We start from the raw sequence: 54,155 nt of genomic DNA, 5'->3' as shown, positions 1-54,155 counted from the left end.
AAGGTGTGGCTGATGGGAAACGCTTATTAGCCCCCAATGCTCCTCCTCTTCCTCATCCCACTTTTATATTAGAATAATGAAGTGATATAATTAATATACTAAAATAGATTATGAATAATATCCCTAAAATAATACATCAAATTCAGGAGGAGACACAACCGCTGTTTTCGGATTTTTTTTCAAATCTATCCCAATCATGGGTAGAAAATCATCCTTTATGGCAATATAAACTTTGGAGTCTTCATGATATAAAAGAATTAATTCATTGTGAATTTCCTCACTTTGCCACATTTTGTGACAATAATTTGAATAATAAACTACTATTAGAAATAAGTCGTTACTTTATATTATATCGTGAAGGGGGAATATTTGTAGATTCAGACATTGAATGTATTGAGCCTTTTGATGATATTGTAAAGGATAAGCAGTGTTGTTTCTCATATGTTCCACAACTATCTTCCAAGAAGATTATTTCAGACTCATTGATAATATCTAAAAGGGAAAGTTTATTTCTGAAATTTATTATTGAAAGATTAGATAGTAATTTAAATTGTTTGGTTGAGGAAGGAATATCCTTCTTAAATAAAACATATTCTTTGTATGATTGTAAAGATGAAGTGGAAATAATATCTTCTTCAATTATCAATCCTTGTTCTCCTATTGAAATAGAATTGTTGCTTAATGGAAAAATCTCAGAGAATTCTATAGATAATATTATATCTGAAGCTCATTCAATTTGCTACTATTTAAAGGAAAGAGCACAATCTAAAAGAAGGATGAATAGTATAGATGTATTGTATTTAAGTTCTATTGTAGGACAAGGAGGTGCATTTAGGGCTGCTCATAGAATACATTTAGGATTGAGAGCGATAGGAATTGATTCTAAAATGTTAGTCTTAAATTCAAATTTGGGAGAAAAGGGTAACTTATTGGACAATATTCATGTGGCTATTCCAAGTCCGCAAGAAAAAGTTGGCTATCATAATGATTTGGAGCCTTTAAAACAGTATCCTGCATATAATATGGCATCTCATACGTTTGCTCCTGCTATGGCAGGTACGGATGTGAATAGGTATATTGATATTTTTAATCCCAAAATAGTGCAAATTCATTGGATAAATGCCGGATATATAAAGATTGAAGACTTAGGTAAAATAAAAAAGAAGATTGTTTGGCGTTTGGCTGATTGTTGGCCATTGACAGGAGGATGTTATTATTACGGGGATTGTAAAAGATACTTGACCGGTTGTGGCAAATGTCCGAAACTTGGCTCAGAAGACATGGATGATTTGTCTCATGAAATTTGGAAACGTAAAGAGAAGGCATGGAAGGAGATGGATATGGTAATAGTTGTTCCAACTCTATGGATGAAGCAGTGTGTTGAAAACAGTACTCTTCTAAAAGGGAGGGAAGTTTTTGTTATTCCTAATGGACTTGATCTTGATAAGTTCTACCCTGTTAGAAAAGAAATAGCAAGAGAGGTTTTGAATATTCCGTCAGATAAAAAGGTGATACTTTATGGGGCTACTAATGCTATAAATGACATGAGAAAAGGTTTTTCATTATTATTGCAAGCGCTCCAGTCATTGTCAGACGCATATAAGAATGAATATTATCTTGTCATTTTTGGAGCCGAACGTCAGAGACTGGATTTGGATATTCCTTTTAGATTTATGGGGTATGTACGTGATCATCAGATTCTGCAAGCTTTGTATTCTGCGGCTGATGTTATGGTTGTTCCTTCATTAGAAGAAGCTTTTGGACAGACAGTAACGGAAGCTATGGCATGCGCAACACCTGTTGTTTCATTCTTGGAAACCGGACCGGAAAGTATAATTGAACATAAGAGAACCGGTTACTTGGCCCGGTATGCTGACGAGAAAGATTTGGCGGCTGGAATTGAGTGGGTTCTCAGTAGTACAAAGCTAAATGATGAATTGTCGGTTAATGCAAGAGCCCGGATAGAAGAATCTTATGATATAAGGATTATAGCAAAACAATATGAAAAGCTATATCATCAATTATTGAATAGTTAGATTTACAGACTATGAAACATTATGATTATCTAATTGTGGGCTGCGGTCTTTTCGGCTCTGTCGTGGCAAGAGAATTGACTAGGAAGAGGAAAACTTGCCTTGTTATAGACAAGCGTAATCATATTGGTGGTAATATTTATACAGAAAAGGAGAATGATATTGTCGTTCATAAATATGGTGCTCATATATTTCATACAAACAATAAATATGTATGGGATTATATAAATTCGTTTGCAGAGTTTAATCGGTATACGAATTCTCCATTGGCAAATTATAAAGGCAAACTTTATAATTTACCTTTTAATATGAATACTTTTTATCAAATGTGGGGAGTGAGAACTCCAGCGGAGGCTTTGAGTATGATTGAGACTCAAAGGATTGAAGCAGGTATAAAGGAGCCACAGAATTTGGAAGAGCAAGCGATATCTCTTGTAGGGAGGGATATATATGAGAAATTGATAAAAGGGTATACTGAAAAACAATGGGGGAGGTCTGCTGTAGATTTACCCGCGTTTATTATTCAGCGTTTGCCTGTGCGTTTTACTTTTGACAATAACTATTTTGATGCCAGATATCAAGGAATACCGATTGGAGGTTATACTTCGATTATTGAGAAAATGTTGGCAAAAGCAGACTTACTGTTGGAAGTAGATTATTTTTCAGATAAGGCATATTTGGATACTTTGGCGGATAACATCGTTTATACGGGTGAAATAGATCGTTATTTCGACTATTTTTATGGTACTTTAGAATACCGCACTTTGAGATTTGAGACTACTTTACTTGAAGGTCAAGCAAATTTTCAGGGGAATGCAGTCGTAAATTATACTGATGCTGATATTCAATATACACGTATTGTTGAGCACAAACATTTTGAGTTTGGCTGTCAACCAGATACAGTTATCACTAAAGAGTTTCCGGCTATATTTGAAAATGGAGCAGAGCCCTATTATCCTATAAATAATAAAGAAAATAATAGCTTATATGAAAAATACTATCAACTATCTCAGCTACAAAATAATGTTTTTTTTGGTGGTAGATTGGCTGAATATAAATATTATAACATGGATCAGGTACTAGAACGTGCATTAATGATGGTTGCTCTATTAGAATCATAAAATTAATAAATTATGAAAAAGATTACAAAAACAAATTTTCAGGGATTGCGTCAGTTATTCCCTGTGTTAGAAAAAGAAGAGATGCGCCATTATGTCGGTGGAAGCTCAGATGGCTATTATTATAATAGTGGTTGGAATGGTAGTGGAGACTACTACGGTTCTTCTGGTTCTGGCGATAGTTCTTATTACTCTCAATATGATTTTGATAATTGGGAAGGTCCTTGGTATGGTGGTTGGGTTTATGGTATGGGTTATGTTTATCCTGATGTCAATATTTACGGAACTTATGGAGGTCCAAAATACACATTAGATGATTTGTTCTATTGGGAGGGATCATGGAATGGTGGATATGTAGAAGGAGTAGGCTATGTGGGACCGGATAACAATGTTACAACTTATGATCCGAATAAATTGCCTAAAACGGGAGTAGAGCTCTACGACATGATGTATCGTAGTGGTTTTGATTTAGGATATGAAGCTGGGCAATCTGGAAGTACATGGGCTAGTGTTGGTGCTCAAGCTGCCGCATTTTTGGCTGCTGCATCAGCCGGAAGCGACTTTGGAGATGTAGATTACGAGATGATATATTTTTCTCAAGGCATCAGAGAAGGATATGCAAAAGGTAAGGCTTCAATGGGGTATTGAATATTTTTATAATATAATTCTTATGACTTTAATTTAAATGAGTCATAAGAATTATTCTAAATTACTCGTTTATGAATAAATATATATATTGTCTTTTTATATGCATTCTTGGACTATCGTCTTGTGTAGCTCAACCACTCCCTATAAATTATATAGATGCATATAATTTACATTTTTCTATGGAGGAGGATATGGTTATTGAATATCCATGGATGGAAAATGCAGCATATACTGGTTGTTCCATAAATGTTGAGATGAAAGAATCTAACAGGACTTTGTTTGCAAAAAAATATCTTAAAGGTTTTCCGTCTGATTGTCTTCGAACGGAACTTGAACAGAGAATTCTACTTCCTATTCATAAGGAAAAAGAAGGATTAGTAACATTTGAAGCTAAAGGAGAAAATATTAAAGCTGTTTCTATTTTAATAGATGGGATTGATGATAAGGAAAAATGTGTTTTTTCAGATACAATGACATTTGTTCCAGATAGTTTTCTTAGCAGTGTATCAAAAAAGATATCATTAGAGGGAGTAGAGATGATGAATATTCGTATTCGTGCAGATGGAGTTACTGATACGGAAGCGTATATCGCATTTTCCAAGTTGGATATAATGATTGGGAATAAGAATATCAATGAATATCCTGTTAGAGAATTTCCTAAACTGCTTTTACCGAAAGGTTTTAATTATATTCCTTATCAATCAAGTGCGGAAAATCTATGTGACAAAACTAGTGTAATGGAAGTTCGAAAAATCATAGCTTTAGGAGAATCTATACATGGGAGTAACTCTATTCGTCGCCTTGCATGTCAACTGATGTTAGAGAGTGTGAAGAACAAAGATTGCAAGCTGATAATTTGGGAAATGCCCATGGAAAAATCACTTGTTTATAACAGATATGTGTTGGATGATGAATTTGTGCTCGATTCCATAGAACTCAGTCTTCTTGATGAGCAAAGAATGAAATTTATAAAGGAGCTGAAGCGTTATAACTTAGGGGAAAAAAAAGATCGCAAAGTGAGATTGTTAGGTATGGATTATAATAGCGTCTGCAATTCAGCCCAAAATTCGGCAATAGATATTTTTGATTTTGTGACGCATTTGAATCGTGAGTGGAAAATACCAGAAGCTGATCAATTATCTGTTTTACTGATGGAGAAAGATTGGAAGGATGCGGTTCAATATCTCCAAACACACAAAAGTAATCTTCAAAAGATATTAACTATAGATGAAATAGAATGTATCACTCATATTCTTTCCCTTTCTAATAATATTGGAGGTGACCGTGTAAAACGTTTTATAAACCGTGATTCTGTGATGTTTGTTAACACGAACTTTCTATTGGATCATTTTCCATCTTTTTCTAAAAATCAAGCTATTATTTATGCACATAGTGTGCATATTAATCCGATTTCAACCTACCCTGTTGTGCATTGTGAACCTTTTGGTAAGTATATGAAAGGTAAATATGAGGATGATTATTTGCCACTACTGTTATTAACGGGCAATGGTAGTATGACTATTTATGATCAAGAGTTTAATAGGAGAAGAGAAGAACTGCAGCGTCCACCTACTGAAAGCATTGAATCTATTTTGAATCAGATAGAAAGTGATGTTCTTTATGTTCCTATGACATCTTATTTTGATACTATCGTTTTATCTCGTTTTCAAGGTGATAGAAAATCTCCGCGAGAGTTCTATCCTTATAATTTATACCAACGATATGGGGGGATTTTCTTTATCAAAAATTCTTTTGAACTTAATGAAAATAGAGAGAAAATGAGTGCGTTTGATAAGGCTGAAAGAGTTTTGATGAGAAATAAACAAAGATTAAAAATTCTGGAAGATATAAAGAAACGTCTGAAGATAATTTCATAAGGATAATAATTTATATACTCATTGGTTGAATTAAATTTCTAATATTGATAAATGAGAAGGTTGCACATGTTACAGAATTCTAGTAAGTTAGTGGTAGATATATTGTTAACTGCTATTATTTTGCTTATGTATAACTTTATTTGGATATGATTATGATACCTATGTATAGCGAATTAAGTTCTCCTATTTATTATGAGAATGAATTAAGAGCATATGAACATGAAATAGAAGTTTGTTCTGATTCGTTGGTTACTCCGGAGTATGCTTTAGAGAGGAGGTATAAGGTGTGGAGATATGAACAGTTACTGCAAAAAGCGAGAGAAAATTCAGAACTTAATCCTTAAATTATTGAATTATGAAAATATTGTTTGCTTTTCTATTCTTTTTATTACTCTCATTAGAAACAAGTTATTCTTGCTTTAATAATGATTTTCCATTATTAAAGCGGGAAATGTATAATCAATGTACTGATATAATAATAGAGGCCGGTCAAATGTGTGATTCCATTGATTGGAAAATATCTTCTTTCTTGAAAGCGGAGGAGATCTGCAGCGAGATAACCAGTCTCATGGACTTTTCTGTTGAAATGCGGTTGGTTTCAGATGCGGTTACAGGTGCAGGGAGTACTATTGATATATATACTTTCAATGGTGTACAATGGAAGTCTTTCAGAACAGGTAATCTGTTTCTTCAAAATGGACATATAAGAACCTATTTTTCTCCAGGAGAAACCAAGAAATTTTGTAGTGGGATCATTATTGGTAATAGTTGTTTAGAAGGAGTAGCATTTATTGAATATAGGATTTATTATATGACACCTTTGGGTAAAAGAATGCAGAAAAAAGAAATAGTATATTCCATAACACCTTTAAAAGGAGAAAATGGAAGTCGGGTGAATAAGGTTTATTGGTGTGTAGACAAGAAATCTGAATTCCCGGGAGGGGATGAAGCATTAGAGGCATTCTTTAAAAAAAATCTGAAGAATCCTCAAAGGAGGAAGATCAGTGGAATAATAAAGGTTATAGTGGAAGAGGATGGTACCATAAGTTCTCCTTGTGTAATAGAGGGAAATATGTTCGGATTTGATGAAGAAATGATTCCAATCGTTTTACGGATGCCTAAATGGACCCCTGCATATATAGGTGATAAAGCTGTGAGAGCATTTCATGATATTGTGATAGATTACTAATAGAAAAATTGAAAGAGTAATTATTCGCGATGTGTCTTGTTGAAAATGAATCTTATTAATGTACTGATATTATTATGAGGAATTATATTTTCTGTTATTAGTACTCTATAGTAGAAAATCATATTCCTGCTATCCATCTTAAAACAAGAAGTTTCTCAAATAATAGTGTTGGAGATAATTGGAGATAAGAGGGAAATTCGTATTTTTGTGTGTTGGTGTATAAAAACAGAAGAATATGAGCAATAAGATTTATCCCATTGGCATACAGAATTTTGAAAAGATTCGGAATGGCGGTTATTTCTATATTGATAAAACAGCATTGATTTATCAAATGGTAAAGACGGGTAGTTATTACTTCTTAAGCCGTCCTCGTCGCTTCGGAAAGAGTCTTCTCATATCCACTCTGGAAGCATACTTTCAAGGCAAAAAGGAATTATTTGTGGGATTGGCTATGGAAAAGTTGGAAAAGGATTGGAATAAACATCCTATTTTGCATCTGGACCTCAATATCGAGAAATATGATACTTTGGAGAGCCTTGACAATATACTTGAAAAGTCTCTGACAGCATGGGAAAAACTATATGGTGCCGAACCGTCTGAACGTTCCTTTTCCCTGCGTTTTGCAGGTATTATACAGCGTGCATACGAGAAAGCCGGGCAACGCGTTGCCATCCTGGTGGATGAATACGACAAGCCCATGCTGCAATCCATCGGTAATGTGGAGCTTCAAAAGAAATTCAGGGACACCTTAAAGCCCTTCTATGGAGCGCTTAAGACAATGGACGGTTGCATCAAGTTCGCCCTACTGACAGGGGTGACGAAGTTCGGTAAAGTCAGTGTATTCAGCGATCTGAACAATTTGGATGATATTTCTATGCGGAATCAGTACATTGACATTTGTGGTGTTAGCGAACAGGAGATTCATGATAATCTGGAAGCCGAACTTCATGATTTTGCCGATATACGGGGAGTGACCTATGATAAACTTTGTTCAGAGTTGAGAGAGCGTTACGATGGCTATCACTTTACACATAATTCTATTGGTATCTACAATCCGTTCAGTCTGCTCAATGCTTTTAAGTATAAGGAATTCGGTAGCTATTGGTTTGAAACCGGAACGCCTACCTATTTGGTGGAATTACTGAAAAAGCATCATTACGATCTGGAACGAATGGCGCACGAAGAGACTGATGCGCAAGTGTTGAACAGCATTGACTCCGAATCCACTAACCCCATTCCGGTGATTTATCAAAGCGGATATCTTACGATCAAGGGATATGACGAGGAATTTGGTATATATCGTTTGGGTTTTCCCAACCGAGAAGTGGAAGAGGGATTTATTCGCTTCTTGCTTCCTTATTATGCCAGCGTGAATAAAGTGGAATCGCCGTTTGAGATTCAAAAATTTGTCCGTGAGATACGCTCCGGTGATTATGATTCTTTTTTCCGTCGTTTACAAAGTTTCTTTGCCGATACTACCTACGAGGTGATTCGTGATCAGGAGCTGCACTATGAAAACGTACTTTTTATCGTATTCAAATTGCTCGGCTTTTATACCCAAGTGGAGTATCACACGAATGATGGACGCATTGATCTCGTTCTGAAGACGGACAAATTTATCTATATCATGGAGTTTAAGTTGGAAGGTACTGCCGAAGAGGCTTTACAGCAGATCAACGAGAAGCATTATGCGCTCCCCTTCGAAATGGATGAACGGAAACTATTCAAAATAGGAGTGAACTTCAGTGTTAAAACTCGCAATATAGAGAAGTGGGTTGTAGAAATTGTTTAAAGAACTACGTGTTTTTTTAGAATAACTACACCAAAAGTTATATTCATCCTGTATAATAACGAATAAAAACTTTTGGTGTGGTTACGCTATGTGAAATTTATGCTGTTAGATTGATGCAACTGTAAGTTTTCCTGATTTGTTTGTACTAGGCAATGTAATTTCTAATAATCCTTGATGGTATATTCTACTTTCTACTACTTTCCCATTGAAAGTTATCTGGTAATCTTTTTCCGGATTCATGCAAACAAGAATTGTTCGCTGATGAGGAACTGTTGAATCATCAAAAGCTATTTCTGCCTGATACTGTGTATAATCATCATTGAAATGACTGTTGGAAATCCACACTTCGAAGCCGGTTGAAACTTTCCCTATCCGGTAGTATGCAGCAAACCAGTTGAGTATGGGAGATGATAAACCAGAGAATTGATGCCATCCGGCTCCACGTTGTGAGGAGATTATAAAGTGTTCGAAGGTGTAATAACTCTCCTTACATTCTTTCTCCCATGTATTTAATGCTGTAGTTGCTAATTGATAGGCTTTTTCTCCTTCCCCAAGGTCCAGCAAGGCTTTCCACACCATCCATTGATGAGGAAACCAAACGGCTCCATTCCAATAACCGTCTGTACGATAATATGGAGCAGACTGGTCCACTGTAGAAATTCCTACTTCTGTCCACATTTCATTAGGAGAAAATACATGGTTTATCATCCTGCTTGTTTGCTCTTTGGAGGAGATGTTTGCAATAAGTGGGCTTACTCCGTCCAGTCCCTTATTAAAGTTAGAACCATCTTTATATCGATAGATGCCTTTAGGTTTGCCATCTTTGTCATGCATTACATATCCGAAATAACCGGTTTCCTCATCCCATGAATAGGTTTGTAATGCATTTGACAGTTGTTTGATGGTTTGCTCATACTCTTTTACATCTTTTTTAAGCCCTAGTTCTTTTGCTGCTAAACGTAAAATTTTAGCAGCTCTGATATAATAAGCCGAAGATACTACCGGAGTAACAGAAGCCTTGTCACGTAAAGCATGTTGAGGAGGATAATCATCCCATCCTCCTGAATTATAGAAGTAATCCCATGTTCGTAGCAGACCAGAACCTTTCATTCGGGTTGTGGAGTAGGGATTCTTACCTGTCATAAAATCAAAGAACTGCTTCAGTCGTGGGTATAGAAATTGCAATGCTTCTTTTGACTGTGTATTATTCCATAAATCGTAATAGGCATACATCTGTATGGGCAATGGAGTGCCATGATGAATAAATGCAGATTCACTGCCTACAGGAGTTGTATAAGCTCTGATACACTCAAAAGCTTTAGTAATATCCACATCTATTAATCCCAGAGCTATAAAACCGGAATCCCATGTATAAAGGCTATTCCAATTTTTGCCGGGCGTGAAATGCCGGATATATTGCCCTTGGGTATGAACGGGATAAACAATGTTGGATAATAATGCTGATTGCAATAAGCGATGTCCGAATTCATACTTCTTACCATTTGCTAATATTCTGTCTTCAGAGTTATTCGAATCCTTTTGTATTAATGAGGTCAGAGTTTCCGGTGTGGAATGAAACTTCTGAATCTGTTCATTGACTTGTTGGGGTGTTCCGGTGCAGACTAAGGCGTATATAGTCTGTTCGGAGTGAGGTGTCAGGACAATCGGGCGTAGAAAAGCATTAGAATAATGCCACTCTCTGTTTCCTATTAGTCTCGATGATACATGGTCGTGAGTCTTTTTGCGGAAGAAAGATTCTAGATTGTCATCCAGAACTTCCCGAATCTGAGATTCTTGGTAATTCCATGCTATTCCGTAATAGTTATCACATTCCGGATATTTTAAGATAAAATCTTGTTTCGTTTTTCCCGATTTAATTTCGGGAATAAAAGAAAGCTTCCTAGGTAGTATCTTGATTTGCTTTATATCTTCTTCGCTACCGATAAAGAAACCATCTAAATTAGTACTGTAAGTACCCTCTGATATTAATTCTAGCGTGTATTTTCCTGGTTCTTTGCAGGTATATGGGATTGAGGCTATGCTATATTCTCCAGTACCTTGTAATTCTAGGCGGCTTTCAGTTATTCCTTTTACTTGAAAAGTACTTGTTTTTCCTTTAGGAGTATTGTATCTGAATCCTATCATTCCTTTTTCTTTTTCAGGAAGAATATTTATTTCATAGCTCACTTTATCCCCTTTATTTTTCCCAAATCCTTTTCCTAGAACAAAACCACTGAGTGATTGAGAAGTTCGCATTTCGTTCCTTTTCCATCCATCGTATACTAAATTATACTGTGGAGATTTGTATATAGGTTCATTTGATATATAATCGGTTGCATTATGCCACTGTATATTTGCATCTTCAGGGATTTTGAACTGAGGTTGTTCTCCTTCATAATCGATATATGCCATCAAATTAAGAACGAGATTTTGATTAACAGCGGTATTATTGACACAATTCATGCCTACCAATATTCGTTGCTCATCTAATATATAATAGGTGACGTCAGTAAATACACGATCTTTCCACTCCATTTCATAGCGGTATGTGATACGGTTCATAGAGGGGTTGATGTCCCATGGATAATAAGATGATTCAAAAAGAACATGAGGAACTAGTTGACGATTGCGGTAATAGCCAGGCATTACGGAAAAGTCAAAGCGTATTCCAGCTTGCATATCGGGGATGTGAGAGATTCCGGCATAGCGTTTTGAATAAGGTCCCCAAGCTTGTAGCGAAGTGATGTCGTGACTATTGCTGAAACACGATGGAGAAATTATTGGCTGTCCTAATGTAGATGTTGTTCCCAAAACAACTATCAGGAACATTAATAAAGATTGCTTAGCTTTCATATTAGAATGTAAAATGGTTCATTATAACAAAGATATGACTTTTGATTTTCGTAAAAAGAAAAAAAGTGTTCAATAAAAAACATAAATTATTCATAATGCAAATAATTGGTCATTATAGTTTGCGAAACCCTTTCTTGTTAGTTGTTAAAAATGGTTTGGGACTAATTTTCCATTAATTGACCTGTTTTTATTACTATAAATACAATAGGTTTTCTACTTTTGTGTCGATAATAAGAACTGCTATATTCGTTTTTATGTGAGCACATAATAAAAGAAAATAAATAAGGTAAAGAAAATGATGATTGGTTTTTTATATGGTTGAGAAGACTGCTTGAAGGATAACACATTTTATTTAAAATTTTTAAACTATATGTAACACAAGGACTTGTATTGAGTCAACTTAAATCTTATGTAATGAATAACAAACTGATTGAAAAAAGAAGTATCACTATGAGTGCACACCGCTTTATATATATGTTGGCGGGAATACTCTTACTCCTATCGTGCGGATCGGATAATAATGCTCCGATTGATGATCCTGGCAATACAACGAATCATTATCTACAATTACAACCAAATGGATTGAATGCAATCAAGGTTTCTTGTACAGAAGAAAACTTTGTATTTCCTTTCCAAATCAAGGCTGTAGGGAATGAAAGTAATCAAGGAGGAGAGGCCCAAATAAATTCATGGAGTGAGGATGAATTGAAAGCATATAATAATAAGGAGAAAACATCATATGTTCTTTTGCCATCATCATTGTACTCTCTTACTTCTACAGAAGTATCTTTTAAAGAAGGAATTTCCACTATGGATGTAGAGGTTAAGTTTAATCCATCTAAAGTGTTTGCAGAGTTTAGGGAAAAAACTGTTGAGTATGTCATTGCTTTGAAGCTGAGTAGCGATAAAATCCAAGTCAGAGATAGTCAGAGTAGAATACTACTTAGTATTTCTTTTGATTATCCAACAGTTGGTCTTGCTGCTTCTGCTGCAGAAGTTAGTGTGAATAAAGATTTGATTCCTGTATCTATTGGTGCAACACTTGATTATACGGTAGATGGAGTGTCTACGACCAATCCATGGGATTTCGTCTGTAGTTTCGCTGTACCATCTAATGCAGAAGAATTGGTTGCAGAATATAATAAAGTTTATAAGACTTCTTATCAACTTCTACCTGTTAGTAATTATGATTTAGGTGAAGGTGTGACTTTTAAGGCTGGTGAAAATCAAGCTAATGGAGAAATTTCGATTAAACGTGAAGGGATGGCTGTTGTAAATTATTTGCTTCCTTTACAGTTAGGCCACTGCTCGAATGAAAGCATAATTTGTCGTGATGAGGTTTGTTATCTTCGGGTTGGAAGGACATACACAAATCCAATTATTTCGGATAAGAGTGTGCCTGATCCAAGTGTGATTCGTGCTAATGATGGATATTTTTATTTGTATGCTACACAAACTAAGACTTATTGGATGCCTGTTTATCGTTCAAAAGATTTAGTAAATTGGGAATATCAAGGTACAGCTTTTAATAAAGCGACCGAACCAGATTTGCCGGGAGGAGGGGCATTTTGGGCCCCGGAAATTCGTTTCCTTAATGGCAAATATGTACTTTATTACTCATGGGCTAAAATGAATGGTGCTGATATTAGTTACACGGCTGTAGCTGTAGGAGATACTCCTATGGGTCCTTTTCTAGATAGTAAAGAATTGATAGGGAATAAAGAATTTGGTTCTAATTGTATAGATCAGTTTTATTATGAAGAAGATGGAAAGAAATATATGTTCTTTGGAAGTTTTAAAGGTATTTATGTTACTGAATTGGAAGATGATGGGTTGACTGTTAAATTAGGACATGATGGAAAACCGACTTTGAAGAAACAAGTTTGTGGAGATGCTTTTGAGGGTACTAATATATATAAAAAAGGTAAATATTATTATTTGTTTGCTTCTATTGGTAGTTGTTGCAATGGCGTGAATGCTTCTTATCAAGTGGTAGTTGGGCGTTCGGAAAACCTTCTTGGTCCTTATGTTGATAAAGACGGGAAGGATATGCTTAAAAACAACTGGGAACTTGTGTTGGAAGGAGATGGGCAAAAATGGATAGGACCTGGACATAATTCTATCATTATTCAAGATGATGAAGGTACAGACTGGATGATCTATCATAGTTACCTGAAAAAGGATGGTGGAGTCGGGGGGCGTTTAGGAATGCTCGATCGCGTATTATGGACTGATGACGGGTGGCCTTATATCAGGAATTGTATCCCTTCTAATTCAGAATTAATTCCTGTATTTTATAATTAAAATTGAAAGTATATTTATTAACATTTAAAATCAATGTATTATGAGAATGAAAACAAAAAATCATGATTGGTTTCTCTTATGGGGATTGCTGATGTTGGTTAGTTTTTGCTTCATTGGTTGTAAGGATGATGATGGAGGTGAGAAAGGGACACCTTTTGATCCAAGCAAGCCAGTGGTAATTTCTGATTTTATTCCCAAGGAGGGAGGTTGGGGATCTCGTTTATTATTATATGGAAATAATTTTGGCGATGATCCAACTAAAGTGAAAGTAACTATCGGAGGGAAAGAAGCGAAGGTGATTACTGTGACGAATGATAATTTGTATTGTTTTGTGCCACGTGGTGCTGATGCAGGTAATATTGAAGTCACTGTTCTTGATGGGCGAGGAGAAGAACTTGCTTATGGAGAGATAGATGAAAAATTTGTTTATAAGAAGAAAATGCTGGTATCTACTTTGGTAGGAGAGACTGATCCTGAAATATTGGATGAGGATAAGAACTTTGAGATCATAGATGGGCCGTGGGGAAATTGTGGAGGATTAGAGAAAATGGAGTGGTTGGTCTTTGATCCGAACAACAAAGACCGTTTGTACGTCTGTGGAGGTGCCAAGACACATAGAATTGTTGATTTTGCCGAGGAGACACTGAGTTCAATTAAATTCACGGGTGAGGCATCTGCTGCAACTAATATTTTGAGTTTTACAAATGATGGACAGTTGATAGTTGTCTGTAATATAACGCAAGATAATAAAAACGGACTTTTCTTTTTTTCACCGGAGTCTAATTTTCAAACGCAGGTAAAAGCACTACCAGCTCGTGGTTGTAGAGCAGCGATTCCCCATCCTATAAATGGAGAAATTTATACTTCCAGATATGATAAAGGGTGGATTGGACGATATGATCCTGTAACGGGAGATTATAAAATGGACGAAATTCAAATGCCTTATGGCTCTTTAGATCTCTTTGTTGCTATTCATCCTAAAGGCTATTACATGTATATCATGGTGAGAAATAAACATGTAATTTATCGTGCGGATTATGATTTTGATGAAAAAACATTTACCACTCCTTATTTGGTGTGTGGAAAATATGATGATAAGGGCATTACAGATGGTGTTGGAGGCAATGTTCGCATGAATGAACCGCAACAAGGATGCTTTGTGAAAAACGAAGAGTATGCAGGACAGAAAGACGAATATGATTTTTATTTTGTAGATAAACAAAATCATTGCGTTCGTACTCTGACTCCTACAGGTCGTGTGAAGATATATGCTGGAAGACCTAATGGTGATGGAACAAAAGGGTTTAATGATGGAGATTTACGTAAAGAGGCTCGCTTTAATTATCCTGCTAGTATAGTGTGGGATGAAAAGAGAGAGTGCCTTTTGGTAGGAGACTCAAATAATCATCGTATCCGAAAAATTGCTATGGAAGACTAATAATGATAAACGCACTTATGATGAGAAATTTTTTATTAATATGTATGATGTTACTTGGATTCTCAATTCATGCTTCTGCGCAGAAAGAGATTGTAGTGACAGGTATCGTAACTGATACAAACAAAGAACCGTTGATAGGTGTCAATGTATCTATTGCGAATATGCCCGGTTTGGGTGCAATAACCGATATAAATGGTAAGTATTTGCTTAAAATGCCTCCTTACAATAAATTAGTTTTTACTTACATAGGATATGAACCAGTAGAAGTCTTGGTAAAAGAACAGCGGACGGTAAATGTAGCTATGGAGGAAGCTAAAGCTACTCTTATTGATGAGGTAGTGGTTACTGGAACTGGTGTGCAGAAGAAAATAGCTGTGACTGGTGCTGTAACCAATGTAGATATTGCAGAGTTGAAAACGACCCCTAGTACTTCTATGGCTGATGCATTAGCGGGTGTTGTTCCGGGAATTCAGGCTATGCAATCCAATGGTCGTCCGGGGGCAGTTTCTGAGTTCTGGGTACGAAGTATTTCTACTTTTGGTGCAAGTAATGCAGCATTGGTTTTAGTTGATGGATTTGAACGTGATTTAAATGAGATTAATGTGGAAGATGTTGAATCTTTTACAGTATTAAAGGATGCTTCTGCTACAGCAATTTATGGTAGTAAAGGTGCTAATGGTGTTATTTTGATTAATACTCGTCGTGGTAAAGAAGGTAAAATTAACATAAATGCTAAGGTTGAATCTTTTTATAGTATGTTTACTCAACTTCCTGAATTTGTAGACGGATATACTTATGCTTCTATGGCAAATGAGGCGAAAACTACTCGTAATCAAGAACCCTTATATCAGCCAGAAGAATTGGAATTGTTCCGTTTAGGACTTGATACGGACTTATATCCAGATGTGGATTGGATGGATTTGATGTTGCGTGATGGTGCATGGAGTACCCGTGCTTCATTGAATATGACTGGTGGTGGTAAAACAGCTCGCTATTATGTAGGTGGTAGTTACCAGGATCAGCAAGGTATGTATAAAACGGATAAGTCACTGAAGAATTATAATACTAATGCTAATTTTCGCAAATGGACATATCGTATGAATGTGGATATTGATATAACTAAAACAACCTTGTTGAAAGTTGGTGTTTCCGGTTCATTACGTAAACAGAATGATCCAGGTGTAGGAACTGATGCAATTTGGACAACATTAATGGGGTATAACTCTATAATGATGCCAGTGACATATTCAGATGGTAAAATAGCATCTTGGACTGGAAAGGAGGACAATATCAATCCATGGGTACAGGCTACTATGACTGGGTATAATGAGAGTTGGCAGAATAATATTCAAACAAATGTGACATTAGAACAGGAGTTGGACTTTATTACAAAAGGACTTAAATTTATCGGTCGTTTCGGATATGATACGGAGAACTCCAATTGGATAAAGCGAGTGAAGTGGCCAGAATTATATAAAGCAGAGCCTTATCGTGATGTAAATGGTGATTTGATTTTTACTCGACTTTCAGAAGAGAAGAAAATGACGCAAACTTCTGGTTCCAATGGAAAACGCAATGAGTTTTTCGAATGGGAATTGCATTATAATCGTGGATTTAAAGATCATCATGTAGGAGCAGTATTAAAGTATACACAATCTGCTAAGGTGGCTACTCAAGGGATTGGCTCAGATCTCAAAAATGGTATTTCACGGCGTAACCAAGGATTAGCAGGGCGTGCTAATTATAATTGGAAATATCGTTATTTTGTTGATTTTAACTTTGGATATACGGGATCGGAAAATTTCCATAAAGATAATCGTTTTGGTTTCTTTCCTGCTATTTCTGGTGCATGGAATGTAGCAGAAGAGTCTATTGTTAAAGATAATTTGAAATGGGTGGATATGTTTAAAATACGTTATTCGTATGGTAAAACCGGTAATGACAATTTAGGAGATACTCGTTTCCCATATTTATATAATCTTGAAACTCTGTGGGAAAGAGATAACTCAGGAAATGTGGTAAGTGGCAATAAGCCTGTTGGGGGCTATCAATTTGCAGATTTTGGCTATGATAGATATTATGGTGGTATGCGTTATACTTCAGTTGCTTCAACCAATGTGTCATGGGAAGTAGCTACAAAACAAGACTTAGGTATAGACTTTTCTTTTTTTAATGATAAATTGTCAGGATCTATTGATTATTTCCACGAACGTAGAGAAGGTATTTATATGGAACGTAAGTATTTGCCTTGGGTTGCCTCATTAGGCACGTGGACGGAATATAAAGATAATAAGGTTAATGAGAAGGATATTCATCCTTATGCAAATGTCGGAATTGTAGAAGCACGTGGATTTGATGGCAACTTTTCATTCCGCCATAAAATAGATAAGGTTGATTTAACTATACGTGGAAATATGACCTATAGTAAAAATGAGATTTTAGAGCGTGATGAAGAAAATACTATATACTGGTATAAGATGCAGGAAGGTCATCGGGTTAATCAAGCTATGGGGTTGGTTGCATTAGGTTTATTTAAAGATTATGAAGAAATTCGTAACTGGCCGAAACAATTTGGTGATGTTATGCCTGGTGATATTAAGTATAAAGATATTAATGGAGATGGTGTAATTGATGATAATGATAAAGTAGCAATCGGTGCAACGAAAAAACCGAACTTTACATATGGTTTCGGTGTATCTGCTAAATGGAAAGGCTTGGATGTAAATGTACATTTCCAAGGTGTGGGTAAATCTACTTATTTTATAGATGGTTCTACTGTTTATATGTTCTCCGGTGGTGACGGTTGGGGAAATGTACTGAAAGAGATGGCGGAAAGTAACCGTTGGATTTTGGGTGTAAATGAAGATCCGAATGCAGAATATCCTCGTTTGACTTATGGGAAGAATGATAATAATAACCGCGCTTCTACATATTGGCTTAGGAATGGAGCTTATCTTCGTTTGAAGACATTAGACGTTGGTTATACGCTTCCTAAAAGTATAGTTCGTAAAGCCCATATGAATACAGTTCGTATCTTCTTTACGGGTACCAACTTGCTGACTTTCTCTAAATTTAAACTTTGGGATCCAGAAATGGGAAGTTCAACAGGAAAAGCATATCCGCTTAATAAGACACTTTCTTTAGGGGTATCTGTTAATTTGTAAAAATAAAAAAACATATGAAAAAGATAATAACAATTTTGTCCTTCGCTGTGGGATTAACCTCTTTGGTAGGATGTTCAGATTACTTAGATTCTGATTATCTATTTGATGAGAGAATGACTATTGAAGATGTTTTCAGTAACCGGGATTACACAAATAGGTGGTTAGCAAGAGGATACTCTTATTTAAGTAATGGTTATCTACAAGATGTTTGTAGTAAGAGAGATTATCCTTTTAACTTTGCTGATGACATGTATTATGGAGATGGTGGCTACGATAAGTGGAAGAGTGGGCATTATAGTGAAAGCGGAGTTAATAACTCTAGCAGTGGTATTTGGAAGAATGCTTATTTAGGTATTCGTCAGGTAGCTATTTTTTTAAATAATATAGATAAGAACAAAGAGTTCACAGAGGAAGAGATCATAGATTTTAAGGGGCAGGCGCATTTTTTGCGAGCTTACTACTATTGGTTGATGCTCCGTGCATTTGGTCCAATACCTATTATACCAGATGAAGGAGTGGATTATACGAAAGAATATGATGAATTAGCTTACCCCAGAAATTCATATGACGAATGTGTGGAGTACATAACTGGTGAGCTCTTGAAAGCTGCAGGACAATTGCCATTACAACGTTCTGTACAGGAAGTTCTTCGCCCGACGAGAGGAGCTGCTTTGGCTTTGCGAGCTAAAATTCTTTTGTATGCGGCTAGTCCATTATTTAATGGGAAAGCTCCAGAAGTAGTATCTTCAGCCTTGGTAAATAAAGATGGAAAACGGTTGCTTCCAGAAACCTACGATGAGTCTAAGTGGGCAAAAGCAGCAGCTGCTGCTAAGGATGTGATGGATTTGAATATTTATGGCATACATGTGGCTTATTTCAATAGCAATGCTGGTGATATAGCATATCCGGCAACAATTGTTCCGCCACATGATGATGAATTTTCTGATCAGTCTTGGCCAAATGGTTGGAAAAATATTGATCCTTTTCAATCATATCGTGAAATGTTTGATGGCAGTATTATAGTAAGTCAGAATGAAGAGCTAATCTTTACTCGAGGCAAGAATCAAAGTCGTGAAAGTGTAGATATTATGGTTGTTCATCAACTTCCACGTAATGGCGCTGGTGGATATGGTTCGCAAGGTATGACCCAGAAGCAATGTGATGCTTATTACATGAACGATGGTACAAATTGTCCTGGTATGAATGACATGTATAAGGAGTTTGATGGATATAAAGGCCGTTATGATTCTCGCCCGAGGGCAGAGGGATATGTGAAAGCTGAGGAGTTGGCCAATTATCCAGAGTTGGGACCACTGGGAACAGGGGTTTCTAAACAATATGTACAACGTGAACCTCGATTTTATGCATCAGTAGGTTATAATGGAAGTACATGGCATTTGTTAAATGCGTTAAATGATAACAATCATGCCGAGGAGAAAAATATACAAGTATTTTATTATCGTGGTGGAAATAATGGATATGCTAATTCTTCTTATTGGCTTCGTACAGGTATCGGTATAAAGAAATATGTACATCCTAATGATATTAGTTATACGCAGAAAAATTCGTATGACGTTGAACGTATTGAACATAAAGCAGATCCGGCTATTCGTTACGCTGAAATATTATTGATTTATGCAGAGGCGTTAAATGAGTTGACTGGTTCATATGAAATTCCATCTTGGGATGGTAGTAAAGTCCATTCTGTAAAACGTGATGTAACTGAGATGAAGAAAGGAATTCGTCCGATCCGTATTCGTGCGGGATTACCGGATTATGACAATGTTCAAGGGCATGAAACAGCCTATGATGATCCGAACGAATTCCGGATGATGTTAAAACGGGAACGTCAGATTGAATTTTTTGCTGAAGGACATCGTTACTGGGATTTACGTCGTTGGCTAGATGCACCTGTAGAAGAAACCACTCCTATATATGGCTGTAATATGCTGGCTACTAAAGATATGGCGGAGCAGTTCCATACACCAATAATGTGTACTTCGCTGCCTACTATTTTTGCAGAAAAGATGTGGCTCTGTCCTATTGACCATACTGAATTGAAGCATAATATTAATTTGGTCCAGAATCCAGGTTGGACAAATCCGGAATAACCTTTTTAAATATTAAATAAAATGAGGAATATATATAATATAATTTGGGGTATTGTGCTAATTGTTTGTAGCACAGCCTGTAATAAAGAATGGGAAGATGAGCAATATTTACATATGGCTTCTTTCAAAGCGAATGTTAATGATCAGGGAGTGACCACGACGTATGTTCGATTTAAGCCAGGTGGAGTGGTGAAATATGACCTTCCGGTTATTATGAGTGGATCTACTATGACTAGTCAATCTCATACAATTCATTTTGCTTTGGATCCTGATACTTTGGAACGGTTAAATATAGAACAATATGGACATCGTGAAGAACTTTATTTTCAACAGTTGCCAAGTAAGTATTATAGTATGCCGGAGTCTGTTGAAATGCCGGCTGGTGAATGTCTGACAACATTGCCGATTGAATTTAAATTGGATGAAACGCTTGATCAGGCAGATAAGTGGGTGTTACCCATACAGATATTGGGTGACCAATCTTATGATTATCAGATAAACCCGCGTAAATATTATCGTAGAGCTATGCTGCGTTTACTTCCGTTCAATGATTATTCAGGCACGTATGATGCGGCTCAATATCGAATATTTCTTAAGCCTGATGTGAAAAATCCTTTCACTATATCCTCGCAAAGAGCTTTTGTGGTAGATGATAGGACAATTTTTATCTATGCAGGTACAAGAGATATAGATTATCTTGATCGCAAACAGTACAAAGTGTTTATTCGTTTTCCGGAAAAAGGTACAGATTCTAAATTGTTAGAAGTGTGGTCTGATAATCCAGAGATTGAATTAGAACTTGATGAAAAAAAGGCGTGTACCTTTACAATGAATGAAGAGATGGATGAGTTAAAGCCTTATCTGAAGAAGATTTATATTACTCTTTATTTATATTACTCTTTTAAGGATTATACAACTGTCCCTGGTACAAAGCTTGAATACGTGGTAGAAGGTTCTTTGGCAATGCAGCGTAATTTGAATACTTTGATTCCTGACGAAGATCAGCAGATTCAGTGGTAAACTGAAGTTTGTTTAGTTCTTATAAATATTGGGGGGGGATTCTATCTATGTGATAGGAAGGTTCTCCCCCTTTTTCTATTCTAATAAAACTTATAGGGAGAAGGTTGACATCTGTTTAAGTCTTCTCCTTTTTTAACCTAATTATTTACTTCTTTTAAAAGGAAAGGTATGAGAAAAAGAATACTCTTCAATATTTTGTTTATTATAGGGATGACATGCTTGGTGTCATGTAATGATGATAATGAAAAAGCATTGGATGAAGGAAAAAACACGGAAAGCGGAGATGTTCAGGAGGATAGCATGGATCCGATCACTGAGTTTACTGCTGTTGCCACATTAAAAGCTAACGAATTGCAACTGAAATGGAAAAATCCTTCAGATGCAGTATTAGTAGAGATTTCTTATGCTTTAGAAGTAGGTGGCGGAGGAACTCCATTGACTACTAATGTGCGTGTATATGGTGAGAAAAATAGCAAATATACACTCCAATTACCAGAATTTGGAACCTACCAAATTGCTGCTGTAGCCGTTGATAATTATGGTAAGCGTTCCGAGAAAGTGACGATTTCAGCTACTCCAGCCGAAAAAGACGCGATTGACCCGGATATAATAGCAGAGTATAAATTGCCGATTGCCGATCCTTTTGTGTTATACCATGAAGGTAAATACTATGCATATGGAACTCGTGTTAACGGATTCGAAGTGTATATCTCTGAAGATTTGAAGCAATGGAAGCGAAATGATATAAAGGCTTTGTCACCGGAAAATTCCTGGGGAACTAAATGGTATTGGGCTCCGGAAGTATATTATGTGAAATCAAAGAATTTGTTTTATATGTTCTATTCGGTGGAAGAACATATTTGTGTAGCTACTTCTACTAGCCCGGAAGGCCCCTTTATACAGAGGGAAAAGAAGCCTATTGTAGCAGATGAAAAAGGAATTGATACTTCGTTTTTTATAGATGATGATGGTACTCCTTATCTCTATTATGTACGATTTACCGGGGGAAACGTGATTTGGGTAGCAGAAATGAATGACGACTTGACCAGTATAAAAAAAGAAACATTGACTAAGTGTATAAGTGCTACTGAACCTTGGGAGAAGAAACAAGGGACGATTGCCGAAGGTCCTTCGTTGTTGAAGAAAGGGAATACTTATTACCTGATATATTCAGCAAACCACTATGAAAGTAAAGACTATGCTGTAGGATATGCAACGGCTAGTTCTCCTAAAGGACCTTGGACCAAGTATAGCGGAAATCCGATTCTCCGGAGAGACAAAGAGGCTGCTAAGTCTGTAGGGCTAGTCGGTACAGGACATGGAGCACCGTTTGTCTGTGCCAATGGAAGTTATAAATATATCTTTCATGCTCATGCAAGTGAGACAAGTGTAGGCCCCCGTACTTCCTATATCAGTAACTTTAATATCTCCGATAAAGGAGTAATTAGTATCACAGGAGAAACGATTGAACCAGTGAGAATAAAGTAACCCTATAAACTAGGAATATTATGAAAAATATCCGATTTAATATGCTGTTAGGAATCTGTTTCTTTCTCTTATTTGCATTATTAGGTGCATGCGGTGGGGGCGACTCGCCTATCACGGATGGAATAGATGATGGAAAGCAGGATGGACAGGGCCCAAAAACAGTACCTCCGGTTACCAATCTTGTGGCGGAGAAAACGGAGAGAGCGAATGAATTGCAAGTAAGCTGGACTAATCCTGTCGGAGCTATTTCTGTAGAGATCTCTTATTTGTTAGAGGGAGATAAACCTGAGAACACAGCAAAGAAAAACATACGTATTGCTACAGAAAAGGTTGGTTCACTGTTAATAGTTGTCTCTGAACCGGGAACATATATTGTGACTGCCGTCGCTGTCGATAATTATGGGAAACGCTCGGAGGAATTGACGGTCACTGCTACGCCGCTTCGTGAAGAAGAGGTAGTGAGAACCCGTTTCCTGGAAAGAGCTGACATCCTGATGACTTCGTTAATGAATCTTTGTTTCGGAAAGTCTGCACGTGACTGTTGGAATACAAGATATCCGCTTGCTACCGGACCTTATTGGGATGGAGATGCCGTAGTCTGGGATCAAGGAGCAGGGCTTTCTGGCTATGTAGCTTTGCGTGGAGCTTCAATCGGGGTATCTGCTTATGAAAAAAAGTATGCAGATTTGACTGACCGTATGTTTAACAGTATCAATCGTTTTATCACAACTGATAACAAGCGCAGCGCTTACGCAGTTTATCCGCAAAACGGAAATGAAAGGTATTATGACGATAATGTCTGGATAGGACTGGATATGGCGGAACTGTATGAACAGACAAAGGAAAATCGTTTCTTGGAGAAGGCGAAAATGGTTTGGGATTATTTGATGGTGGGAAACACCAGTTCATGTGGTGGCGGTATTCTTTGGAGGGAAATACCGGCATACAGTAATAAACATACATGTTCTACCGCACCGGCTGCAGTATTGGGATGTAAATTATATCAGATAACCAAAGAGCAGAAGTATCTGGATAAAGCTAAAGAATTTTATGCATGGTTGATACAATACATGCAAGATCCGAGTGATCGCCTTTTCTATGATAATATTACTCCTTCGATGACTATAGGTAAAAGTAAGTACAGTTACAATTCCGGTCAGCCAATGCAGGCTGCTTGTTTATTGTACAATATAACAGGAGAACAACAATATCTGAATGAAGCGCAGCAGATTGCCCGTTCAGCCTACAGTAAGTGGTTTACCTTGTATGACTCAAAAGAACTGGGAGAAAAGTTCTATCGTATAAATGGAGATCATGTCTGGTTTTATTCTGTATTGTTTCGTGGTTTCCTTGAACTGTATAAGATTGATGGAAGAAGGGATTATGTCACTGCGTTCGAGAAGAGCATGTTGCAGGCTTGGATGTCAGAATGCCGGAATCAAACAACTAATCTGCTGAGTAATAATTATTTTATCGGTAAAACGAATTCTTCTTGGCAAGTCCTGCACGAAGGAGCTTTTGTCGAGATGCTGGCTCGTTTAGCTGTACTGGAACTAGAAGGAAAATAATGAAGAATAAGATGTATAAAATGAAAAATGATGGTTGGATACATGATATAGCGAAGGCACTGTGTTGCATATTCCTGATAATGACATCGGGTGGTATGCTTTATAGCTGTTCCAGTGAAAATGAAGACCCTGTGCCACCGGTTCAGGAAGGTACGGAAAATGACGAAAAGGAAAAATACACCTATGTGTATCAGTTGAAGGCAGATAATTATAATATGCCGACAGAGGGTACTATCTCTCCTGAGTATGATGACTCTCCTGAGGGAAAAGATATTAGTAGTTTGGTTGATGGAGACTGGACAACTTCTTTCTATACTCCTAATAATTCTGTCTCTATCATCTGGAAGGGAAAAGAACCGGTTGTAGCGCGTTATTATTCGGTTATGGCAACCGGAGATAAAGAAGGAAATGCACCTGGTGCGTGGTCTCTTTACGGATCGAATGACAATGTGAAGTGGGCCGAACTAGATAATAGAATTCGGCAGGAGTTTGAAAAAAGGGAGAAAAAGTTTTTGGAGTTGAGACATAAGGAGGCGTATCAGTATTATAAACTGACCATTCATCGGAATCAAGGCGGAAAAGGAATCGAAATTCAGGAATGGATGTTACAGACCAAGCGGACAATTGATACTCCCTTACTGACTGATTTTCCGGAAGGGAGTACTCCTAAGGAGATAGGGAAACGGTTGGGAAAACTTTTTGCAAAGGGGAAACATAATGGGAAAACTCTCAGTTATCCGGAAACTTTTACTTGGAACGGAGCATTGAAATATGCGGAAGTAGCGAAAGACAATGAACTGATCCGGTCCTTGAAAGATGGGTTTGAGTCTTTTTTTACTACTGATAGGCACTTTTTGCCTGGGATGGACCATGTTGACCGGAATATGTTCGGTAGTCTTCCTCTCACATTGTATCTGATCACTAAAGATGAACGATATCGGGAAATGGGTATACCTTACGCAGATACCCAATGGGAAGTACCGGAAAATGCAAGTGCAAGTGCGAAGTCATGGACAGCGAAGGGATATAGCTGGCAAACTCGCTTGTGGATTGATGACATGTATATGATTCCTGTCATTCAAACGCATGCTTATAAAGTGACCGGTGAGTTGAAATACGTTGAGCGCGCTGCTAAAGAAATGGCGATGTATCTGGATGAGTTGCAACGTACGAATGGACTTTTCTATCATGCACCGGATGTACCCTATTTTTGGGGAAGAGGAAACGGATGGGTGGCGGCAGGGATGGCAGAAGTGCTTCGCTATCTGCCGGAATCGAGCCCATATCATTTGCCTATTGTAAGAGGTTTCCAAACTATGATGGCAAGTCTGAAAAATTATCAAACAGAAGAGGGTATGTGGAGACAGTTGATTGATAAACCGGACTGCTGGGTAGAAACATCGGGCTCGGCTATGTTTACTTACGCATTTATTATGGGAGTGAAATATGGATGGTTACCGGTAAAAGAGTATGGTGAAGCTGCTCGAAGAGCATGGTTGGCTATGCTTACTTATATAAACTCGAATGATAAAGTAAGAGAAGTGTGTGTCGGTACTAACAAAAAGAATGATATGCAGTATTATTATGATCGTCCCCGTAATACGGGGGATTATCATGGGCATGCACCTTATCTTTGGTGTACGGTTGCTCTTCTAGAAGAATAAACTTTTTATTATCTAATGACTAAAAATATCGTTATGTATAAAAGAATACTTTTTTTATTATGCATTTTGCCTTTTCAGCTATTAATGGCACAGAGCAAGTTGACGGATTTTCCTCAAGGGTATACTCCGGAAGAAGTCGGTAATCGCCTGGCATATCGTTTTATGGAGAAATATAGAATAAGCGATAGAAAAGGAATTGGTTATGCTGATACATTTAATTGGAGTGGTGCCCTTAAGTATGCAGCAATCGCCAAAGACGAAAGGCTGGTTAAGCTGTTGCAAAATAAGTTTGATTCGTTGTTTACGACAAAAAAGAATATTTTGCCTAAAAAGACGCATGTAGATTGGAATATGTTCGGCAGTCTATGTTTGGAACTGTACAAAATAACTAAAGATAAACGTTATTTGGACTTAGGAATCTCTTATGCTGATACGCAATGGGAACTTCCCGGGAATGCAAAAGCCAAAGAAAAGGAATGGGATGCGAAAGGATATTCTTGGCAAACTCGTCTATGGATTGACGATATGTATATGATTACCATTGTACAAACTCAGGCTTACAAAGTGACCGGAGACCGGAAATATATTGATCGTGCAGCCAAAGAAATGGTGCTTTATTTAGATGAGTTGCAACGCCCGAATGGGCTTTTCTACCATGCACCGGACGTTCCTTTTTATTGGGGACGTGGTAATGGATGGATGGCGGCAGGGATGGCAGAATTACTTCAATGTTTGCCTGAGGATAGTAAATATCGTCCGCGTATTTTGAAAGGTTATCGCAAAATGATGAAGAGTCTGAAAAAATATCAGACGTCCGATGGCTTGTGGAATCAGTTAATAGACCAGCCTGATTGTTGGGCTGAGACTTCGGGATCTGCTATGTTTACTTTTGCATTTATTACCGGAGTCAAGCAAGGATGGCTCAAGGCAAAAGAATATGGCCCGGCAGCCCGCAAAGCATGGATGGCTTTAGTACCGTATATTAATGAGAAGAATGATGTAAGAGAAGTGTGTGTGGGAACGAATAAAAAGAATAGTAAGCAGTATTATTATGATCGCCCTCGTCATACCGGTGATTATCACGGTCAGGCTCCTTATCTTTGGTGTACGGTTGCTCTTCTGGAAAAATAACGGTGAATACGGGCAATTATGTCCTTTATTAAAATAATTTGGGACTAAAATCTCATTTATTGACCTGTTTTTGGCAGGTTGAATAAAAGGAAACCTCTACTTTTGTTCCATGCCAAGAAACATTTAAAACTATAACATAAATATGCATAACTTTGTTAAGACCCTTTTTTCTGTTTTGCTATTATTTTTCTGTTCAGTATTGACTGCACAAAATAGGATGAATGACGCCAGAGATCCAAATCGTATTTGGCTTGATTCGGAAGTCACTCATCATGGAGATTATCAGTGGAAAATGATGAAAGCAGGCGATACCACAGATCCGGGTGAGAAGATATCTTCATCAGATTATCCGACTGAAAAATGGTTGCCAGCCATTGTTCCCGGTACAGTCTTAAATTCTTTAGTGTATAACCAAAAATACCCTGAACCTTATTATGGAGTTAATAATAAGATTGAATCGAAGCTGATTCCTGATATTTCTCAGGTCGGACGAGATTTTTATACTTATTGGTTCCGTACCGAGTTTGCAGTTCCTCAATCTTTTAAGGGGAAGAATGTTTGGTTACAGCTGGATGGAATCAATTATCGGGCAGAAGTATGGGTGAATGGGAATTTGCTTAGTACCATCAATGGTATGTTTATACAGGACTATATTAATGTGACCGATTTTGTAAAGATAGGGGAGAATAATGCACTGGCTGTAAAAGTGTATCCGGTTGATGTTCCCGGAAGTACTAAGCCGAAGTCTTGGGGGGCTGCGGGAGAATTCCATAATGGTGGTAACGGCAATATCGGATTGAATACTACGATGTTGATGACTGTAGGCTGGGACTTTACCTTTATGGATGGCATCCGTGACCGCAATACAGGTATCTGGAAAAACATTTCTATCTATGCTACCGGAAAGGTAGCTCTACGTCATCCGTTTATTAAGTCTGAATTGCGTAAACCGGATTATGGCCAGGCACGTGAGACCGTATCTGTAGAAGTGATTAATTCGTCAACTAGCAATAGTGGAATTAATTGCAAAGTAAAGGGTGAGATTGTAGGTGAGAATATATCTTTTGAGAAATCATTCCGAGTGATTCGGGGAGAACAAAAACTGGTTACTTTTTCTCCAGAAGAGTTTCCGCAACTTGTGATGAATTCTCCTCGCTTGTGGTGGCCGGTCAACAAAGGACCGCAAAACTTATATGATTTGAAGTTGACAGTATCAGTTGATGGAGTGATCTGCGATTCTGTAAAGACAAGGTTTGGTATTCGTGAAATCACTTCCGATACTAAAACGCCTGACAAATCACGTGTCTTTTATGTGAATGGTAAACGGTTGTTTATCCGTGGTACGAACTGGATACCGGAAGCTATGTTGAGACACTCTGACGAACGTACTTATGCTGAATTGCGCTATACCCGCCAGTCGGGTGTCAACCTTCTGCGTATGTGGGGAGGTGGTATTGCCGAATCTGACTATTTCTTTCAGCTCTGTGATGAACTGGGTTTGCTGGTATGGCAGGAATTCTGGATGACAGGAGATACTCGTCATCCGCATGACAAGGCTCTCTATATGAGTAACGTGGAATCTACAGTGAAGCGTATTCGTAATCATCCGTCTCTGGCTTATTATGTTGCTTCCAATGAAAGCACAGAAATGACCGGTACTCCCGAACTGCTGAATCAGTTGGATGGTACACGCGGATATCAGATGCAGTCGGAGTGTGCTGGAGTACATGATGGCAGCCCTTATAAACAGGTGAATCCGATGCAGCATTATGAAAATACAGCTTCTCCCAGAGGGAGCCGTGTAGATGGCTTTAATCCTGAATATGGTGCACCGACTCTTCCTACAGTAGAAATACTCCGGGAAATGATGGATGAGAAAGACTTGTGGCCCATCAACAAAGAAGTGTGGGATTACCTGGATGGAAATGGTTTTCATCTGATGACTACGATGTATACGGACTTGGTGAATCATTATGGAAAGTCATCTTCGATTGATGAATTTGCTCAGAAGGGGCAATTGCTGGGTGCAATAAACTCCAAAAGCATTTGGGAAGTATGGAACTATAATAAGCTAGATTACGGTGACCGTTTTTGTTCAGGTCTTTTGTTCTGGTATCATAACTGCTCGATGAGGCAGGTAGCTTCCCGTATGTGGGACTGGTCTCTTGAACCGACAGCTTCGCTTTATCATACGGCCAATTCTTTGGAACCTTTGCATGCTCAGTTCGATTATCTTAAGAATACGGTTTCTGTGGTGAATGATTTCTATCGTTCTTTCGATAACTATAAGGTTACGGCACAGGTGTATGATATAAATAGTCGGAAAGTGTTTGAAGAATCGGCTGTTGTTAATTTACCGGCAGATGGAGTAGCGAATGATGCATTGACCATTCGTTTTCCCGATGGCATCTCTCAGGTTCACTTTATCAAATTAATACTGAAAGATAAGAAGGGAAAAGAAATTTCTTCTAATTTCTACTGGCGTTCCAACGATAAGTACGAAGGAAAGACGACCTTGACCGGTCCGGCAGCCTCTGGATTTGAGGATTTGAGTAAACTTCGGGCTTCTAAAGTGAAACTGGCTTATAAAGTGAGGGAAGAAGGTGATAACTATTTTGTTGATATCACTATGAGAAATACATCCAATCAGATAGCTTTCTTCAATCAACTGCAATTTCTTAATGCAAAGATGAGTCCGATACGCCCATCATTCTATACGGATAATTTCTTCTCCCTGACTCCGGGTGAAAAGAAAACAGTAACGATTGAGACGGCAAAGGAAAAACTGAGTGAAGGAGCAATGCTGGTATTGAAAGGATGGAATATCGATAGCCAGAAATATAAACTTAAGTAAGATGAAACTTAAATTTATAGCTTCATTGATAGGCGGATTGTTTAATTGAGTTTTAGCGAATCGGACAAAGGAACTGATGTTCACCAAATGATAAAGAGAATACTATGACTTCTAGAAGAGAATTCTTAAAAAAGGCAGGGCTGTTGACCGCAGCTTTCACTGTACCTAGCCTCAATACGCAGGGAGGAACAACGCAATCCAGACTGAGTCTGAAGAATACAAAGATTGCCGTAGATGATCGGTGGGATGTTATTGTAGTTGGCGGAGGACCTGGTGGTTGTGCTGCCGCTATCTCGGCAGCACGCGAAGGGGCCAAGACTCTATTGATTGAAGCAATGGGCCAACTTGGCGGGATGGGGACAGCCGGTATGGTTCCGGCATGGTGTCCGTTTTCTGATGGTGAGAAAATCATTTATAGAGGTTTGGCAGAGAAAATCTTTGAAGCTTCGAGAAAAGGAGTACCGCATGAGAGAAAACAGAAAATGAATTGGGTGAGTATAAATCCCGAATATTTGATGACAGTTTATGATCAGATGGTTGCTGAATCGGGAGCCCGAGTACTCTTCTTTTCAAGAGTTGCCGCTGTAGAAAAAGTAGCCGATGAAACGGTAGATGCTATTATTGTTGCAAATAAATCCGGGCTTGTTGCTTTCAAGGCAAAAGTTTTTATTGATGCGACAGGTGATGGGGATTTGGCGGCATGGGCAGGCGCATCATTCAAAAGAGGAGATGATAGTGGGGTGGTACAGAGCTCATCTTTATGTTTCTCGTTTGCCAATGTCGATAGCTATAACTACAATCTGACGGGGCCTTCATTGCATACTAGCAATAAGAACAGCCCTGTTTATAAAGCGATTGAGTCTGGGAAATATCCATTGATAGATAAGCATTTTAATAGTAATTTTATTGGTCCGGATGTGGTACAGTTCAATGCCGGACATCTTGATAATGTCGATTCAACGGATCCTTGGGCTACTACGCAGGCAATGATGGTAGGTCGGCAAATTGCCGGACAATATTTGGAAGCAATGAAGGATGTTCAACCCAAAACTTTTGGTAGTGCTTTTTTGGTGAAGACTGCTTCTTTGCTTGGAGTCAGAGATAGCCGTCGGATTGAAGGTGATTATACTTTTACGGTAGAGGACTGGAAAGAACGTAGAACTTTTGAGGATGAAATCGGACGTAATTGCTATTATATAGATGTTCATAAACCAGGTCATAAAGAGACGCGTTATAAAAAAGGGGAGTCTCATGGAATACCTTATCGCTGCCTGACACCAAAAGGACTGAAAAATGTATTGACCGCAGGGCGCTGTATATCTACTGATGAAGAAGCATTCGGGAGTTTAAGGGTAATGCCTCCTTGTCTGGTGACTGGCGAAGCTGCCGGAATGGCTGCAGTACATGCTATAAAACAGGCAAGGAATGATGTCCACAAAATCGATACTGATTATCTGCGTAAAAGATTGAAGGAGGAGGGACAATATCTGTTGTAAAGGTAAATGATTTATTATGAATAAAGCAGGAAAATAAGATGAAACTAAAACTCGTAATTAGTCTGACCAGTATATTGATGTTATGTGGATTTACCATGAAACCTTCTACGGATACGACTACAGGTAAAGAGGATAACAGAAATTGGGTACTCGGTCCCTTCGTACGTCCTGAAGGTGCTAATCCCGTAATTTCACCTCAACCTACTTCTTTTTATTGTCCGATGCAGAAGCAACAGGTGAAGTGGGAAGAGAGTGATACATTCAATCCGGCGGCTACCGTGAAAGACGGGAAAATTGTCGTACTTTACCGGGCGGAAGATAATTCGGCACAAGGAATCGGTAAAAGGACTTCACGCATTGGATATGCTGAAAGTACTGATGGAGTTACGATGGCACGATTGGACACTCCGGTGTTATTTCCGGCGGAAGATGACTTTAAAGGTATAGAATGGCCGGGTGGTTGTGAGGACCCGCGTGTGGCTATGACGGAAGACGGACTGTACGTGATGCTCTATACGTCATGGAACCGGAAGACACCGCGTATCGCTGTAGCCACCTCCCGAGATCTGAAAAACTGGACAAAGCATGGACCCGCTTTTGAAAAGGCCTATGACGGACGTTTCACTAAAATAGCCAGTAAATCCGCTTCCATACTGACTAAAGTAAAGAAAGAAAAGCTTGTTATTGATAAAGTAGATGGCAAGTATTTCATGTACTGGGGAGAGTATGCTGTTCATGCAGCTACTTCTGACAATCTTGTGGACTGGTATCCAGTGCTGGACGAGAAGAATGAATTAAAGAAGTTGGCGAGACCGCGTAAAGGTCATTTTGACTGTCAGATGACAGAATGCGGACCTCCGGCAATACGGACTAAAAAGGGGATCGTACTTCTATATAATGGAAAAAATGCAGGAAAAGAGAGGGACACCGATTATCCGGCAGGAGCCTATTGTGCAGGACAACTCTTGTTTGATAATAATGATCCTTATAAAGTTTTGGATCGGTTAGATAAACCTTTCTTTGTACCTGAGGCCTCTTTTGAGAAAAGTGGGCAATACAAAGATGGAACGGTGTTTATTGAGGGATTGGCGTATTATAAGAAGAAATTATATCTCTATTATGGTTGCGCAGACTCGAGAATAGCAGTGGCTGTATGCGATAATGTAAGGAATCTGAAAGTTAGATGATTAGTTGTATATATTCTATAATTGTATAATAAATAAAAATAAGTCGTTATGTGTAAAAAACTACTTTTATTATTGCTTTTGCTACCTTTTCAACTATTATGTGCTCAGACTAAGTTGTTGACGGACTTTCCGGAGGGTTATACCCCTGAAGAGGTCGGCAAGCGTTTGGCATATCGCTTTATAGGTGAGAAGCACGCGCTTCATGCCGGTAAATGGATTGGGTATCCAGAGACGTTTTATTGGAATGGTGCACTAAAATATGCTGCGGTAACAAAAGATAAAGAGCTGATTAAACTTTTGCAGAATAAGTTTGAACCTCTGTTTACATCAGAGAAAGCATTGCAACCGATTATGAATCATGTTGATTTGAATATGTTTGGCAGCTTGCCACTGGAAATGTACCACGTGACAAAAGATAAGAAATACTGGTATCTGGGATTGCCTTATGCTGATTCTCAATGGGAAGTTCCTGCAAATGCCAAACCAAAAGAAAAAGAATGGGCTGAAAAAGGATATTCTTGGCAAACACGTTTGTGGATTGATGACATGTATATGATTACGATTGTGCAGACCCACGCATACAAAGTGACAAAAGACCGTAAATATATTGACCGGGCAGCGAAAGAAATGGTTATGTACTTGGACGAGCTGCAACGTCCGAATGGACTTTTCTATCATGCTCCGGATGTTCCTTACTATTGGGGACGTGGAAATGGATGGATGGCAGCGGGTATGTCGGAGTTGCTCCGGTGTTTGCCCAAAAAACATAAAGACCGTGCCCGTATCTTAGAAGGTTATCAGAAGATGATGAAAAGTTTGAAAGAATATCAGAATGCAGAAGGGTTGTGGAACCAACTGATTGATAAACCTGATTGCTGGACGGAATCATCAGGATCGGCTATGTTTACTTTCGCATTCATAATGGGGGTTAAGAATGGTTGGCTGGATGCTGACGAATATGCACCTGCTGCTCGAAAAGCGTGGCTGGCTTTAGTTCCATACGTTAACGAAAAGAATCAAGTAAAAGCTGTTTGTGTAGGAACAAATAAAAAGAATGACTTGCAGTATTATTATGATCGTCCTCGTCGTACGGGTGATTATCATGGACAGGGGCCCGTCCTTTGGTGTACTGTCGCTCTTTTAGAGAAATAACTGATTATTCCTTGTCCTTGTTTTATTGCTGAGTAAATCACAGTAAATCATATTCCGTAGTTTCCCTTTTTAGAGGGGAAACTGCGGTTCTTTTTATAATAATGGATATGGTTCTATGAAATAGAATATCTCTGATACCGGCAATGGATGGATGGAAAAAAGGACATTATATGTTCTGTTTTGGTATTATTTTATTCATTCTACGTACATTTAGAACGGATTCTTCTACTAATTGCTCAATTTGTTTTACTGAGATAGAGTGATCTTCGCTAATTTTGTACTCGTTGATAAGAGCCGGAATGGCTTGAAAATATATCTAAATAAAGTATTAACAGAATCAGAATTAGTTGCTGATTCATATAATTATGATGAGCTGTATGAACTTAAAATTCTTGCTTTGTGGAATAGCTACTGTACTATTGACCGGAACTGTTAAGGCTGTTGACTATACGCCGGAACAGGTGAATGCACATGTTTCTTTGAAAGTGCCTGGAAATAAGGCCAAGCAGTACCCTTTAATTTTGAAGAGAGTGCAGAATGATAATTCTACCTATCAGTTAGTTGCATCTGAAAGCATTCCGCTGACGATTTCTCAGAAGATCAAAGAAACTAATGGACGTCTACATATTGACATGTGTATTACAGCTCTGGAGGATGTGTACTTTAATTATGGACAGAAGGTAGTTACTGGTTTCCGCCATGACGATTGTTTGTTTTATATGCCCGGATTCTGGTATCGTCGCAATCTGCGTTCACCTAAAGAAGCTCCTTCGTTTCATACATCTGATAGTTGGGTAGTCCGTGAGGACAGGTTGAGTGCTCCACTGACCGGAATTTATAATGAAAAGGACAAGCGATATATGACGGTAAACCGGCTGGATAAGTTTACGACTGACGCTTTGACTACGCATAAAGAAGGTGAAGTAATTCTTTCCGGAAAAACATCTCTGGGCTTTACAGGTTTTGAGAACCAGAATGGAGTGGCTGCCCTTTCTTTCGGTTTTCCTTATCAGGAAGCTCCCAGAAGCTATATCCGTAAATTGACATTGGCTCCTAAGGTAGAAGCTTTTCAGTTATTGAAGAAAGGGGAAAACGTAATGTTAACTTGGGAAATCTCAGAAAGTAGTGCTGATGATTTCTCCGATTTTATACGTCAGACTTGGGAATATTCTTATGATACTTATGCTCCGAAACCTGTTGATACTCCTTATTCTATTCCGGAAATGAAGCAGACACTTAGTCATTACTTTGTGAATAGCTTGGTAAGTAGGCCGGAATTGACCTATAATTCGGGTGTAGGTTTGCGTACGGATGATTGTAAAAGTAATGGTGAGGCAGAAATAGGTTTTGTCGGGCGTGTTCTTTTGAATGCATTCAATGCATGGGAGTATGGCTGGGAGAATAATCGCGAAGAATTGAAAGACAATAGTCTAAAGATTTTTGATAGTTATTTGAAGAACGGTTTTACTCCGGCAGGTTTCTTTAAGGAGTTTGTTAACTTAAACCGTGGATTTGAGGAACCGGTGCATAGTATTCGACGTCAGTCTGAGGGAATTTATGCGATGCTTCATTTCCTGGCGTACGAAAAGGAGCAAGGGCGCAAACATCCGGAATGGGAACAGCGGGTAAAGCAAATGTTTGAGATGTTTCTGAAACTCCAAAATGCTGATGGAAGTTTCCCAAGAAAATTCCGTGATGATTTTACGATTGTTGATAAGAGCGGTGGTAGTACTCCTTCAGCTACATTGCCATTGGTGATGGGATATAAGTATTTCAAAGACAAGCGATATCTTGCCAGTGCCAGAAAAACAGCCGAGTATCTTGAAAAGGAGCTGATCTCCAAAGCTGATTATTTTTCTTCTACACTGGATGCAAACTGTGAAGATAAAGAAGCGTCGTTATATACAGCTACTGCTACGTATTATCTCTCACTGATAACGAAAGGTGAAGAACATAAACATTATGCTGATTTGACAAAGAAAGCCGCATATTTTGCTTTGTCCTGGTATTATTTATGGGATGTTCCGTTTGCTCCCGGACAAATGTTGGGAGATATCGGTATGAAGACTCGTGGTTGGGGAAATGTGTCAGTAGAAAATAATCATATCGACGTATTTATCTTCGAATTTGCTGACGTACTTCGTTGGTTATCTAAAGAGTATAAAGAGAACCGCTTGTCAGATTTTGCAGAGGTGATTTCGACCTCTATGCGTCAGTTGTTACCCCATGAAGGGCATATGTGTGGAATTGCCAAAGTGGGTTATTATCCGGAAGTAGTTCAGCACACTAACTGGGACTATGGAAAGAATGGTAAAGGATATTATAATGATATTTTTGCCCCAGGATGGACGGTTGCTTCTTTATGGGAACTTTATACTCCCGGACGCGCTGAAACTTTCCTGAAAAAATAAAGTGATGCAGGTTGTATCTGGAGAAATCTTTTAAATTATATCATGATGAAACAATTGATTATCTTATTAGTTGTATTTTTAAATTGTTCGTACTTGTCTGCCCAGTGGAAGCCTGCAGGAGAACGAATTAAAACAGAATGGGCTACCAAAATAGATGTTGAGAATGTGTTGCCCGAGTATCCCCGTCCAATTATGGAACGTCCGGATTGGATGAATCTGAATGGGTTATGGAATTATGCCATTGCTCCGGTAGGGCAGGCTGCTCCTCAAAAATATGATGGACAGATTTTGGTTCCTTTTGCGATAGAGTCTAGTTTGTCCGGTGTTGGAAAAAGGCTTGGAAAGGATAATGACTTGTGGTATCAACGCAAATTCTCTGTACCATCAAAATGGAAAGGTGAACGTGTATTGTTACATTTTGGAGCTGTTGACTGGAAGGCTGATATTTGGGTAAATCAAATCAAAATAGGACAACATACAGGAGGTTTTACTCCTTTCTCATTTGATATCACTCCTGCTTTAAAAAATGGAGAGAATGAACTGGTGGTAAAAGTTTGGGACCCTACTGATAATGGTACTCAGCCTAGAGGAAAACAAGTGAATAAACCGTCGGGTATCTGGTATACGCCGGTAAGTGGAATATGGCAGACGGTGTGGCTGGAATCTGTGCCTGCACAGTTTATTACGAACATCAAGACAACCCCTGATATCGACTTGAATAAGTTGGTGGTAGAGGTTGCTACTGATAAGAAGAAGCTTTCGAGCAAAATAGAAGTAAAGGTGTTCGATGGTAAGGAGTTGGTGGCTAAAGGGATTTCTATTAATGGTGTTCCTGTTGAAGTCGCTATGCCAGCTGATGTAAAGTTATGGTCACCGGATTCTCCTTCTCTATATGATTTGGAAATCAGTTTGTTTGAAGGGAATAAGCTGATGGATAAGGTTAAGAGTTATGCTGCTATGCGTAAGTTCTCTACCAAGAGAGATAAAAACGGTATTGTGCGTTTGCAGTTAAATAATAAAGATTTATTCCAGTTTGGTCCTTTAGACCAGGGATGGTGGCCTGACGGTTTGTATACAGCTCCTTCAGATGAAGCTTTGGTATATGATATTCAAAAGACGAAAGATTTTGGCTATAATATGATTCGCAAACATATCAAAGTGGAACCGGCTCGTTGGTATACGCATTGTGACCGTTTGGGAATTATTGTATGGCAGGATATGCCGAGCGGAGATAAAAATCCGGAATGGCAGATGCGTGAGTATTTTACAGGAACGGAAAGAAAGCGTTCTGCAGAATCGGAGGCAACCTATCGTAAAGAATGGAAAGAAATTATCGACTGTCTTTATTCTTATCCTTGTATCGGTACATGGGTGCCGTTTAATGAAGCTTGGGGACAGTTCAAGACTCCGGAAATTGCTGAATGGACAAAGCGATATGATCCTTCACGACTCGTGAATCCTGCTAGTGGTGGTAATCATTATACGTGCGGTGATATGCTTGATTTACATCATTATCCGGGTCCGGAAATGTTTTTGTATGATGCTCAACGTGCTACTGTGCTCGGAGAATATGGTGGTATCGGTTTGGTATTGAAAGAGCATCTTTGGGAACCGGATCGTAACTGGGGATATGTCCAATTCAATACTTCTAAAGAGGCCACTGATAAATACTTGGAGTATGCCAATGTGTTGAAAGATCTGATTCCTCGTGGATTCTCTGCCGCTGTTTATACACAGACTACAGATGTTGAGGTAGAAATAAACGGATTGCTAACTTATGACCGTAAGGTTATTAAACTGGACGAAAAGGCATTGAGGAAGATTAATAGGGAAATTTGTGATGCTCTGAAATAATTGGCTTCAATTATCACATAATATTTATCTGATTGTTGGTATGGGGCGGACTAAAACACTTTTTTAGCCCGCCCTTATAGGATTATCACTAGTTTTCTATCAAACATAATTAAGAATAGATACAATGACTTCAAAAAGAAATTTCTTAGAGAAGGCTGGTTTACTTACTGTTTCTGCTATTAATAATGCATAAAAGGATAGTAGTAGAATCTCTGGTTCCATATGTGATGTATACTTTGCTTACAAGGTGTAGTGATTTTGTACGAAAATATAGTAACTTTGCCTGCATCGTATAATTATAAACTTAAAAAGTCTGTCTATGATAAAGAAAGAGATGAGCGCTCTTTTACTTCTTTGTATCCTGTTGGTTTACAGTGGAAAAAGTAGCGCAATGAATAAAGGAGAGAAGAATATTCCGAACAAAGAAGTGAGTGTTGAGTCAGATCGTCTGCCTATTGCTGATCCATATGTGATGCTCTACAATAATAAGTATTATGCCTATGGTACCGGTGGTACAACAGCAGGTGAAGGCTTCGCCTGCTTCTCCTCCGATGATTTGAAAAATTGGAAACGGGAAGGGCAAGCACTGTCGGCTGCAGATTCATATGGAGAGTGGGGCTTTTGGGCTCCGGAGGTTTACTATATTAAATCAAAAAAGAAGTTTTATATGTTCTATTCTGCGGAAGAGCATATCTGTGTAGCTACTTCTGATTCCCCGGCAGGTCCCTTCCGGCAAGAAGTAAAACATCCTATTTGGGAGGAAAAGAGCATTGATACCTCTCTCTTCATAGATGATGACGGTATCCCGTATCTTTATTTTGTACGCTTTACAGATGGAAATGTAATTTGGGTGGCTCAGATGACCGATGATTTGATGAAGATCAAGACGGAAACTTTGTCGGAGTGCATAAAAGCGGAGGAGCCGTGGGAACTTTTGCAGGCTAAGGTTGCAGAGGGACCTTCAGTCTTGAAGAAGAATGGAACCTATTACTTGATTTATTCAGCCAACCACTATCAGAATAAAGGTTATGGAGTAGGTTATGCTACGTCTGAATCGCCAATGGGACCATGGATTAAATATAGTAAGAATCCGCTTTTACAAGGCGTTGAGGCGATAGGATTGGTAGGTACCGGTCATGGTGCACCTTTCCAATGTAAAGATGGTAGCTGGAAATATATTTTCCATGCCCATTGGAGCAAAGAGAAAATACATCCACGTACTTCCTTTTTTAAGAATTTTGCTATTTCAAACCAAGGAGCCGTTTCTATTAGTGGGAAGGTAATTGAGCCAAGAATCGTGAAATAACAACTCTGATAACTGAAAACGAATCGGGTACTTGACAAATGTTTTTAAATGTTGTATATTTGTAGTTCTAAACCTGAACAGAATCATTTAAGAACGGCAAATAAAATGAGAAAATTAGTATGGAATCATCTTCTATGGTGGTATAATATAGTAACAAATAGTGCTTGTCCCTTTGGTGTATATTAGGGGATAGGATGCTTTAATATAGGAAAAGGCTGCAAACTTTATGAGGTTTGCAGCCTTTTTTGTCTTATAAATTCGAAGATTATTCTGTCGATTTCTATTTTAGAGTAACAGGGACGTTTATAATAAACGATCACAGTATTTATTATAAACCCGCCTGTCGTTTATGTGCTAACCTGTCGCTATTTTTTGTATGAGTAGAGTGCCCGTTCTCTGATGGTGGCTAGAAGTAGTAATTATAGCCACCATTGGAAGTCGGTAATCTAACGATATAAAGTCCTTAAATACTTTATTTATGCATGAAGTTCCAGAATAAACCGGCATCCCTTTGTATAACTTGTATCCAACGTCAGGCTGCCATTCATTTTCGTGGCGATGAGTGAACAGATGGGTAATCCCAGGCCATCACCTGTTGTCAGGTCTTTTACCTGTGTGAATGGTTTGAAGAGATTTTCTTGTTGCTCTGCCGAAATGCCTGTACCTGTATCGGTTATGATAAACTGATGGGTGTGTGCGCCGCGTTTCTTGAAGTCAAGGCTGATACGTCCCTGTTCTGTGTAGAAAGCGGCATTTTTCAGCAGGTAGAGAAGAATGCGTTCCAGTTGCTCTTTATTTGTTTTTACTTGGAGCTTGGGTGCGTTTACAGAAGGAGTGACGTCTGGTTTCATAAATTCTTTCGCCTTCTCCATCACGTTCTCGCAGAAAGTGCCTGCATTGACTTCTCCCATTTCATAAGGTTCAGTCAGTGAGTTCTCCAAAAGGGAAAGTTCCTGAATATCGTCGCTGAATTGCTTTAAGGCAGCTACTTGTGCCTGCATTTGCTCTGCTTGCTGAGGAGCTTTGGCAGAGAGATCCTTGGCGGAGGCTCCTAAAGTGTTCAGAGTCGGTTCCATCTGCGAGGATATATTCTGAATGAATTTAGTTTTCAAATCATTGTGCTCATTGGCTATAATTACACTCTTTTTAAGTTTGCGGTTACCGGCGATAAATCTCAATAATAAGATGGCGAGTACTATCAATGCGGCTATGAGGATGGCCACAAGTGTACAGAGTCCTATGATGATATATTGCTTGGCAGATAAGGTACTGTCTTTGTCTTGTATAGTCAGCAGGCTTTCATCATATTTCCTTTTCAGGACATTCAGTTCATCCTGAGCAGTCAGGGCTTTTACTGAGTCGGTCCAGACGATATAGCTTTCGTAGGTACGTTCCATTAGTGAAGCATTGTTGGCTTTACGTGCGATGCCGATTAGGGTCTTGTAGCAGTCGCTCACTTTATCGTAATCCCTCTTTTCCTTGTATTGGTTGATGAGTTTGCGGAAACAGGCATCCCCTTGCGTATTTTGATTGAAAGTATAGTAATAGTTGGCTTTCGTGTAAAGCAGCACTTCCATTAAGGAGTCATTCTTGGCGAGCTTGGCCATCTCTTCCAGCTTGTCCAGTTGGTTTTTGGCTTGTGCAGGATTTTTCAGTGCAATGTACATCTGCAACCGTTCCTTGCTGATAGGGAACCGTAAATCATAAAAGACTTTTTTCTGTTTCTGTTCGCCTGTCCAAATGAATTGTTCCATGTCGCGGCATAGTTCGAAGCCTTCCTTGTAGAAGTTCTCTCTCACATATAAGGCGTTGGCCTGAATACCACACTCTATAGCCTGTGGATAGTTTTCGCGTGCAGCAAATGCCTCGTACGCTTTCTTGAACAGATAACGGGCTTTGATGTAATCTTTCTGCTTCAAGCTACTCAAAGCTTGTTCCTTTAGCTCTGCAGCTTTGTCTTGAGACGCTTGTGCATAAGCTGACAGGTAAAAACAAAATGTGATCAGGAAGGTTACAATGGACGTTTTCATATTGTTGCTTTTTTGTTTATCACAAATGTAAAACAAATATATGAATAAAAAGAGATTGGTGGCAAAAAAGTTTTTGCTGTCCATACGGAGACAGAGGATGTCAGCGTGTGGACAGCAGGAGAGGTTATCTTTCGAATGTGTAAATACTTCTGTGGAGATACTCTTCCCCCGGCATGAGCAGGCAGGAAGGAAAATGCGGATGCGAAGGGGTATCCGGGAAGTACTGCGTCTCCAGGCATACACCGATATCCGGTGTGGGAGTGAGATAGCCGGAGGTATATAATAAAACACCGGGTAAGTCAGTCCTGACAGTTAGCTTTCTACCGGAAAAAGGATCGGATAATACGGCGGCTGTCAATAACGTGTCGGACGATTCTTCTTTCAGGATATAGCAATGATTGTATCCCTTGTTCCAATGTAACTGTTCGTCATCATCGTAAAGATGCATTCCGATACTATGACTGATGGTAAAATCAAACGGACTGTCTTTTACGTCCTGCATGTGTCCGGTAGGAATAAACTGTGAGGTGGTTTCTAATATCCGGGTAACAGGTATCATGAGTTGGTGTTCCGTTATTTTTCGTTTATCGCCGGACAGATTGAAATAGGCGTGATTAGTCAGATTCAGATAAGTGGGGCGATCTGTGATTCCATAATAACTGATTGTCAGTTCATTGGTTTCTGTGAATTGATATTCTATTTTTACGTGTACATTGCCCGGATATCCTCCTTCCATATCCGGAGAGTGGAGAATGAAGCGGATACCGGAATCAATTTGCTCCCATTGCCATATCTTCTTGTGAAAACCGGATGCTCCGCCATGATTGGTGTTTTCTCCATCGTTTTTCTCCAACTGATAAGTAGTGTCTTTGATGGAAAAAGATGCCTGATAAATGCGGTTAGCGAACCGGCCTACAGTGGCTCCCATATAATAGGTGTCTTTTATATATCCTTCAGCGTTATCGTATCCCAACAGAATGTTTTCAAAAATGCCATGTTTATCGGGCATATGGGCTGAAACCCAGCTGGCTCCCAGATTGGTAAGTTCAATGGACGCTCCGGAAGCATTGGTCAACCGGAACAGATAAATGGATTCTCCCGATGGAGTATATCCCCAATGTGTAATAGCGGTATTCATGATTTACTTATTTGATGTGAATCTTTTGTTTAATATCCTTAACCTGCCCAGTTCTCTCTGTCCAAATTACGATAACTGATGGCTTCGGCCAAATGTGAAGGTTGAATCCACTCCATATTTTCCAGATCGGCAATAGTACGTGCCACTTTTAATATACGGTCGTACGCGCGTGCAGAGAGATTGAGACGTTCCATCGCGTTTCGTAGCAGAGAAAGTCCTTTGTCATCCGGATGTGCATAGATGGATAGTAGTTTGCTGCTCATCTGCGCATTACAGTAGATACCGGGGTAATCGGCATAACGCTGTTCCTGTATCCGGCGTGCCCGAATCACTCTTTCCCGAATGATGCTGCTTGCTTCTCCTTGCCGCTGGTCGGATATCTTATCAAAAGGTACAGGAACGATTTCTATCTGAATATCAATGCGGTCCAGTAATGGGCCGGATATTTTGTTCAGATACTTCTGCACCTGTCCGGGACTGCAAACACATGCTTTGGTCGGATGATTATAGTATCCGCACGGACATGGATTCATGGATGCGATGAGCATCAGATTGGCTGGATAACTGATGGTGCTCTTTATACGAGAGATGGTTATCTGCCGGTCTTCAAGTGGTTGGCGCAATACTTCCAGCACTCCTCTGTTAAATTCCGGTAGTTCATCCAAAAATAAAACTCCATTATGTGCCAGACTGATTTCTCCCGGCTGTGGAAAACTTCCGCCGCCGACCATGGCTACTTGCGATATCGTGTGATGAGGATCACGGAACGGGCGTTGGGAGATCAGTGAAGAACCCCGGTTTAGTTTTCCGGCAACAGAGTGTATCTTGGTCGTTTCCAGGCTCTCACCCAGGGAGAGAGGAGGAAGAATGGAGGGTAACCGTTTAGCCATCATAGATTTGCCACTGCCGGGAGCACCGATCATTAGTAGATTATGTCCTCCGGCAGCTGCTACCTCTAATGCTCTTTTTACATTTTCTTGTCCTTTTACATCTGCAAAGTCCAGGTCAAAGGCTGTCTGCTGTTGATAAAACTCTTCCCGTGTGTTGACTATTGTCTGCTCCAGTTCTTTTTCGTTATTGAAAAATTCTATGACTTCTTTGATATTGCTGACACCATATACCTTCAATTGATTAACGACCGCTGCTTCCCGTGCATTTTGCTGAGGAATAATGAGTCCCTCAAAACCTTCTTCGCGAGCTTTGATGGCAATAGGAAGTGCTCCTTTGATAGGCTGGATGCTCCCGTCAAGGCTAAGTTCTCCCATCATCAGATAACGGGATAACTTCTCAGACGATATGGTTTCGCTGGCACCCAGCAAGCCGATAGCGAGAGGCAAATCATAAGCCGAACCTTCTTTGCGGATATCGGCAGGAGCCATATTTACGACCAGATTGCTGGTCGGCATCTTATAGCCATTGACTTGCAGTGCGGAGATAATACGTTGGTGACTTTCCTTAACCGCAGAATCCGGAAGACCGACGAGATAGAACATACAGCCACGTGAGCTGTTGACTTCGATTGTGATGAGTGTTGCATCAATCCCTTGAACAGCCGCTCCGAAAACTTTAATTAGCACGTTTGATGATCGTTTATTTTTTCTGTTTGTTTTTCTTTTCTTTTTCTGCCGCTTCTTCGACAATCTTTTCTATTTTCTTTTTCAGTTCTTCCCCCTGAAGATTCTTGGCTACAATCTTTCCATCTGACGAGAGAAGTATGTTGGCAGGTATTTTCCAGACGGAATATTGCTTGGCAACTTCAGAATTGAGTCCGCCGAAATCACATACTTGTTCCCATTCCAGCGTATCACGCTTGATGGCGTCTTTCCATTGCTGTTTGTCTACATCCAGTGAAATACCGAGCATGCCTATATATTTGTTCTTCTTATACTTCTTGTAGATTTCTCTTAGTTCGCTATTGTTCTGTTTCCGGGAGATGCTATCGTTCCAGGAAGCCCAGAAGTTAATTAACAGGCTTTTTTGCTTGAATGCATCCGATGAACGGGTGATCTTTTCTCCTTTGGCATTGGGCAGGCTGAAGAAAGGCGCATATTTGCCAACCTCTGCTTTCTCCGCTTGAGTGATCGTTTCAGTCAACCGTTCGACATATGGTTTATCCTGTAATACACCTGTCATTACATTAACCAGCTTTTTGATTTTAGTGAAATCCGGTGATTCTTTCTGAACGAAGTATTTATCTAATAAGTAAAGGCTGACATAAGAGGAGTGGTGTTGCAGGATGAATTCTTCCGCTTTCTCTTCAGCAGTTTTTGTTTCCTCTACATTTTTTGTCTTATCAGTTGCTTCTTCACCAATCTTTTCCGAAGGATTGACCGGCCCTTTCAGTTCTTGCTGAAAGTCTGTAAACTCTTCGTTGTATATATTTCCAGTGACAGTCAAGAGATTAAGGTTGATTGTATCTCCTTTTATCTTGATCTTGTTTCCTTTGTCCAGAAAAATAGGATATTCTATTTGGTTCTTGAGCAATAGATAGGCAGAAGTGATCGTATCTACATTGGTGGTGTAAGAGAACTTGTCATTCTCTGCATAAATGGTGTCTATCCGGTCGTAGAGTTCGTCCATGCCGTACAGATAAAGTGTATCAGTGCCGAGTCCTTTGATCTCTCCTGTGATGGTTGTCTCGTTGGAGCTCTTTTTGCATCCGGCCAGACAGATAAGTATGAGGATTAAAATGCTGCTCTTTTTCATTGCTTTGATTTCTTTTCTGCGAAAGTACGGTTTTTTACAGATAAAAAAAAGAATTGCCCGTCATTTGTAATGACGAGCAATTCTCAATATTTAAAATAGAGTGGTAATTCTCTTATTTAATGATGCTCATGAAATCTGCATTTGTGAAGAACTTAGAGAATTCCAAGTCTGTTGCAGCCTTCTTAGCCAACGCAGGTTCTTTAGCAATAGCGCTCTTCAAGCTGCTAGTTACCATAGAAGAATTGTTAGTTCTAGCACCCAGAACCGCCATCAGGTAGTCTGTGTAAGCATCAGGTTTTTCTACGCCTGCCAATGTGTTTTTAGCTTTGTTGTAGTCCTTAGCAAGGATCTGAGCCAAAGCAGCACTGTTAGTTTTAGCGTCACCGAATGAGTTAACTGCTCTTTCATACTGACCTTGAGCGATGTACAGGTTACCCATAGATTCGCCAAGTTCTTTTGTACCTGCAGCTTTACCGAAGTAAGCTTCAGCAGCAGCTTTGTCACCCTTGATCAAAGAGATCAAACCTAAGTTCATGTTAACTTCAGGAGTAGCGTTTACGCTGGCAGCTTTCTTCAAGTAAGATTCAGCTTTGTCAACGTTACCAGCCTGATAAGCCAGTTTACCAAGGTTGTTGTATCCACGGTAATCGTTAGGGAACTGTTTGGTAGCCTGAGTATAGATAGCTTCCTGTTTAGCAGGGTCGTTAGTCAGTGTAGCAGCATACAGCAATTCTTCCACATTCAGTTCAGAAGGATTAGAAGAAGCAAGCTTAGCAATTTCTTCGTCAGACTTACCGATGATTTCGTAGTTCAAAGTCAAACGAGAACGACGCAGTTGAGGAAGGATATCGTCAGCCAGGTTCTTGTATACAGAAGAGATGTTCTTGATTTCCTGTTCTCTCTGTGCAGGGTCCTGATACATAGACAGTACGCGAAGGATCAGTTCTTTGTCCTGGATGTTAGATTTAGAAACCAGTTCCTGGAAGCCTTCCCAGTCCTGTGCAGTATATTTAGCGTCAACCGGAGCGTCGATCTTAGCTTTCTTCAAGTCTTTGTTCAGCATCTTGGTAGTGTTACTTTCACGGTTTTCTGCCAGAGTTGTATTCAGGCTTACACCACCATCAGGAGAAGCATAAGCAGAAACTTCGATGTTGCTGATCTTCTTGTTTTCAGCGCTGTTTACGTTAGCAACTTCCTGGTTGAATTCTTTTGCAGTCTTCAACTCGCTTGAACGGATGTTAGCTTGTTGGATCAAGAACATGATGTTGGCATCGTGCTTTTCCTTGATGATACGTTGGAAAGCATCTTCGCCCAATGCCGGGTTAGCGCTGCCCAATGTGTTGTTTACCAACTCAGAAGTAGAGATTACACCGTCAGCGACTTTTACTGCAGGAATAACAACTTCTTTGTTACCAACTTTAGCTTTAAATTCAAGCCACAGTTCAGATTTAGCCATTTCAGGAACATAGTCGAAAGACGTTTTCATCGTATAGCTACCACCTACTTTGTAAGAGATAGTCTGATCGTTTCCTTCTACTTTTTCTCCTTGGAATACAGCACTTTGCCCTTTAGCTTCACCGCCATTCCATTTCAAAACCGGAGTAACTTCTACTACAGCTTTTTTCTTGAAATACTTTTCAGGGAATTTACCGTTAATGGTAGCAGGAACTTTACCACCTACTGCTTCCAACACTTGTGGAGTAACAGTGAAGTAGTCCGCTGACAGGGGACCCATTTTCTTGCACGAAGAGAAAAGTGCAACAACAATTGCCATGAGTAAAGGCAAGTACAACTTCTTTGTCATTTTAGGTATAAATTAAATGTTTGTAATTGAAATATCGTCATATTTATAACCCCTTTTCAATCCTAATAAAGTAAAAACATCGCAAAGATATTAATTCTTAATATAATTATGTAGTTAGCAGGAGGTTTTTATCATAATTTAATGAAAACTTGACTCTTTTTCTTTCCGATACTTAATATTTCGGGGGTGATGCTCGATAATCTCGCTACGAAGCATGTTGCGGTCGATATGGGTATAAATTTCGGTCGTTGCGATGGACTCATGTCCGAGCATGCACTGGATGGCCCGTAGATTGGCGCCACCTTCCAGTAAATGAGTGGCAAAAGAGTGTCGGAAAGTGTGCGGACTGATGTTCTTGGTGATACCTGCATTTTGCGCTAATTCTTTTATCATGTGAAAGATCATGATTCGGGAAAGTGATTTGCCCCTTCGCTGGCTGACAAATACAAAATCCTCATAGTCTTTTTTAACTTCTATTTGGTTGCGGTCTGCGAAATAAAGTTTGATCTCGTTAATGGCACGGGGAGAGATAGGAACAAGGCGTTGCTTGCTTCCTTTGCCTTCTACTTTTATGAAACCCTCATCGAAGTAGAGGTCAGATAGCTTGAGATTGACAAGTTCGGATACGCGTAGTCCGCAGCTGTATAATGTTTCCAGGATAGCTCTGTTGCGTTGTCCTTCGGCCTTGCTGCGGTCTACGGCGGAGATGATGGTATCTATTTCCTCTACTGTCAGTACTTCGGGAAGTTTAAGTCCTATCTTAGGACCTTCCAGTAATTCGCTGGGGTCGGCTTCCAGATAATCCGCCATAATCAAAAAACGGAAGAAAGACTTGATGCCGGATAAAATGCGTGCCTGCGAGCGGGGATGGATGCCAATGTCATGTAAACCCGCAGCAAAGCGCTGGAGGTCCGACTGGCATACTTCGAGGACGTCTATCCCTTCCAGCGTCAGAAAACTCATCAGTTTATCCAGATCGGTCAGATAAGCGTCCAATGTATTGGGAGATAAAGACTTTTCCAGTTTGAGATACTGCCGATACTTTCTGATTATCAGTGCTTGTTGCTCCTTCTTCTTGTTTTTTTCGTTGATTTCCATTTCTTTTTTCTACCTTTGTAGCCTGAAATATTGTTCTTTGGATACAAAGGTATTAAAAAAGCAGGACTACGGCGATGAGAATACAAATTATTAATGGCCCGAACATCAATCTGTTGGGCAAGCGTGAACCTTCCATATACGGAAGTGTTACATTTGAGGACTATCTGGCTGAGCTTCGTAAAAGGTATGCTGATTTGGAGATCGACTATTTTCAATCGAACATTGAGGGAGAAATGATTGACTGCATTCAGCAGGTAGGTTTTGAGGCAGACGGCATCATTCTGAATGCCGGTGCTTATACGCATACATCCATCGCTTTGCAGGATGCCATTCGTTCTGTGACTTCTCCGGTGATCGAGGTTCATATCTCTAATATACATAGCCGCGAGTCTTTTCGGCATGTATCTATGATTGCCTGTGCGTGCAAAGGAGTCATCTGTGGTTTCGGGCTGAATTCGTATCGTTTGGCTCTGGAGGCTTTGTTAGATAATAAATAAGGTATTAATATATTAAATAGGTAAAAAGGCTATGTTACTGAAACAGACAAAAATCGTTGCATCCATTTCGGATAGACGTTGCGATGTGGACTTTATAAAACAGCTGTTTGAAGCTGGGATGAATGTAGTGCGTATGAATACGGCTCACGCTAGCCGTGAAGGTTTTGAAGCGTTGATTGCCAATGTTCGTTCCGTATCCAACCGGATTGCGATTCTGATGGATACCAAAGGACCGGAAGTACGTACGACTGCCAATGCGGAACCGATCCCCTATCAGATAGGTGATAAAGTGAAGATTGTCGGTAATCCTGATCAGGAGACGACTCGTGAATGCATTGCTGTTTCGTATCCGGATTTTGTGAACGATTTGAATATCGGAGGACTGGTGTTGATTGATGATGGTGATCTGGAACTGGAAGTGATCGACAAGACCGCCGATTATCTGCTTTGCGAAGTGAAAAACGATGCAACGCTGGGAAGCCGCAAGAGCGTGAACGTACCGGGTGTTCGTATCAATCTTCCTTCATTGACAGAAAAAGACCGCAATAATATACTTTATGCCATCGAAAAAGATATCGATTTCATCGCTCACTCTTTCGTGCGCAACCGTCAGGATGTGCTCGATATCCGTGAGATTCTGGATGCACACAACAGTGATATCCGCATTATTGCCAAGATTGAGAATCAGGAGGGCGTAGACAACATTGACGAGATCCTTGAAGTGGCGGATGGTGTGATGGTAGCCCGTGGTGACCTGGGTATCGAAGTTCCGCAGGAACGTATTCCGGGTATCCAGCGTGTGCTGATCCGCAAATGTATTCTGGCAAAGAAGCCGGTAATCGTTGCAACTCAGATGCTTCATACGATGATCAACAATCCCCGTCCGACTCGTGCGGAGGTGACTGATATTGCAAATGCAATCTATTATCGTACAGATGCTTTGATGCTGAGCGGTGAAACTGCTTATGGCAAATATCCGGTGGATGCAGTGAAGACAATGACTAAGATCGCAGCTCAGGCTGAAAAGGATAAGCTGGAAGAAAACGATATCCGTATTCCGTTGAACGAAAACAGCAACGACGTGACGGCATTCCTCGCTAAACAAGCGGTGAAAGCTACATCGAAACTGAAGATACGCGCTATCATTACAGATAGCTACAGTGGACGGACAGCCCGTAATCTGGCTGCTTTCCGTGGTAAATTCCCGGTGTTGGCTATCTGCTATAAGGAAAAAACGATGCGTCATCTGGCTCTTTCTTACGGTGTGGAAGCTATCTATATGCCGGAATTGGCCAACGGACAGGAATACTACTTTGCCGCTCTGCGCCGTCTTTTGAAAGAGGGACGCTTGCAGCCATCTGATATGGTGGGTTATTTAAGTAGCGGTAAGGCAGGTACGCAAACTTCCTTCCTTGAAATCAACGTTGTGGAAGATGCATTGAAGCATGCGGGAGAAACTGTATTGCCTAACAACAATCGTTATCTCTAACTGTTATTTATAAGACCGGGTTTTATGCAGGAGACTGAATCTATTGATGAATATATTTTGCAGCATATCGATGCTGAAAGTGACTATCTGAAGGCGCTCTATCGGGATACGCATGTGAAATTGCTTCGTCCCCGTATGGCTTCCGGGCACTTACAGGGGCGGATGCTGAAAATGTTCGTGGAAATGATTCGTCCCTGGCAAATACTGGAAATCGGAACGTATAGCGGTTATTCTGCCCTTTGTCTGGCGGAAGGACTCCGGGAGGGCGGAATGTTGCATACGTTTGAGATAAATGATGAACAAGAGGATTTCACCCGTCCCTGGCTGGAGAATTCTCCCTTTGCGGACAAGATCCGATTTTATATCGGAGATGCTCTGGAGCTTGTTCCTCAGTTAGGTATTACGTTCGATCTGGCTTTTGTTGACGGTGATAAACGGATGTACATCGATTATTATGAGATGGTTTTAAAACATCTTTCCGCAGGTGGGTATATTATTGCCGACAATACTTTGTGGGATGGGCATGTGCTGGAGCAACCTCGCAGCTCAGATACGCAGACTATCGGTATCAAGGCTTTTAATGATTTCATCGCTACGGATAGCCGGGTGGAAAAAGTAATTCTTCCTTTGCGTGACGGATTGACGATCATAAGGAAGAAAATTTGAATTATAAATCGTAAAATTGTAAATAAGTTTATGGAAACAACCAGACAGAATAAAATATCTCGCCTGTTACAGAAGGAGTTGAGCGAGATATTCCTGCTTCAAACAAAGGCAATGCCGGGTACATTGGTATCGGTCAGCGCTGTTCGTATCAGTCCCGATATGAGTATCGCCCGTGTTTACCTGAGCGTTTTCCCATCCGAGAAAGCTGAAGAAATAGTGAAGAATATCAATGAGAACATGAAAACCATTCGCTATGAGCTTGGTACTCGTGTACGTCATCAATTACGGATTATCCCCGAATTAAAGTTTTTCGTGGACGATTCGCTGGATTATATTGAGAAGATTGACTCTTTGCTGAAGTGAATTTCCCCTTCTACATAGCCCGGCGTTATCTTTTCTCGAAGAAGAAGCATAATGCTATCAACATTATATCCGGCGTGTCGGTATGCGGGGTAGCGCTTGCTACGCTTGCACTGGTCTGTACGCTTTCCGTCTTTAACGGATTTCAGGATATGGTAGCCAGCTTTTTCACGGCTTTTGATCCTCAACTGAAGATTACGGTCCGTGAAGGAAAAGTATTCGATGGGCAGAATGAAAAAATTCGTGCGGTCTGTGCGCTTCCCGAAGTATCGGTATCTACAGAGACTCTGGAAGAGAATGCGATGGTACAATATAAAGACCGTCAGGCCATGGTAGTGCTGAAAGGGGTAGAAGATAATTTTGAAGATTTAACTGAAATAGACAGCATTCTTTACGGAGCCGGTGAATTTATTCTTCATGATTCGATTGTGAATTATGGAGTGATGGGTGTGGAACTGGTTTCGACTTTGGGCACAGGACTGGCGTTTGTAGATCCTTTGCAGGTGTACCTTCCCAAGCGGAATGCCAAAGTGAATATGGCGAACCCCGGGGCTTCTTTCAATCGCGACTATCTTTATTCACCGGGTGTTGTGTTTGTGGTCAACCAACAGAAGTATGATGAAAGTTATATTCTCACTTCCCTTGATTTTCTTCGTAACTTATTGGACTATACGACAGAGGTTTCCGGCATTGAGCTGAAGCTGAAGCCAAACGCTAATGTGTCATCTGTACAATCTAAAATAGAGAAAATGCTGGGTGATGACTTTGTGGTACAGAACCGTTATCAGCAGCAAGCCGATGTCTTCCGTATCATGGAAATAGAGAAACTGATTTCTTATCTGTTTCTTACTTTTATTCTGATGATCGCCTGTTTCAATGTGATTGGTTCTCTTTCTATGTTGATTTTGGACAAGAAAGACGATGTCATTACATTGCGCAGCCTTGGTGCCAGTGACAAACTTATATCTCGTATCTTTTTATTTGAAGGCCGTCTGATTTCTTTGTTTGGAGCCATTTCCGGTATTATTCTGGGTTTGATATTATGTTTCATCCAGCAGAAGTATGGTCTGATTACCCTTGGCGGAGGGGGTGGTACTTTTGTGGTAGATGCTTATCCGGTGAGTGTCCATCTGTGGGATGTGGTACTTATTTTCATTACAGTGTTGGCAGTAGGATTCTTGTCTGTATGGTATCCGGTTCGCTATTTAAGCAAGCGTTGTATTTAAAAAAGACCGCCATACCGTGGGAAAGAAGGTAATGGCGGCTTCGCAATTAACTGGTTAGGTTAATGACATCTTCACAGATGCCTGGGGTAATTATTAAAATGAAAAGGGGAAATTTCATAGGGATCACAGCTCTGGTAATGATTCACGAATCGGTTCATCGTGCACTTATGCTTTAATCGTTTGTATTTGCAGGGATAAAAGCATTCAGCCCTTCAGTCGCTCTCGCAAACGCCCTGATGGAAGGAGATAGCGGCTGAAGGCTGTTTTTTATATCCCACCTCTGGCACGCTCTGAGAGGGGGGAGTGCTTTCAGCCCCTTCAGCCGGAAAAAATTGGTTCGAGCGCTAGCAAGTTCTGTTTCAATAGAGCCTGTATTTATCTTAAACAGAACCTCTATTGGAGACAAACAGAGCTTCTGTTTGAGGTAAACCGAACCTCTGTTTTTATGAATTATGAACAGTTTATTCATTTCAAATAAGCTGGTATACCATCCACTTTCACTTCGGGAGCGAGTAACCATTATCTCGGTGGTGAGTGGAGTTCAACTCGGTGGTGAGTGAAGTTCATCTCCGGGCTTACAGGATTCAGCCCATATGTCGAGTAACGATCAATTGTATGCAGAGTAGGCATAGCCAATAAACGATGGATTTATGTATGCCCAAGGCTGAAAGGGCTGAAAGCACTCCCTCTTCTCAGAAGGCGCCAGAGGCAGGGTATAAAAAAACAGCCTTCAGTCGCTATCTCCTTCTATCAGGACGTTTGCGAGAGAAACTGAAAAGGCTGAATGCGGTGAACGCTTGATAATATACAATAGAGTAAAGGTAGTACATCTTTCATTCCAATGTTGTACATCTTCGACCCGAACGTAGTACTAGAATCAGACAACTTAAGTACTTGTCCGGAGCAAGTCTTGTACTTATTGGGAAATACTTTAGTGCAAGTTTGCTTCATTCTTACATGGAGACTCGTTCATAAGTAATGAGTCGGGTGAGAATTAGTGAAAAAATGTGTGGTAAATGTATCTGTCCATTCAATTGCAAATGTATCCCTGCCATTCAGATGACTATCATTTCTCTTCATTATCGCTTATGTGGGAAAAGAAATGAAACGGAACAATAGTATATAAACAATCACATCATTTACAACTTCTGAATTTCTTCAGGTAGCAATCCCGTAGCTTTTTGGATTGCCGCTATGTCCAGTCCCATTGATTTCAGATTCCGAGCTATATCCATTCGTCCTTTTTCTATCCCTTTTTCCATTCCTTCCTCCAATCCTTCCATGCGACCTTCCAATTTAGCCCCATCCAATACGTCATTTTGTATCATTATGGCGCTTAAGTGTTCATCATAAGCATGTCGTTCTTCCGGAGACATATTATAGTAAATCAGCTTTTTGCGGGCTTCTCCCAAGCCGGGAGCTGTAGTATCGTGACGAATACAACCGGTTTTCAGGTACTCAATCCATTCTTCCAGTGGAGTAA

At 39.5% G+C, this 54,155-nt stretch carries 34 protein-coding genes and 1 pseudogene; 27 read left to right on the top strand and 8 right to left on the bottom strand.

Annotated features, from left to right (window positions below; genetic code table 11):
* The first annotated feature begins 110 nt into the window (after window positions 1–110).
* The 6 genes from HMPREF2794_RS27500 (at window position 111) to HMPREF2794_RS02420 (ending at window position 8,657) form a co-directional block, all read left to right on the top strand.
* Complete coding sequence (locus tag HMPREF2794_RS27500; protein ID WP_083312000.1) at window positions 111–2,036, top strand: glycosyltransferase; 1,926 nt, start codon at window positions 111–113, stop codon at window positions 2,034–2,036.
* A gap of 11 nt (window positions 2,037–2,047) precedes the next feature.
* A complete protein-coding gene (gene glf / locus HMPREF2794_RS02440; protein ID WP_070750787.1) occupies window positions 2,048–3,154 on the top strand; it encodes a UDP-galactopyranose mutase in 1,107 nt (368 codons plus the stop codon).
* Window positions 3,155–3,166: 12 nt separating this feature from the next.
* A complete protein-coding gene (locus HMPREF2794_RS02435; RefSeq protein WP_070750785.1) occupies window positions 3,167–3,799 on the top strand; it encodes a TIGR04149 family rSAM-modified RiPP in 633 nt (210 codons plus the stop codon).
* Window positions 3,800–3,870: 71 nt separating this feature from the next.
* Entirely contained in the window at window positions 3,871–5,676 is a 1,806-nt protein-coding gene (locus HMPREF2794_RS02430; RefSeq protein WP_070750783.1) for an erythromycin esterase family protein, read from the top strand.
* A gap of 355 nt (window positions 5,677–6,031) precedes the next feature.
* The gene (locus HMPREF2794_RS02425) at window positions 6,032–6,865 is read left to right on the top strand and encodes a hypothetical protein (protein ID WP_070750781.1); all 834 of its coding nucleotides are present in this window, start codon (window positions 6,032–6,034) and stop codon (window positions 6,863–6,865) included.
* Between the two features lie 235 nt (window positions 6,866–7,100).
* The gene (locus HMPREF2794_RS02420; RefSeq protein ID WP_070750779.1) at window positions 7,101–8,657 is read left to right on the top strand and encodes an ATP-binding protein; all 1,557 of its coding nucleotides are present in this window, start codon (window positions 7,101–7,103) and stop codon (window positions 8,655–8,657) included.
* A 105-nt stretch (window positions 8,658–8,762) separates the two neighbouring features.
* Here the strand turns inward: HMPREF2794_RS02420 and HMPREF2794_RS02415 are convergent, their stop codons facing one another.
* Window positions 8,763–11,486 carry an MGH1-like glycoside hydrolase domain-containing protein gene (locus tag HMPREF2794_RS02415; RefSeq protein WP_070750777.1) on the bottom strand — a complete coding sequence of 908 codons (2,724 nt, stop codon included), beginning with the start codon at window positions 11,484–11,486 and terminating at the stop codon, window positions 8,763–8,765.
* 438 nt (window positions 11,487–11,924) lie between these two features.
* Between HMPREF2794_RS02415 and HMPREF2794_RS02410 the strand changes: the two genes are divergently transcribed.
* From HMPREF2794_RS02410 to HMPREF2794_RS02335, 16 genes are all read left to right on the top strand, one after another.
* Complete coding sequence (locus HMPREF2794_RS02410) at window positions 11,925–13,814, top strand: family 43 glycosylhydrolase (RefSeq protein WP_070750775.1); 1,890 nt, start codon at window positions 11,925–11,927, stop codon at window positions 13,812–13,814.
* Window positions 13,815–13,854: 40 nt separating this feature from the next.
* The gene (locus tag HMPREF2794_RS02405; RefSeq protein WP_010535721.1) at window positions 13,855–15,252 is read left to right on the top strand and encodes an IPT/TIG domain-containing protein; all 1,398 of its coding nucleotides are present in this window, start codon (window positions 13,855–13,857) and stop codon (window positions 15,250–15,252) included.
* Between the two features lie 20 nt (window positions 15,253–15,272).
* Complete coding sequence (locus HMPREF2794_RS02400; RefSeq protein WP_074759633.1) at window positions 15,273–18,416, top strand: SusC/RagA family TonB-linked outer membrane protein; 3,144 nt, start codon at window positions 15,273–15,275, stop codon at window positions 18,414–18,416.
* A gap of 14 nt (window positions 18,417–18,430) precedes the next feature.
* Window positions 18,431–20,527, top strand: coding sequence for a RagB/SusD family nutrient uptake outer membrane protein (locus HMPREF2794_RS02395; RefSeq protein WP_010535719.1), 2,097 nt, complete (start codon window positions 18,431–18,433; stop codon window positions 20,525–20,527).
* A gap of 21 nt (window positions 20,528–20,548) precedes the next feature.
* Window positions 20,549–21,547: a DUF4973 domain-containing protein gene (locus HMPREF2794_RS02390; protein WP_010535718.1), complete on the top strand. Its 999-nt coding sequence runs from the start codon at window positions 20,549–20,551 to the stop codon at window positions 21,545–21,547.
* A 564-nt stretch (window positions 21,548–22,111) separates the two neighbouring features.
* The gene (locus HMPREF2794_RS02385; protein WP_048692907.1) at window positions 22,112–23,035 is read left to right on the top strand and encodes a glycoside hydrolase family 43 protein; all 924 of its coding nucleotides are present in this window, start codon (window positions 22,112–22,114) and stop codon (window positions 23,033–23,035) included.
* Window positions 23,036–23,055: 20 nt separating this feature from the next.
* Window positions 23,056–24,603 (top strand): glycoside hydrolase family 76 protein, encoded by a 1,548-nt coding sequence (locus HMPREF2794_RS02380; RefSeq protein ID WP_083311999.1) that lies wholly within the window; start codon window positions 23,056–23,058, stop codon window positions 24,601–24,603.
* 602 nt (window positions 24,604–25,205) lie between these two features.
* Window positions 25,206–26,267 (top strand): glycoside hydrolase family 88/105 protein, encoded by a 1,062-nt coding sequence (locus HMPREF2794_RS02375; protein WP_070750793.1) that lies wholly within the window; start codon window positions 25,206–25,208, stop codon window positions 26,265–26,267.
* A gap of 33 nt (window positions 26,268–26,300) precedes the next feature.
* The gene (locus HMPREF2794_RS02370; RefSeq protein WP_022301661.1) at window positions 26,301–27,398 is read left to right on the top strand and encodes a glycoside hydrolase family 88/105 protein; all 1,098 of its coding nucleotides are present in this window, start codon (window positions 26,301–26,303) and stop codon (window positions 27,396–27,398) included.
* Window positions 27,399–27,540: 142 nt separating this feature from the next.
* Window positions 27,541–30,252, top strand: coding sequence for a glycoside hydrolase family 2 protein (locus HMPREF2794_RS02365; protein WP_070750771.1), 2,712 nt, complete (start codon window positions 27,541–27,543; stop codon window positions 30,250–30,252).
* Between the two features lie 104 nt (window positions 30,253–30,356).
* Window positions 30,357–31,748 carry an FAD-dependent oxidoreductase gene (locus HMPREF2794_RS02360; RefSeq protein ID WP_010535712.1) on the top strand — a complete coding sequence of 464 codons (1,392 nt, stop codon included), beginning with the start codon at window positions 30,357–30,359 and terminating at the stop codon, window positions 31,746–31,748.
* 38 nt (window positions 31,749–31,786) lie between these two features.
* On the top strand, window positions 31,787–32,935 hold the full coding sequence (locus tag HMPREF2794_RS02355; RefSeq protein ID WP_070750769.1) for a glycoside hydrolase family 130 protein: 1,149 nt from the start codon (window positions 31,787–31,789) through the stop codon (window positions 32,933–32,935).
* A 48-nt stretch (window positions 32,936–32,983) separates the two neighbouring features.
* Window positions 32,984–34,087 (top strand): glycoside hydrolase family 88/105 protein, encoded by a 1,104-nt coding sequence (locus HMPREF2794_RS02350; protein WP_022301658.1) that lies wholly within the window; start codon window positions 32,984–32,986, stop codon window positions 34,085–34,087.
* Window positions 34,088–34,464: 377 nt separating this feature from the next.
* Entirely contained in the window at window positions 34,465–36,498 is a 2,034-nt protein-coding gene (locus HMPREF2794_RS02345; RefSeq protein WP_022301657.1) for a hypothetical protein, read from the top strand.
* Between the two features lie 42 nt (window positions 36,499–36,540).
* Entirely contained in the window at window positions 36,541–38,352 is a 1,812-nt protein-coding gene (locus HMPREF2794_RS02340) for a glycoside hydrolase family 2 protein (protein WP_083311998.1), read from the top strand.
* Between the two features lie 391 nt (window positions 38,353–38,743).
* Window positions 38,744–39,658 (top strand): glycoside hydrolase family 43 protein, encoded by a 915-nt coding sequence (locus HMPREF2794_RS02335; protein WP_371489964.1) that lies wholly within the window; start codon window positions 38,744–38,746, stop codon window positions 39,656–39,658.
* Window positions 39,659–40,134: 476 nt separating this feature from the next.
* Here HMPREF2794_RS02335 and HMPREF2794_RS02330 read toward each other — a convergent pair whose 3' ends face one another.
* The 6 genes from HMPREF2794_RS02330 to xerD form a co-directional block, all read right to left on the bottom strand.
* The gene (locus tag HMPREF2794_RS02330; protein ID WP_070750765.1) at window positions 40,135–41,688 is read right to left on the bottom strand and encodes a sensor histidine kinase; all 1,554 of its coding nucleotides are present in this window, start codon (window positions 41,686–41,688) and stop codon (window positions 40,135–40,137) included.
* Between the two features lie 124 nt (window positions 41,689–41,812).
* Window positions 41,813–42,826, bottom strand: coding sequence for an aldose epimerase family protein (locus HMPREF2794_RS02325; protein WP_070750763.1), 1,014 nt, complete (start codon window positions 42,824–42,826; stop codon window positions 41,813–41,815).
* Window positions 42,827–42,864: 38 nt separating this feature from the next.
* Window positions 42,865–44,403, bottom strand: a complete 1,539-nt coding sequence (locus HMPREF2794_RS02320) for a YifB family Mg chelatase-like AAA ATPase (protein ID WP_070750761.1) — start codon at window positions 44,401–44,403, stop codon at window positions 42,865–42,867.
* A 13-nt stretch (window positions 44,404–44,416) separates the two neighbouring features.
* On the bottom strand, window positions 44,417–45,532 hold the full coding sequence (locus HMPREF2794_RS02315) for a TlpA disulfide reductase family protein (protein WP_070750758.1): 1,116 nt from the start codon (window positions 45,530–45,532) through the stop codon (window positions 44,417–44,419).
* Window positions 45,533–45,644: 112 nt separating this feature from the next.
* Window positions 45,645–47,336, bottom strand: coding sequence for a tetratricopeptide repeat protein (locus tag HMPREF2794_RS02310; protein WP_070750756.1), 1,692 nt, complete (start codon window positions 47,334–47,336; stop codon window positions 45,645–45,647).
* 138 nt (window positions 47,337–47,474) lie between these two features.
* Entirely contained in the window at window positions 47,475–48,434 is a 960-nt protein-coding gene (gene xerD, locus HMPREF2794_RS02305) for a site-specific tyrosine recombinase XerD (protein WP_010535701.1), read from the bottom strand.
* A gap of 74 nt (window positions 48,435–48,508) precedes the next feature.
* Here xerD and aroQ point away from each other — a divergent pair, with 74 nt between their 5' ends.
* From aroQ to HMPREF2794_RS02280, 5 genes are read left to right on the top strand one after another with little or no spacing between them, the layout of a single operon-like run.
* Entirely contained in the window at window positions 48,509–48,931 is a 423-nt protein-coding gene (aroQ, locus tag HMPREF2794_RS02300) for a type II 3-dehydroquinate dehydratase (RefSeq protein ID WP_010535700.1), read from the top strand.
* Between the two features lie 31 nt (window positions 48,932–48,962).
* Complete coding sequence (gene pyk / locus HMPREF2794_RS02295; protein ID WP_010535699.1) at window positions 48,963–50,420, top strand: pyruvate kinase; 1,458 nt, start codon at window positions 48,963–48,965, stop codon at window positions 50,418–50,420.
* A gap of 24 nt (window positions 50,421–50,444) precedes the next feature.
* Window positions 50,445–51,086, top strand: coding sequence for an O-methyltransferase (locus tag HMPREF2794_RS02290; RefSeq protein WP_010535698.1), 642 nt, complete (start codon window positions 50,445–50,447; stop codon window positions 51,084–51,086).
* 30 nt (window positions 51,087–51,116) lie between these two features.
* Window positions 51,117–51,449, top strand: coding sequence for a 30S ribosome-binding factor RbfA (rbfA, locus tag HMPREF2794_RS02285; protein ID WP_010535697.1), 333 nt, complete (start codon window positions 51,117–51,119; stop codon window positions 51,447–51,449).
* The gene (locus tag HMPREF2794_RS02280; RefSeq protein WP_010535696.1) at window positions 51,446–52,672 is read left to right on the top strand and encodes an FtsX-like permease family protein; all 1,227 of its coding nucleotides are present in this window, start codon (window positions 51,446–51,448) and stop codon (window positions 52,670–52,672) included. Before rbfA ends, HMPREF2794_RS02280 begins: the two co-directional genes overlap by 4 nt.
* Window positions 52,673–53,811: 1,139 nt before the next feature.
* On the opposite strand, the pseudogene HMPREF2794_RS02270 reads toward HMPREF2794_RS02280, so the two are convergent.
* Window positions 53,812–54,155 (bottom strand): annotated as a pseudogene (locus tag HMPREF2794_RS02270) (hypothetical protein); the annotation flags it as partial.

This window comes from Bacteroides sp. HMSC067B03 (genome assembly GCF_001811315.1).
GTDB lineage: Bacteria > Bacteroidota > Bacteroidia > Bacteroidales > Bacteroidaceae > Bacteroides > Bacteroides faecis.
This window is presented reverse-complemented; position numbering and strand designations above follow the sequence as displayed.

Bases quoted from the DNA above. Each gene is read 5' to 3' on its own strand.
- HMPREF2794_RS27500 (WP_083312000.1), top strand. From the start codon at position 111: ATGAATAATATCCCTAAAATAATACATCAAATTCAGGAGGAGACACAA.
- glf (WP_070750787.1), top strand. From the start codon at position 2,048: ATGAAACATTATGATTATCTAATTGTGGGCTGCGGTCTTTTCGGCTCT.
- HMPREF2794_RS02435 (WP_070750785.1), top strand. From the start codon at position 3,167: ATGAAAAAGATTACAAAAACAAATTTTCAGGGATTGCGTCAGTTATTC.
- HMPREF2794_RS02430 (WP_070750783.1), top strand. From the start codon at position 3,871: ATGAATAAATATATATATTGTCTTTTTATATGCATTCTTGGACTATCG.
- HMPREF2794_RS02425 (WP_070750781.1), top strand. From the start codon at position 6,032: ATGAAAATATTGTTTGCTTTTCTATTCTTTTTATTACTCTCATTAGAA.
- HMPREF2794_RS02420 (WP_070750779.1), top strand. From the start codon at position 7,101: ATGAGCAATAAGATTTATCCCATTGGCATACAGAATTTTGAAAAGATT.
- HMPREF2794_RS02415 (WP_070750777.1), bottom strand. From the start codon at position 11,486: ATGTTCCTGATAGTTGTTTTGGGAACAACATCTACATTAGGACAGCCA.
- HMPREF2794_RS02410 (WP_070750775.1), top strand. From the start codon at position 11,925: ATGAATAACAAACTGATTGAAAAAAGAAGTATCACTATGAGTGCACAC.
- HMPREF2794_RS02405 (WP_010535721.1), top strand. From the start codon at position 13,855: ATGAGAATGAAAACAAAAAATCATGATTGGTTTCTCTTATGGGGATTG.
- HMPREF2794_RS02400 (WP_074759633.1), top strand. From the start codon at position 15,273: ATGAGAAATTTTTTATTAATATGTATGATGTTACTTGGATTCTCAATT.
- HMPREF2794_RS02395 (WP_010535719.1), top strand. From the start codon at position 18,431: ATGAAAAAGATAATAACAATTTTGTCCTTCGCTGTGGGATTAACCTCT.
- HMPREF2794_RS02390 (WP_010535718.1), top strand. From the start codon at position 20,549: ATGAGGAATATATATAATATAATTTGGGGTATTGTGCTAATTGTTTGT.
- HMPREF2794_RS02380 (WP_083311999.1), top strand. From the start codon at position 23,056: ATGAAAAATATCCGATTTAATATGCTGTTAGGAATCTGTTTCTTTCTC.
- HMPREF2794_RS02375 (WP_070750793.1), top strand. From the start codon at position 25,206: ATGTTACAGACCAAGCGGACAATTGATACTCCCTTACTGACTGATTTT.
- HMPREF2794_RS02370 (WP_022301661.1), top strand. From the start codon at position 26,301: ATGTATAAAAGAATACTTTTTTTATTATGCATTTTGCCTTTTCAGCTA.
- HMPREF2794_RS02365 (WP_070750771.1), top strand. From the start codon at position 27,541: ATGCATAACTTTGTTAAGACCCTTTTTTCTGTTTTGCTATTATTTTTC.
- HMPREF2794_RS02360 (WP_010535712.1), top strand. From the start codon at position 30,357: ATGACTTCTAGAAGAGAATTCTTAAAAAAGGCAGGGCTGTTGACCGCA.
- HMPREF2794_RS02355 (WP_070750769.1), top strand. From the start codon at position 31,787: ATGAAACTAAAACTCGTAATTAGTCTGACCAGTATATTGATGTTATGT.
- HMPREF2794_RS02350 (WP_022301658.1), top strand. From the start codon at position 32,984: ATGTGTAAAAAACTACTTTTATTATTGCTTTTGCTACCTTTTCAACTA.
- HMPREF2794_RS02345 (WP_022301657.1), top strand. From the start codon at position 34,465: ATGAACTTAAAATTCTTGCTTTGTGGAATAGCTACTGTACTATTGACC.
- HMPREF2794_RS02340 (WP_083311998.1), top strand. From the start codon at position 36,541: ATGATGAAACAATTGATTATCTTATTAGTTGTATTTTTAAATTGTTCG.
- HMPREF2794_RS02335 (WP_371489964.1), top strand. From the start codon at position 38,744: ATGAATAAAGGAGAGAAGAATATTCCGAACAAAGAAGTGAGTGTTGAG.
- HMPREF2794_RS02330 (WP_070750765.1), bottom strand. From the start codon at position 41,688: ATGAAAACGTCCATTGTAACCTTCCTGATCACATTTTGTTTTTACCTG.
- HMPREF2794_RS02325 (WP_070750763.1), bottom strand. From the start codon at position 42,826: ATGAATACCGCTATTACACATTGGGGATATACTCCATCGGGAGAATCC.
- HMPREF2794_RS02315 (WP_070750758.1), bottom strand. From the start codon at position 45,532: ATGAAAAAGAGCAGCATTTTAATCCTCATACTTATCTGTCTGGCCGGA.
- HMPREF2794_RS02310 (WP_070750756.1), bottom strand. From the start codon at position 47,336: ATGACAAAGAAGTTGTACTTGCCTTTACTCATGGCAATTGTTGTTGCA.
- xerD (WP_010535701.1), bottom strand. From the start codon at position 48,434: ATGGAAATCAACGAAAAAAACAAGAAGAAGGAGCAACAAGCACTGATA.
- aroQ (WP_010535700.1), top strand. From the start codon at position 48,509: ATGAGAATACAAATTATTAATGGCCCGAACATCAATCTGTTGGGCAAG.
- pyk (WP_010535699.1), top strand. From the start codon at position 48,963: ATGTTACTGAAACAGACAAAAATCGTTGCATCCATTTCGGATAGACGT.
- HMPREF2794_RS02290 (WP_010535698.1), top strand. From the start codon at position 50,445: ATGCAGGAGACTGAATCTATTGATGAATATATTTTGCAGCATATCGAT.
- rbfA (WP_010535697.1), top strand. From the start codon at position 51,117: ATGGAAACAACCAGACAGAATAAAATATCTCGCCTGTTACAGAAGGAG.